The sequence below is a fragment of the Burkholderia sp. Bp8994 genome (assembly GCF_003853805.1).
GTDB lineage: Bacteria > Pseudomonadota > Gammaproteobacteria > Burkholderiales > Burkholderiaceae > Burkholderia.
Map to the genome: position 1 here is coordinate 56608 of NZ_QTQH01000020.1, position 56178 is coordinate 112785.

At 67.3% G+C, this 56178-nt stretch carries 55 protein-coding genes, 1 other RNA gene and 1 pseudogene (2 of these 57 cut by a window edge); 33 read left to right on the forward strand and 24 right to left on the reverse strand.

Annotated elements, in window-relative coordinates; all coding sequences use genetic code 11:
* Positions 1 to 707 carry the start of a glyoxylate carboligase gene (gene gcl, locus DIE04_RS22010; protein ID WP_124520200.1) on the reverse strand. The gene continues 1069 nt to the left of window position 1, outside the view, so 707 of the gene's 1776 nt are visible here — the first part of the coding sequence; it begins with the start codon at positions 705 to 707; its stop codon lies off the left edge, out of view.
* A gap of 171 nt (positions 708 to 878) precedes the next feature.
* On the opposite strand from gcl, the gene DIE04_RS22015 reads away from it, so the two are divergent.
* From DIE04_RS22015 to DIE04_RS22060, 10 genes are all read left to right on the forward strand, one after another.
* A complete protein-coding gene (locus tag DIE04_RS22015) occupies positions 879 to 1790 on the forward strand; it encodes a LysR family transcriptional regulator (protein WP_124520202.1) in 912 nt (303 codons plus the stop codon).
* 162 nt (positions 1791 to 1952) lie between these two features.
* Positions 1953 to 2594 carry an RNA polymerase sigma factor gene (locus DIE04_RS22020; RefSeq protein WP_044843634.1) on the forward strand — a complete coding sequence of 214 codons (642 nt, stop codon included), beginning with the start codon at positions 1953 to 1955 and terminating at the stop codon, positions 2592 to 2594.
* Complete coding sequence (locus DIE04_RS22025; protein WP_124520204.1) at positions 2584 to 3492, forward strand: zf-HC2 domain-containing protein; 909 nt, start codon at positions 2584 to 2586, stop codon at positions 3490 to 3492. Before DIE04_RS22020 ends, DIE04_RS22025 begins: the two co-directional genes overlap by 11 nt.
* Before the next feature lie 241 nt (positions 3493 to 3733).
* Positions 3734 to 4108 carry a 30S ribosomal protein S6 gene (gene rpsF / locus DIE04_RS22030; protein ID WP_006755436.1) on the forward strand — a complete coding sequence of 125 codons (375 nt, stop codon included), beginning with the start codon at positions 3734 to 3736 and terminating at the stop codon, positions 4106 to 4108.
* A gap of 40 nt (positions 4109 to 4148) precedes the next feature.
* Positions 4149 to 4448: a primosomal replication protein N gene (priB, locus tag DIE04_RS22035; protein ID WP_031399239.1), complete on the forward strand. Its 300-nt coding sequence runs from the start codon at positions 4149 to 4151 to the stop codon at positions 4446 to 4448.
* 4 nt (positions 4449 to 4452) lie between these two features.
* On the forward strand, positions 4453 to 4728 hold the full coding sequence (rpsR, locus tag DIE04_RS22040) for a 30S ribosomal protein S18 (RefSeq protein ID WP_004193360.1): 276 nt from the start codon (positions 4453 to 4455) through the stop codon (positions 4726 to 4728).
* A gap of 27 nt (positions 4729 to 4755) precedes the next feature.
* Complete coding sequence (rplI, locus tag DIE04_RS22045) at positions 4756 to 5208, forward strand: 50S ribosomal protein L9 (RefSeq protein WP_059449913.1); 453 nt, start codon at positions 4756 to 4758, stop codon at positions 5206 to 5208.
* 135 nt (positions 5209 to 5343) lie between these two features.
* Positions 5344 to 6726 (forward strand): replicative DNA helicase, encoded by a 1383-nt coding sequence (locus DIE04_RS22050; RefSeq protein ID WP_044847233.1) that lies wholly within the window; start codon positions 5344 to 5346, stop codon positions 6724 to 6726.
* A gap of 146 nt (positions 6727 to 6872) precedes the next feature.
* Positions 6873 to 7499, forward strand: a complete 627-nt coding sequence (locus tag DIE04_RS22055; RefSeq protein ID WP_044847234.1) for a DUF47 domain-containing protein — start codon at positions 6873 to 6875, stop codon at positions 7497 to 7499.
* 10 nt (positions 7500 to 7509) lie between these two features.
* Complete coding sequence (locus DIE04_RS22060; protein WP_044847235.1) at positions 7510 to 8520, forward strand: inorganic phosphate transporter; 1011 nt, start codon at positions 7510 to 7512, stop codon at positions 8518 to 8520.
* 120 nt (positions 8521 to 8640) lie between these two features.
* Here DIE04_RS22060 and DIE04_RS22065 read toward each other — a convergent pair whose 3' ends face one another.
* Both DIE04_RS22065 and DIE04_RS22070 read right to left on the reverse strand, forming a co-directional pair.
* Positions 8641 to 9714 carry a C40 family peptidase gene (locus DIE04_RS22065; RefSeq protein ID WP_124486271.1) on the reverse strand — a complete coding sequence of 358 codons (1074 nt, stop codon included), beginning with the start codon at positions 9712 to 9714 and terminating at the stop codon, positions 8641 to 8643.
* 239 nt (positions 9715 to 9953) lie between these two features.
* Positions 9954 to 11774 (reverse strand): PhoH family protein, encoded by a 1821-nt coding sequence (locus DIE04_RS22070; RefSeq protein WP_124486272.1) that lies wholly within the window; start codon positions 11772 to 11774, stop codon positions 9954 to 9956.
* On the opposite strand from DIE04_RS22070, the pseudogene DIE04_RS30315 reads away from it, so the two are divergent.
* Positions 11724 to 11917: pseudogene (locus DIE04_RS30315) on the forward strand (hypothetical protein). The gene DIE04_RS22070 and the pseudogene DIE04_RS30315 sit on opposite strands and share 51 nt — an antisense overlap.
* Before the next feature lie 193 nt (positions 11918 to 12110).
* Here the strand turns inward: DIE04_RS30315 and DIE04_RS22080 are convergent.
* The 9 genes from DIE04_RS22080 to DIE04_RS22120 form a co-directional block, all read right to left on the reverse strand.
* On the reverse strand, positions 12111 to 12572 hold the full coding sequence (locus DIE04_RS22080; protein WP_006756046.1) for a peroxiredoxin: 462 nt from the start codon (positions 12570 to 12572) through the stop codon (positions 12111 to 12113).
* A gap of 95 nt (positions 12573 to 12667) precedes the next feature.
* Positions 12668 to 13564, reverse strand: coding sequence for a polysaccharide deacetylase family protein (locus tag DIE04_RS22085; RefSeq protein ID WP_059529808.1), 897 nt, complete (start codon positions 13562 to 13564; stop codon positions 12668 to 12670).
* Positions 13565 to 13576: 12 nt separating this feature from the next.
* Positions 13577 to 14632: a bifunctional UDP-4-keto-pentose/UDP-xylose synthase gene (locus tag DIE04_RS22090; RefSeq protein ID WP_124486274.1), complete on the reverse strand. Its 1056-nt coding sequence runs from the start codon at positions 14630 to 14632 to the stop codon at positions 13577 to 13579.
* The gene (locus tag DIE04_RS22095; protein ID WP_124486275.1) at positions 14629 to 15576 is read right to left on the reverse strand and encodes a formyltransferase; all 948 of its coding nucleotides are present in this window, start codon (positions 15574 to 15576) and stop codon (positions 14629 to 14631) included. Before DIE04_RS22095 ends, DIE04_RS22090 begins: the two co-directional genes overlap by 4 nt.
* Positions 15573 to 16595, reverse strand: a complete 1023-nt coding sequence (locus DIE04_RS22100; RefSeq protein WP_124520206.1) for a glycosyltransferase — start codon at positions 16593 to 16595, stop codon at positions 15573 to 15575. Before DIE04_RS22100 ends, DIE04_RS22095 begins: the two co-directional genes overlap by 4 nt.
* A gap of 6 nt (positions 16596 to 16601) precedes the next feature.
* Entirely contained in the window at positions 16602 to 17753 is a 1152-nt protein-coding gene (locus DIE04_RS22105) for a DegT/DnrJ/EryC1/StrS aminotransferase family protein (RefSeq protein WP_044847241.1), read from the reverse strand.
* A 139-nt stretch (positions 17754 to 17892) separates the two neighbouring features.
* A complete protein-coding gene (locus tag DIE04_RS22110; RefSeq protein ID WP_044847242.1) occupies positions 17893 to 18264 on the reverse strand; it encodes an EamA family transporter in 372 nt (123 codons plus the stop codon).
* 13 nt (positions 18265 to 18277) lie between these two features.
* Positions 18278 to 19954: a glycosyltransferase family 39 protein gene (locus DIE04_RS22115; protein ID WP_124520207.1), complete on the reverse strand. Its 1677-nt coding sequence runs from the start codon at positions 19952 to 19954 to the stop codon at positions 18278 to 18280.
* Positions 19955 to 20089: 135 nt separating this feature from the next.
* Positions 20090 to 20464, reverse strand: coding sequence for an Mth938-like domain-containing protein (locus DIE04_RS22120; RefSeq protein ID WP_006754746.1), 375 nt, complete (start codon positions 20462 to 20464; stop codon positions 20090 to 20092).
* A gap of 315 nt (positions 20465 to 20779) precedes the next feature.
* Between DIE04_RS22120 and DIE04_RS22125 the strand changes: the two genes are divergently transcribed.
* From DIE04_RS22125 to DIE04_RS22150, 6 genes are all read left to right on the forward strand, one after another.
* Entirely contained in the window at positions 20780 to 22018 is a 1239-nt protein-coding gene (locus tag DIE04_RS22125) for a pyridoxal phosphate-dependent aminotransferase (RefSeq protein ID WP_124486277.1), read from the forward strand.
* 54 nt (positions 22019 to 22072) lie between these two features.
* Positions 22073 to 23401, forward strand: a complete 1329-nt coding sequence (locus DIE04_RS22130) for a homoserine dehydrogenase (protein WP_124486278.1) — start codon at positions 22073 to 22075, stop codon at positions 23399 to 23401.
* Between the two features lie 14 nt (positions 23402 to 23415).
* Positions 23416 to 24867: a threonine synthase gene (thrC, locus tag DIE04_RS22135; RefSeq protein WP_124520208.1), complete on the forward strand. Its 1452-nt coding sequence runs from the start codon at positions 23416 to 23418 to the stop codon at positions 24865 to 24867.
* A 292-nt stretch (positions 24868 to 25159) separates the two neighbouring features.
* Positions 25160 to 26407, forward strand: coding sequence for a gephyrin-like molybdotransferase Glp (glp, locus tag DIE04_RS22140; protein WP_124520209.1), 1248 nt, complete (start codon positions 25160 to 25162; stop codon positions 26405 to 26407).
* Between the two features lie 19 nt (positions 26408 to 26426).
* Positions 26427 to 26684, forward strand: a complete 258-nt coding sequence (moaD, locus tag DIE04_RS22145) for a molybdopterin converting factor subunit 1 (protein WP_006758354.1) — start codon at positions 26427 to 26429, stop codon at positions 26682 to 26684.
* Between the two features lie 108 nt (positions 26685 to 26792).
* Entirely contained in the window at positions 26793 to 27269 is a 477-nt protein-coding gene (locus DIE04_RS22150; RefSeq protein ID WP_124486280.1) for a molybdenum cofactor biosynthesis protein MoaE, read from the forward strand.
* 60 nt (positions 27270 to 27329) lie between these two features.
* Here DIE04_RS22150 and DIE04_RS22155 read toward each other — a convergent pair whose 3' ends face one another.
* Positions 27330 to 27890, reverse strand: a complete 561-nt coding sequence (locus DIE04_RS22155) for a group III truncated hemoglobin (protein ID WP_124520210.1) — start codon at positions 27888 to 27890, stop codon at positions 27330 to 27332.
* Between the two features lie 265 nt (positions 27891 to 28155).
* Here DIE04_RS22155 and DIE04_RS22160 point away from each other — a divergent pair, with 265 nt between their 5' ends.
* Both DIE04_RS22160 and clpB read left to right on the forward strand, forming a co-directional pair.
* On the forward strand, positions 28156 to 28674 hold the full coding sequence (locus DIE04_RS22160; RefSeq protein WP_124486281.1) for an Rrf2 family transcriptional regulator: 519 nt from the start codon (positions 28156 to 28158) through the stop codon (positions 28672 to 28674).
* Positions 28675 to 28830: 156 nt separating this feature from the next.
* Entirely contained in the window at positions 28831 to 31428 is a 2598-nt protein-coding gene (gene clpB, locus DIE04_RS22165; RefSeq protein ID WP_044847251.1) for an ATP-dependent chaperone ClpB, read from the forward strand.
* A gap of 122 nt (positions 31429 to 31550) precedes the next feature.
* Here clpB and DIE04_RS22170 read toward each other — a convergent pair whose 3' ends face one another.
* Entirely contained in the window at positions 31551 to 31982 is a 432-nt protein-coding gene (locus DIE04_RS22170; protein WP_124486282.1) for a YidB family protein, read from the reverse strand.
* 88 nt (positions 31983 to 32070) lie between these two features.
* On the reverse strand, positions 32071 to 32682 hold the full coding sequence (locus tag DIE04_RS22175) for a helix-hairpin-helix domain-containing protein (RefSeq protein WP_124486283.1): 612 nt from the start codon (positions 32680 to 32682) through the stop codon (positions 32071 to 32073).
* Between the two features lie 286 nt (positions 32683 to 32968).
* On the opposite strand from DIE04_RS22175, the gene DIE04_RS22180 reads away from it, so the two are divergent.
* Together DIE04_RS22180 and DIE04_RS22185 are read left to right on the forward strand one after the other, a co-directional pair.
* Positions 32969 to 33430 carry a MerR family transcriptional regulator gene (locus DIE04_RS22180; protein ID WP_124520211.1) on the forward strand — a complete coding sequence of 154 codons (462 nt, stop codon included), beginning with the start codon at positions 32969 to 32971 and terminating at the stop codon, positions 33428 to 33430.
* On the forward strand, positions 33414 to 33848 hold the full coding sequence (locus DIE04_RS22185) for a carboxymuconolactone decarboxylase family protein (protein WP_124486285.1): 435 nt from the start codon (positions 33414 to 33416) through the stop codon (positions 33846 to 33848). Before DIE04_RS22180 ends, DIE04_RS22185 begins: the two co-directional genes overlap by 17 nt.
* Positions 33849 to 33894: 46 nt before the next feature.
* Here DIE04_RS22185 and DIE04_RS22190 read toward each other — a convergent pair whose 3' ends face one another.
* Positions 33895 to 35826 carry a sigma-54-dependent Fis family transcriptional regulator gene (locus DIE04_RS22190; protein WP_124520212.1) on the reverse strand — a complete coding sequence of 644 codons (1932 nt, stop codon included), beginning with the start codon at positions 35824 to 35826 and terminating at the stop codon, positions 33895 to 33897.
* 523 nt (positions 35827 to 36349) lie between these two features.
* Here DIE04_RS22190 and DIE04_RS22195 point away from each other — a divergent pair.
* The 6 genes from DIE04_RS22195 (at position 36350) to lipA (ending at position 41776) form a co-directional block, all read left to right on the forward strand.
* Positions 36350 to 37408 carry an ATP-NAD kinase family protein gene (locus DIE04_RS22195; RefSeq protein ID WP_124486287.1) on the forward strand — a complete coding sequence of 353 codons (1059 nt, stop codon included), beginning with the start codon at positions 36350 to 36352 and terminating at the stop codon, positions 37406 to 37408.
* Positions 37396 to 37548: a hypothetical protein gene (locus tag DIE04_RS29845; RefSeq protein ID WP_185500396.1), complete on the forward strand. Its 153-nt coding sequence runs from the start codon at positions 37396 to 37398 to the stop codon at positions 37546 to 37548. The genes DIE04_RS22195 and DIE04_RS29845 overlap by 13 nt, the downstream gene beginning before the upstream one ends.
* Before the next feature lie 81 nt (positions 37549 to 37629).
* Complete coding sequence (locus DIE04_RS22200; RefSeq protein WP_044847260.1) at positions 37630 to 38613, forward strand: thiamine pyrophosphate-dependent dehydrogenase E1 component subunit alpha; 984 nt, start codon at positions 37630 to 37632, stop codon at positions 38611 to 38613.
* 70 nt (positions 38614 to 38683) lie between these two features.
* Positions 38684 to 39688 carry an alpha-ketoacid dehydrogenase subunit beta gene (locus tag DIE04_RS22205; protein WP_044847261.1) on the forward strand — a complete coding sequence of 335 codons (1005 nt, stop codon included), beginning with the start codon at positions 38684 to 38686 and terminating at the stop codon, positions 39686 to 39688.
* A gap of 4 nt (positions 39689 to 39692) precedes the next feature.
* Entirely contained in the window at positions 39693 to 40808 is a 1116-nt protein-coding gene (locus DIE04_RS22210; RefSeq protein WP_124486288.1) for an acetoin dehydrogenase dihydrolipoyllysine-residue acetyltransferase subunit, read from the forward strand.
* Between the two features lie 2 nt (positions 40809 to 40810).
* A complete protein-coding gene (gene lipA / locus DIE04_RS22215; protein WP_124486289.1) occupies positions 40811 to 41776 on the forward strand; it encodes a lipoyl synthase in 966 nt (321 codons plus the stop codon).
* A 15-nt stretch (positions 41777 to 41791) separates the two neighbouring features.
* Here the strand turns inward: lipA and DIE04_RS22220 are convergent, their stop codons facing one another.
* The 8 genes from DIE04_RS22220 to trxA form a co-directional block, all read right to left on the reverse strand.
* A complete protein-coding gene (locus DIE04_RS22220) occupies positions 41792 to 43156 on the reverse strand; it encodes an MATE family efflux transporter (RefSeq protein WP_124520215.1) in 1365 nt (454 codons plus the stop codon).
* Positions 43157 to 43158: 2 nt separating this feature from the next.
* Positions 43159 to 44916: a glycosyltransferase family 39 protein gene (locus DIE04_RS22225; RefSeq protein ID WP_124486291.1), complete on the reverse strand. Its 1758-nt coding sequence runs from the start codon at positions 44914 to 44916 to the stop codon at positions 43159 to 43161.
* A 224-nt stretch (positions 44917 to 45140) separates the two neighbouring features.
* Positions 45141 to 45401 carry a type B 50S ribosomal protein L31 gene (locus tag DIE04_RS22235; RefSeq protein ID WP_044847266.1) on the reverse strand — a complete coding sequence of 87 codons (261 nt, stop codon included), beginning with the start codon at positions 45399 to 45401 and terminating at the stop codon, positions 45141 to 45143.
* A gap of 161 nt (positions 45402 to 45562) precedes the next feature.
* On the reverse strand, positions 45563 to 46393 hold the full coding sequence (locus tag DIE04_RS22240; RefSeq protein WP_124486293.1) for a zinc-dependent peptidase: 831 nt from the start codon (positions 46391 to 46393) through the stop codon (positions 45563 to 45565).
* 38 nt (positions 46394 to 46431) lie between these two features.
* Positions 46432 to 47988: an MFS transporter gene (locus DIE04_RS22245; protein WP_124573281.1), complete on the reverse strand. Its 1557-nt coding sequence runs from the start codon at positions 47986 to 47988 to the stop codon at positions 46432 to 46434.
* Positions 47985 to 48485 carry a MerR family transcriptional regulator gene (locus DIE04_RS22250; protein WP_124486295.1) on the reverse strand — a complete coding sequence of 167 codons (501 nt, stop codon included), beginning with the start codon at positions 48483 to 48485 and terminating at the stop codon, positions 47985 to 47987. Before DIE04_RS22250 ends, DIE04_RS22245 begins: the two co-directional genes overlap by 4 nt.
* 133 nt (positions 48486 to 48618) lie before the next feature.
* On the reverse strand, positions 48619 to 49881 hold the full coding sequence (gene rho, locus DIE04_RS22255; RefSeq protein ID WP_006478662.1) for a transcription termination factor Rho: 1263 nt from the start codon (positions 49879 to 49881) through the stop codon (positions 48619 to 48621).
* A gap of 195 nt (positions 49882 to 50076) precedes the next feature.
* Entirely contained in the window at positions 50077 to 50403 is a 327-nt protein-coding gene (gene trxA / locus DIE04_RS22260; RefSeq protein WP_006402348.1) for a thioredoxin TrxA, read from the reverse strand.
* A 415-nt stretch (positions 50404 to 50818) separates the two neighbouring features.
* Between trxA and ffs the strand changes: the two genes are divergently transcribed.
* From ffs to surE, 6 genes are all read left to right on the forward strand, one after another.
* An RNA gene (ffs, locus tag DIE04_RS22265) (signal recognition particle sRNA small type) lies at positions 50819 to 50917 on the forward strand.
* 127 nt (positions 50918 to 51044) lie between these two features.
* Positions 51045 to 53420, forward strand: coding sequence for a DNA polymerase III subunit gamma/tau (locus DIE04_RS22270; RefSeq protein WP_124520217.1), 2376 nt, complete (start codon positions 51045 to 51047; stop codon positions 53418 to 53420).
* Between the two features lie 94 nt (positions 53421 to 53514).
* Positions 53515 to 53841: a YbaB/EbfC family nucleoid-associated protein gene (locus tag DIE04_RS22275; RefSeq protein ID WP_006755698.1), complete on the forward strand. Its 327-nt coding sequence runs from the start codon at positions 53515 to 53517 to the stop codon at positions 53839 to 53841.
* Positions 53842 to 53872: 31 nt separating this feature from the next.
* A complete protein-coding gene (recR, locus tag DIE04_RS22280) occupies positions 53873 to 54469 on the forward strand; it encodes a recombination mediator RecR (RefSeq protein WP_044847271.1) in 597 nt (198 codons plus the stop codon).
* A gap of 48 nt (positions 54470 to 54517) precedes the next feature.
* A complete protein-coding gene (locus DIE04_RS22285) occupies positions 54518 to 55723 on the forward strand; it encodes a CaiB/BaiF CoA-transferase family protein (protein ID WP_124520219.1) in 1206 nt (401 codons plus the stop codon).
* Positions 55724 to 55940: 217 nt separating this feature from the next.
* Positions 55941 to 56178: the beginning of a 5'/3'-nucleotidase SurE gene (gene surE, locus DIE04_RS22290; protein WP_124486298.1), read on the forward strand. It continues 524 nt past the right edge of the window; 238 of the gene's 762 nt are visible here — the first part of the coding sequence; it begins with the start codon at positions 55941 to 55943; the stop codon falls past the right edge of the window.

The window sequence follows — 56178 nt, forward strand, 5'->3', positions numbered from 1 at the left end:
GGGATCACCGGCACGCCGATCGTTTCGGCGAATTGCACGAGCAGGTCTTCGGCCGCTGCGTTGAGCACGCCGCCGCCCGACACGATCAGCGGCTTGTCCGCGTCGTTGAGCATCGCGAGCGCCTTCTCGATCTGCGCGCGGGTCGCCGCGGGCTTGTAGACCGGCAGCGGTTCGTACGTGTCGATATCGAACTCGATTTCGGCGAGCTGCACGTCGATCGGCAGGTCGACCAGCACCGGGCCCGGACGGCCCGAGCGCATCAGGTGGAACGCCTGCTGGAACACGCGCGGCACGAGCGCCGGCTCGCGCACGGTGACGGCCCACTTGGTGACGGGCTTCGCGATCGACTCGATGTCGACGGCCTGGAAGTCTTCCTTGTACAGGCGCGCACGCGGCGCTTGGCCCGTGATCGCGAGGATCGGAGTCGAGTCGGCCGATGCCGAGTAGAGGCCGGTGATCATGTCGGTGCCGGCGGGGCCCGACGTGCCGATGCACACGCCGATGTTGCCCGGTGCGGCACGCGTGAAGCCTTCGGCCATGTGCGACGCGCCTTCGACGTGGCGCGCCAGCACGTGGCTGATGCCGCCCGACTTGCGCATCGCGGAATAGAACGGGTTGATTGCTGCGCCCGGCACGCCGAACGCGGTCTGGATGCCTTCCTTCTCGAGCACGAGTACGGCTGCGTCGACGGCTCTCATCTTGGCCATGAATGTCTCCTTGGATAGTTGGATCTTGCGAATCGGTCTGTTGGGAACACTTTAGGGACGCAAGAAAGGTTTGATAAGATCAGCCGAAGTCGCTTATTTCGAAACTAAAAGTATGGAATGACGGCCGGACGGGGCTTCCCGCCGGTGTCGGAGCCGGGACGGAGACGGGAAATGGATCGTTTCAAGCAGATCGAGACGTTCGTGCGGGTCGCGGACGCGGGCAGCCTCGCGGCGGCCGCGCTCGAGGAGGGCGTGTCGCCGGTGGTGCTCGGGCGGCGCATCGACGCGCTCGAGAAGCGCCTCGGCGTGAAGCTGATGTATCGCTCGACGCGCCGGCTGGTGGTCAGCGAGGAGGGCGCCGCGTTCCTCGAGCGCTGCCGCGGGCTGCTGTCCGAATGGGACCAGGCCGAGAACGAGCTGGCCGCCGGGCGGCGCGCGGTCAGCGGGCACCTGATCGTGTCCGCGCCGGCCGCGTTCGGCCGCAAGCACGTCGCGCCGCACGCGCCCGGTTTCCTCGTCGACAAGCCGGAAATGCAGCTGTCGTTCAACCTGACCGACCGCGTCGTGGATCTCGTGCGCGAAGGCTACGACCTGTCGATCCGGATCGGCGGCTCGGTCGATCCGAACTTCGTCGCGGTGAAGCTCGCGTCGAACCGGCGCGTCGTGTGCGGCACGCCCGCGTATTTCCGCAAGCACGGCCGGCCGAAGTCGCTCGACGACCTGCTGAAGCACAACTGTCTCGCGTTCAACCTGCAGGGCGGCCAGAACCGCGGCTGGTATTTCCAGCGCCACGGCAAGATCGTGACGATGCGGGTGGCCGGCAATCTCGACTGCAACGACGGCGAGCTGCTGCATCGCTGGGTCGCGGAAAGCCTCGGGCTCGGCTGGCGCTCGACCTGGGAAATCGCCGCGCAGCTCGAAACGGGCGAACTCGAAACCGTGCTCGACGAATACGCGCTGCCGGACTACGACATCCTCGCGGTCTATCCGCAGCAGCGCTACGTGCCCGCGCGCGTGCGCTACTTCATCGACTACCTGCGCGAAGCGTATGCGCGCCCCGGCTACTGGAACAGCACGCCGTAACGGGCGCGGCGGTTTCCGGCATTTTTTTGCGCATCATCGGCTTCGTGCGGGAATAAACTCGACGCAGCGGCGGTAAGGTGATCGAGAGCGCCCGCTGCCGGTCTGTCCGGGCACCGGACGCGGAACGGGCGCGGCTTCGGCCGCCGGGACCAGGGAGGTCATGTGGGGCAAGCCGGACAGGCGGTCGACGAACGGGCGGAGGACGACGCGGTCGCGCGCGGCGAACGGTTTCGCGTGCTCGTGCTGCCGCATCTCGACGCCGCGTACAACCTCGCACGCTGGCTGAGCGGCAATGCGGGCGACGCGGACGATGTCGTCCAGGACGCGTGCATGCGCGCGCTGCGCTTCGTCGACTCGTGCCGCGGCGACAACGCGCGGCCGTGGCTGCTGACGATCGTGCGCCACACCTGGTACACCGAGTGGCGCCGCCGCGCCCACGCGCACGAGGTCGCGCTGCCCGACACGCTCGACGACACGGAGGTGCCGGACGACTGGCAGCCGGCGACGGAGGATCCGCTCACGCACCTGTTGCGCGGCGAGAACGTGCGGCTGGTGAACGCGGCGCTCGCGAAGCTGCCGCCCGAATACCGCGAGGTGCTGGTGCTGCGCGAGATGGAGGATCTGAGCTATCGCGAGATCGCGGCGATCGCCGACGTACCGGTCGGCACCGTGATGTCGCGACTCGCGCGCGGCCGGCGTCGGCTCGCCGCGCTGCTGGCCGGCACGCAGGCGCCGGCACCCGAACCCGCGCCGGGACGTGCGTCGGCAAGCGGAACCGCATCGGAGGCGATCGATGGACTGTAACGAAGCGCGCGCATTGCTGGACGCGGACGTCGACCGCGAGCTGTCGGCGCCCGATGCGTTGCGCGTCCAGCGGCATGTCGAAGGCTGCGACGCGTGCCGCCGCGAACGCGAGCGGATCGTCGCGCTCGGGCGCGCCGTGCGGCAGGCCGATTATCACCGCGCGCCGGAGGCGCTGCGCGCGAGCATCCTCGCGGCGCTGCCGGCGGCGGCCGGCGCGAACGCGCGCGGCCAGGCCCGCGTGGAACCGGCGCCGGACGACGCTGCGGCGCGACCGCGGGCCCAGCCTCGGCCGACCGCTCGCCGCTGGTTCGCGTGGCTGGGCGGGCGCGGCGCAGCGGCTCGCCCGGCGTCGACCGGACCGGGGGCGGGCGTCGCCGCGCTGCCCGGGCTCGGATGGGGCGTCGCGCTGCTGGTCGCGCTCGCGGCGGCGGCCGGGATGGCGCTGTCCGCCCGCCACGCCGCAACCGACCAGACGGTCGATGAACTGGTCGCGAGCCACGTGCGGGCCGGCCTGTCGGCGCGCGACATCGACGTGATCTCGACCGACCGGCATACGGTCAAGCCGTGGTTCAACGGCCGGCTCGACTATGCGCCGCCGGTCGAGGACCTGTCGGCGAGCGGCTTCCCGCTCGCGGGCGGCCGGCTCGACTACGTCGGGCGGCGCCGCGTCGCGGTGCTCGTGTACCGATACCGGCAGCACGTGATCGACGTGTACGTGCAGCCGGCAGGCGTCGGGCGGGAGGCCGCGCCGTACGCGACCGTGTCGCAGGGCTACGCGCTCGACCGCTGGGAGGCGGCCGGGATGACGTGGTGGGCCGTGACCGACGCCGAGCCGTCGGCGCTGGTCGCGTTCAGGACGGCGCTCGACGCGCGGCTGGGCGAGGCGCGCGGCGAGTGACGGCGGGCCGCGTCGCCGGCCCGCAAGCGCGCGCTCGAGACTCCGCCCCCATTTCAGAACGGTCGCGCCGACAGCGGCTTCAGCTGCCGGCGCCATTCAAGTCGTTGAAAACATGGCCGAATCCGGTCGGGAATCGTCGATCGGTGTTGCATGCGCCCCGTATCCGGGTTAGAATCTTCGGCTTCTCACTTGCCACACCGGTTCAGACGCCCGGGTGGCTTTAATCCACAAGGAGTGTGTAATGCGTCATTACGAAATCGTATTCATCGTGCACCCCGATCAGAGCGAGCAAGTGCCCGCGATGATCGAGCGTTACAAGACCACGATCACGACGCACGGCGGCCAGATCCACCGTGTCGAAGACTGGGGCCGTCGCCAGCTGGCCTACATGATCGAGAAACTCGCGAAGGCTCACTACGTCTGCATGAACATCGAGTGCGACCAGACGACGCTCGACGAACTCGAACACGCGTTCAAGTTCAACGACGCCGTGCTGCGCCACCTCATCGTCAAGATGAAGAAGGCCGAGACCGGCCCGTCGCCGATGATGAAGGAAGTTCAGCGCGAAGAAGCCAAGAAGGCGGCTGCAGCTCAGCCGACCGAAGCGCAGGCTTAAGTTCGTCACTCATTAAGCCATCAAGGAGCGCGTCACTCACGTGAACAGGTTGCAATTGACGGCGAGCGTCGTCGAACGCGCACCGGTGCGATATACGCCGGCGGGTGTTCCGATCGCAAGCGCCACGTTGCATCACCGCACGGAAGTCGTCGAAGCAGGCATTCCCCGTCAGGTCGAAATGACGATCGAGGCGGTGGCGGCCGGTGAGGCGAGCGGCAAGCTGGAGCGTCGTGAAATGGGCGTCGAAACGCTGTTCACGGGCTTCCTGGCAAAGAAGAGCCGCAACGCGAGAACCTTGGTGTTTCACATCACTGCATTGCAGGACATAGGAAAGGACTGAAATCATGGCCCGCCCGACTGGTAAGAAATTCGACAAGCGTCGTCAGCAACAAAACCCGCTCTTCAAGCGCAAGAAGTTCTGCCGTTTCACGGCTGCCGGCGTCGAGCAGATCGACTACAAGGACACGGAAACGCTGAAGGACTTCATCGGCGAAAACGGCAAGATCACGCCGGCGCGTCTGACGGGTACGAAGGCGCACTATCAGCGTCAGCTCGACACGGCAATCAAGCGTGCGCGTTTCCTCGCGCTGCTGCCGTACACCGATCAGCACAAGGCGTAACTCGGCGACGCCATAAGGAGAATTCGAATGCAAATCATTCTGTTGGAAAAAGTCGCCAATCTGGGCAACCTCGGCGATATCGTCAAGGTCAAGGACGGTTACGCTCGCAACTTCCTGATCCCGAACCGCAAGGCTCGCCGTGCAACGAAGGAAGCGATCGCCGAATTCGAAGTTCGCCGCGCTGAACTCGAAAAGATCGCCGCTGAAAAGCTGGCAGCATCGCAGGCAGTCGGCGAGAAGCTGAACGGCCAGTCGTTCGAAATCACGCAGAAGTCGGGCGTCGACGGCCGTCTGTTCGGCTCGGTCACGAACGGCGACGTCGCGGAACTGCTGAAGAAGGCAGGTTTCGAAGTCGAGAAGCTGCAAGTTCGCATGCCGGAAGGCCCGCTGAAGATGATCGGCGAGCACGTCGTTCAGATCGCGCTGCACACGGACGTCGTCGTCGACGTCACGATCAACGTGATCGGCGACCACGCGTAAGCGTATGCAAGCTTTCCGGGCGGCTTCCGCCGTCCGGACAAGGGCAGGCGCCCGGGCAACCGGGGCCTGCCTTTTTTATTGCCCGATCGCCGGAGCGGTAGCGCTGCTGCGATCTATTCGCGATAATCCCAACCCATGAACGCGCCGCAAGATCCTCAAATCGAATCGCTGAAAGTCCCGCCGCATTCGGTCGAAGCCGAGCAGTCGGTGCTCGGCGGCCTGTTGCTCGACAACGCGGCATGGGACCGGATTGCCGACTTCCTGTCGCAGGGCGACTTCTATCGCTACGACCACCGGATCATCTACGAGCACATCGGCCGGCTGATCGCGTCGACGCGCCCGGCCGACGTCGTGACCGTGTACGAAGCGCTGACCACGTCCGGCAAGGCCGACGACGTCGGCGGCCTCGCGTACCTGAACGCCCTCGCGCAGAACACGCCGAGCGCCGCGAACATTCGCCGCTACGCGGAAATCGTGCGCGACCGCGCGGTGCTGCGCCGGCTCGTGTCGGTCGCGGACGAAATCTCGGCCGACGCGTTCAATCCGCAGGGCAAGGAAGTTCGCCAGCTGCTCGACGAGGCCGAGTCGAAGGTGTTCTCGATCGCCGAAGAGGGCGCGCGCGGCAACCAGGGCTTCCTCGAGATCGGGCCGCTGCTCACGCAGGTCGTCGAGCGCATCGACACGCTGTATCACACCGCGAACCCGAGTGACGTCACGGGCACGCCGACGGGCTTCGTCGACCTCGACCGGATGACGTCCGGGATGCACGGCGGCGAACTGATCATCGTGGCCGGAAGACCGTCAATGGGGAAAACGGCCTTTTCCATGAACATCGGCGAATACGTCGCCGTCGAGTACGGGCTGCCGGTCGCGGTGTTCTCGATGGAAATGCCGGGCACCCAGCTCGTGATGCGTATGCTCGGCTCGATCGGCCGGCTCGACCAGCACCGGATGCGTACCGGCCGGCTGACGGACGAGGACTGGCCGAAGCTGACGCACGCGGTGCAGAAGATGAGCGAGGCGCAGCTCTTCATCGACGAGACGGGCGGCCTGAACCCGATGGAATTGCGCTCGCGCGCGCGGCGTCTCGCACGTCAGTGCGGCAAGCTCGGCCTGATCATCGTCGACTACCTGCAGCTGATGTCGGGTTCGTCGCAGGGCGAGAACCGTGCGACCGAAATTTCCGAAATCTCGCGATCGCTGAAGAGTCTGGCAAAGGAGCTGGACGTGCCGGTGATCGCGCTGTCGCAGCTGAATCGCGGGCTGGAGCAGCGTCCGAACAAGCGTCCGGTGATGTCGGATTTGCGTGAATCGGGCGCAATCGAACAGGATGCGGACGTGATCCTGTTCATCTACCGTGACGAGGTCTACAACCCGGACAGCCCGGACAAGGGCACGGCCGAAATCATCATCGGCAAGCAGCGTAACGGCCCGATCGGACCCGTTCGGCTCACGTTTCTGGGTCAATACACGAAGTTCGACAACTTTGCGGGGGCGCAGAACTTCTACGGCGAGTAACACTTCTACGCCGGTTGTAAACCCTTATTTCGCCAAGCGTTGTATCCAATCCCGGCGCGCGCATATGCGCGCGTCGCGGCGCAACCGAAAACGGTACAATATCGCCCGTTTTCGTGACAGTCGTTTGACAATCTCTCAGGAATCCCATGTTCGGTCGATTCATGCCCACCGAGGGCAAGTTCTTTGAACTCTTCAACGCGCACGCGAAGCACATCGTTTCCGGTGGCCGCGAGCTCGAACTGCTGATCGACAATCTCGCCGACGCCGAGATTCACAAGCAAAACGTGCAGACCGCCGAGAAGGCCGCTGACAAGCTGACGCATGAAGCGATCGATCTGCTGCACAAGACCTTCATCACGCCGCTCGATCGCGACGAGATCCACAAGCTGATCACGACGATGGACGACATCCTCGACCTGATGGAAGACGTCGCGACGGCCGTGTCGCTGTACGACGTGCAGTCCGTTACGTCCGAGGCGAGCCAGCTCGCGCACATCGTCACGCAGTCGGCGCAGCACGTGCAGCAGGCCGTCGGATTGCTGTCCGACATGAAGCAGTCGGCGCAGATCCTCAAGCAGTGCGAGGAGATCGACCGCTGGGAGTCGGAGGCCGATCGCGTGCTGCGCGCGGCGATGTCGAAGCTGTTCCGCGAGGAAGACGACGTGAAGACGCTCATCAAGCTGAAGGCGATCTACGAACTGCTCGAAGAGATCACCGACAAGTGCGAGGACGTCGCGAACATCATCGAAGGCATCGTGCTGGAAAACGCCTGAGCGGACCACGATGCATTCGATACAACTCGCCCTATGGATGGTCGCGACGCTGGTGCTCGTCGCGCTCGTATTCGACTTCATGAACGGCTTCCACGACGCGGCGAACTCGATCGCTACCGTCGTGTCGACCGGGGTGCTGAAGCCCCAGCAGGCCGTGGTATTCGCGGCCGCGTTCAACGTCATCGCGTATTTCATCTTCCACCTGAAAGTCGCCCAGACTGTCGGTAAAGGCACGATCGATCCCGAGATCGTCGACCACTATGTCGTGTTCGGCGCGCTGGTCGGTGCGATCGGCTGGAACGTGATCACGTGGTACTACGGGATTCCGTCGAGCTCGTCGCACGCGCTGATCGGCGGCCTCGTCGGCGCGGCGCTCGCGAAGTCGGGCTGGAGCTCGCTGAACATCGACGGGCTGCTGAAGACGATCGCGTTCATCTTCATTTCGCCGCTGCTCGGCTTCATCCTCGGCTCGCTGTTCATGCTCGGCGTGTCGTGGCTGTATTTCCGCACCGCACCCAGCAAGGTCGATCGCCGCTTCCGGCGGCTCCAGCTGCTGTCGGCCGGCCTGTACAGCCTGGGCCACGGCGGCAACGACGCACAGAAGACGATCGGCATCATCTGGATGCTGCTGATCGCGTCGGGCTATGCGTCGGCGACGTCCGATGCGCCGCCCGCGTGGGTGATCGGCGCGTGCTACCTGTCGATGGGGCTCGGCACGCTGTTCGGCGGCTGGCGCATCGTGCGCACGATGGGCCAGAAGATCACGAAGCTCAAGCCGGTCGGCGGTTTCTGTGCCGAAAGCGGCGGGGCGATCACGCTGTTCATCGCGTCGTTCCTCGGCATTCCGGTGTCGACCACGCACACGATCACCGGTGCGATCGTCGGTGTCGGCGCCACGCAGAAGCTGTCGGCCGTCCGCTGGGGCGTCGCCGGCAACATCGTCTGGGCGTGGGTGCTGACGCTGCCGGCGGCCGCGCTGTTCGCGGCCGGCGGATGGTGGCTCGGGCACCAGATCTTCTGATATCGACGCTGCCGGATCGATACGCGCAATGCGCCGCACACCGAAAGGTTGCGGCGCATTTTCTTTGCGCGGTCGGGAAAGTGCGACGACGGGCGGCGGCGCTGCGGCGGATGACGTGGATCAGTAACTGCCGTTCGCGAAGCGGGCGATCGGATCGTCGGCGGTGGCGGTGCGCGGGCTGATCGGTGCGGATTGCGTCGACGCCCGCAGCACCTGCACGGGCTCGGTGTCGCGCAGCGACGGCGCGGCGGCCGCGGGCGGCGGTTCCGCGTCGAACGCGGCAGCCTGGGCGGCCGTCAGCGCGGTGGTCGGAATCTGCGTGCCGGTCTCGGTGGGGCCTGCCGGCCCCGGATTCGCCGTCGTAGCGATCATGTCGCCATTCACGGACGTTGCCTGCTGCTGCGCGGTCAGCACGCGCGGCGGCGGTTCGTACGGATCGGCGGCGGGGGCGATTGCCGCGGCCGTCGGGGCAACTGCCGCGGTCGACACGACCGGAGCGGCTTGCGTGACCGGCGCGGGCGACGGCGCGACGCCCGCCTGAGACGCGGCATACGCAGAGGCAGGCCGTCGCGACGCGGCTGCCGCGACGACAGGCGCTGCCGCCGGCACATCGCGCCGCGCCTCGTAGGTCGGCGCATCGAACGGCCCGGGCGCACCGCGCGGCGGCGCGACGCGGCGAATGCCGTCGAAGCGCTTGGCCCAGTACGGGTTCGTCAGGTAGTCGAGCCGCACGGTGCCGCCGGTCGACGGCGCGTTGACGAAACGCAGCTTGCCGACATAGATGCCGACGTGCGAATGCGGGCGGCCGGTCGTATTGAAGAAGATCAGGTCGCCCGGCGCGACCTGTTCGGGGTCGATCGACACGCCGCGGCTGCTCATGTCGGCGGTCGTGCGCGGCAGGTCCACGTCGGCCGCGCGGCCGATCACGTAGCGCACCAGGCCGCTGCAGTCGAAGCCGCTCGTCGGCGTGTTGCCGCCCCAGCGGTACGGCACGCCGACGAGGCTCATCGCCTGGATCGAGATCTCTTCCTGGCCGACGCTGTGGTCGACGAATTTCGGGAAATTGGCGGGTGCCGGGAAGGCGCGCGGCGTCGTGATCTTCATGCCGGAGGTGCGCGAGGCCGACTGCGGCGGCACGCTGGAGCAGGCCGCGAGCAGTGAAACGACGGCGACGGGAACCCAGATTCGAAGCATGACAAGGCGGACGAGCGCGGCGCGCTCGCGAATCGTATGACAACAGACAGACCCGATGGTAGACGTTCCGGCGGGGCTTAGGCAACCATTCCTGAGAATTTACTTGAAGTTTCGCGTGTAAGTGAGGTTGTTGCGTAACGAAGCATGACCAACGTTTTCGACCCCAAAAATGAAAACGGCGCTCCGGAAACCGGAGCGCCGCGTGGCGTCGGAGGCCGGCGGGCAGCCGGCGTATCGCGTTACAGGATGTCCGACGCGTAGTCGGCGAGCCGCGAGCGTTCGCCGCGCGCGAGCGTCACGTGGCCGCTGTGGCCCCAGCCCTTGAAGCGGTCGACGACGTAGGTCAGGCCCGAGCTGCCTTCGGTCAGGTAAGGCGTGTCGATCTGCGCGATGTTGCCGAGGCACACGATCTTCGTGCCGGGGCCTGCGCGCGTCACGAGCGTCTTCATCTGCTTCGGCGTCAGGTTCTGCGCTTCGTCGATGATCAGGTACTTGTCGACGAACGTGCGTCCGCGCATGAAGTTCATGCTCTTCACCTTCAGGCGCGAACGGATCAGCTCCTGCGTCGCCGCACGGCCCCATTCGCCGGCTGCGTCGTCGGTCTTCTGCAGCACTTCGAGGTTGTCGTCGAATGCACCCATCCACGGCTGCATCTTCTCTTCCTCGGTGCCGGGCAGGAAACCGATGTCCTCGCCGACGGGCACGGTCGCGCGCGTCACGATGATCTCGTTGTAGCGCTTGTCGTCGAGCACCTGCGCGAGGCCGGCCGCGAGCGCGACGAGCGTCTTGCCGGTGCCGGCCTGGCCGAGCAGCGTGACGAAGTCGATCTCGGGGTTCATCAGCAGGTTCAGCGCGAAGTTCTGCTCGCGGTTGCGCGCGGTGATGCCCCACACGTTGTTCTTGTGGTGGCTGTAGTCGCGCAGCGTCTGCAGCAGCGCCGTCTTGCCGTTCAGCTCGCGCACGATCGCGTGGAACGTCGGCTCGCCGTTCTGCGGCTCGAGATAGACGAACTCGTTGACGAGCATCGACCCGCAGAGCGGGCCCGTCACGCGGTAGTACGTGGTGCCCGTCTTCGTGTCCTGCCAGCTCTCCATCCCCTTCGCGTGTTTCGTCCAGAAGTCCTGCGGCAATTCGCGCACGCCGCTATAGAGGAGATCCTTGTCCTCGAGGACCTGGTCGTTGAAGTAGTCTTCCGCGGGCAGGCCGAGCGCATGCGCCTTGATGCGCATGTTGATGTCTTTCGACACCAGCACGACCTGGCGGTCCGGCCGGTCGCGCTGCAGCGCGCGCACGACGCCGAGGATCTGGTTGTCGGCCTTGCCTGCGGGCAGGCCTTCGACCGGCGCGATGTCCGCGAGCCTGGTCTGGAAGTAGAGGCGGCCGAGCGCCTCGCGGCTGCCGAGACGCGACAGCGGAATGCCGTCGGAGATCGGGCCGCCGTCGGCGACCAGCGCGTCGAGCGTGCGGCTCACCTGGCGCGCGTTGCGCGCGACTTCGGACATCCCCTTCTTGTGGTTGTCGAGTTCCTCGAGCGTCATCATCGGCAGATAGACGTCGTGTTCCTCGAAGCGGAAGAGGCTGCTCGGGTCGTGCATCAGCACGTTCGTGTCGAGCACGAACAGCTTCTGCAATTCGGCTTCGGCCGGCTTGCGGCTGCGCGACTTCGTCGCGGCACCGGCATCGCGTGCGCTCGCGGTGGTCGGCTTGCCGGCCCCGGGCTTGTCGTTGCGTGCGACGACCGGCGCGGCGGGGGCGGCAGGGGCCGCCGGTTCGACCGGTGCCGGCATCGGCTGCAGCAGCGCGGCCGTCTGTCTGGTCTTGCGACCGCGTGCGGGCGTGCCCGCGGCTTCTTGCGTCGACGCCGCGACGGCGCGCAGCGGCGCGGCCGTGTTCGCGGCTTCGGTCATCGGTTGGGCCACGCTGGCCGGGCCATATTCTCCGGCTGTGGAGGCGTCCCCTTCGGCGGATTTCTTCGCGGCTTTCGCGGGCCGCGCTTTCGCCTTGTATTCATCGGGCGGCAGCAGGCTGCCGAGCTTGCTGGGGGCAGTAGGCAAAGGCATGGTGTCCCTCGGGAGGAATCGTGTCGCATGGCGTGCGCCGCTGATCGCATCCTGCGTGACGTGGAAGGTGCATGCAGTTTGCGCGCGGTGGCGCACAGGAAATTCGTCTAGCCGGTTCGCCTAAGTGTCGATCAGCTCCTTGACGGGGTGAGGGGCCGGACCGAGAGCCGGCGCGCAGTCCATAAAAAAAGCCGCTGCCCCGGGGACCGGGACATGCGGCTCGGCTGATACCGTCGTGATGCGCGTCAGGTGCCGGAAAGCATCGCAACGGGCACCGGCGCAGCTACGAGAAATATGGGGCGAACTGGCATTCATTGCGGCCCAATATAACGCGGCTCAAAGCGCTTGTACAGCACTTAGCACGTCGTCCACGTGACCGGGCACCTTGATGCCGCGCCATGCCTGGCGAAGCACGCCGTCGGCGTCGATCAGGAACGTCGAACGCTCGATTCCGCGCACTTCCTTGCCATACATTTTCTTCATCTTGATGACATCGAACAGCGCGCACAGCGCCTCGTCGGCATCGGAAATCAGCGGGAACGGCAGTTCGAGCTTCGCCTTGAAATTGTCATGCGAGCGCAGGCTGTCGCGCGACACGCCGATCACTTCGGCGCCGGCCTTCTTGAACTTCGGATAGAGATCGCGGAACTGCAGGCCTTCGGTGGTGCAGCCCGGCGTGTTGTCCTTCGGATAGAAATACAGGACGAGCTTCTTGCCCTTGAGGTCGGACAGCGAAATGTCGCCGCCCGTCGCCGGTGCGGTGAAATCGGGAACTTGACGGTCAACTTCGACGGACACGTGTTTCTCCTGTTGTTATGGAAAGGCGCCGCTCGGGCGGCGCGGTTCGGCGGCACGCCGCAAGGGCAGGGCAGGCGGCGCGGGTGCGCGCGAACTCAGTCGGGCTGGACGATCAGCTCGCCGGAGCGGCCGGGAATCTCGCCCCACGTGACAGGGTACGATGGCAGCGAGTCGCGGTCCAGCGTCGCGTGGTAGTCGCCCATCGTCGCAAACGTATGGCCCTGTGCGCGCCAGCCGGCGAGCAGCTGCTCGAATACCGGCGCGAGCTTCTGGCCTTCCAGTTCCGCATGCAGCGTGAACACCTGGTCGTGCGGATTGGTTTCCGTGAACTTCAGGATGTGCGCGGCGACGTTGTGCGTGTCGATGCCGTCGATGCCGAGCACTTCGTCGAGGGTCGGCAGCGTGGTCGGCATCTGCACGTGCGACAGCGTGCGGCCGCCGACCACGGGCAGATACGGCGAATGGCCGCGGCCGTCGGATGCGTAGCGCATCCCCCACGCGTCGATCTGCTCGAACGCCGCGTCGTTCATCTGCCAGCCGGCCGCGCCGTGCGTGACGGGTGGCGCGCCGAAGACGTCGACGAAGCGCGCATGGCTCTTCTGCATTTCACGCGCGGTCCAGTCGCGATCGCGCACGCGCACGTTGTCCTGCCAGTACACGTGATCCCACGTATGGATCCCGCATTCGAAGCCGGCCTCGTGGATCGCGCGCATGTCGGCGATCGCGCGGCGGCCGATGTCGGGGCCCGGCAGCAGTACCCCGTACATCAGCTGTTTCACGCCGTAGTGCTCGACCACCGACGTGCGCGACACCTTCTTCAGGAAGCCAGGGCGGAACACGCGCCGCAGCGCCCAGCCCGTGTGATCGGGCCCGAGGCTGAAGAGGAAGGTCGCGCGCGCGCTGAAGCGGTCGAAGATGCGCGCGAGGTTCGGCACGCCTTCGCGCGTGCCGCGCAGCGTGTCGACGTCGATCTTGAGGACGATACGAGCCAAGCGAGCGTCCCGTCAGTTCTGCTGCTCGACCAGCGCGCGCGCATCGGCGACATGGCCGCGATACGCTTCGAAGATCTTGCGCAGCGCGTCGTCGAACGTCGATTGCGGCGCCCAGGCGAGCTCCTGCATCGTGTTGTCGATCTTCGGCACGCGGTTCTGCACGTCCTGGTAGCCATTGCCGTAGTAGGCGCCCGACGTCGTTTCGACGAGTTGCACCTGCTTCGCGGAGCCGGCGTATTCCGGGTATTCGGCGGCCAGTTCGAGCATCTTGTGCGCGAGTTCGCGAACCGAGAAATTATTCTTCGGATTCCCGATGTTGTAGATCTTGCCCGATGCGACGCCGTTCTTGTTGTCGATGATCTTCATCAGCGCGCTGATGCCGTCGTCGATGTCGGTGAACGCGCGCTTCTGCGAGCCGCCGTCGACGAGGCTGATGTTCTCGCCGCGCACGATGTGGCCGAGGAACTGCGTGACGACGCGCGAGCTGCCTTCCTTCGGCGTGTAGATCGAGTCGAGGCCCGGGCCGATCCAGTTGAACGGACGGAACAGCGTGAAGTTCAGGCCTTCCATCCCGTAGCCCCAGATCACGCGGTCCATCAGCTGCTTCGAGCAGGCGTAGATCCAGCGCGGCTTGTTGATCGGGCCGTACGTGAGCGCCGATGCATCCGGGTCGAACTGCTCGTCCGAGCACATGCCGTAGACCTCGGAGGTCGACGGGAACACGAGGTGCTTGCCGTACTTGACGGCCGAACGCACGATCGGCAGGTTCGCCTCGAAGTCGAGCTCGAACACGCGCAGCGGCTGCTGGACGTAGGTCGCGGGCGTCGCGATCGCGACGAGCGGCAGGATCACGTCGCACTTCTTCACGTGATACTCGACCCACTCCTTGTTGATCGTGATGTCGCCTTCGAAGAAGTGCATCCGCTCGTGGTTGACGAGGTCGCCCAGCCGATCGGTCTGCATGTCCATGCCGAACACTTCCCAATCGGTGGTTTCAAGAATGCGCTTCGACAGGTGATGGCCGATGAAGCCGTTCACACCCAGGATCAGGACTTTTTTTGCTTTCATGAATGACGGGAAGAATGAATGAACTGCGCGAATTCCGCGGGCGTCACGACGGTTTCGCTGCCGTCGCGCTGCTGCCACAGCTCGAGAATGGATAGGGCGCGGCTGTCGCCGCAGACGCCGAATAGCGCATTATCGCTTACGTGCAGGCCGGGCGGCAAATCCGCTGCGGCCGCGGCGGCGGCGCTGCCGGGCGCCGCGAGGCGCGCGCGGGCGATCACGAAACGCGTGCCGGCGACGTCGGTGAACGCGCCCGGATACGGGGGCGCGACCGCGCGTACCAGGTTGTAGACCTGCGCGGCCGGCTTCGACCAGTCGACGCGGCCGTCCTCCGGCTTGCGCCCGCCGTAGTAGCTGCCGTTCGCGAGATCGTTCGGCAGGTGCGGCGCCTCGCCCGCGAGCAGCGCGGGCAGCACGCGCCAGAGCGTCTGCTCGGCGGCGACCGTCACCTTGTCGAACACCTGCGCGGCCGTGTCGTCCGGCAGGATCGGCACGGCGGTCTGGCCGATGATCGCGCCCGCATCGGGCTTCGCGGCCATCTCGTGCAGCGTCGCGCCGGTTTCCGTTTCGCCGTTCAGCACGGCCCAGTTGGTCGGTACCCGACCCCGGTATTTCGGCAGCAGCGAACCGTGCATGTTGTACGCGCCGCGCGGAGCGATCGCGAGCAGGTCCACCGGCAGCATGTGGCGGTAGTAGAACGAGAAGATGAACTCGGGCCGCGCGTCGGATACCGCGCGGCGCAGTGCCGGCTCGGCGGGGTCGGCCGGCGTGACGACCGGGATCCCGTGCTCGGCGGCCACCGATGCGACGCTGCCGAACCAGATGTTCTCGTTCGGGTTGTCCTCGTGCGTGACGACGAGCGCGACGTCGACGCCGCGTGCCAGCAGCACCTGCAGGCAGCGCACGCCGACGTTGTGATACGCGAAGACGACGGCGCGCGGCTTCATTGCGACGTCCCCGTGCGGCTCGCGGGGGCCGGCACCGCCGGCATGCCGTCGTGCTGTTCGAGCACGGCCTGGATCAGGTAGCGCGGCCGTGCACGCACTTGCTGGTAGATGCGGCCGACGTATTCGCCGAGCAGGCCGAGCGCGAAGATGATCACGCCGAGCAGGAAGAACGTGATCGCGAACAGCGTGAACACGCCTTGCACTTCCGCGCCGACGATGAAGCGGCGCACGAGCAGCAGCACGAACAGCGCGGCGGAGCCGAGCGACAGGATCACGCCGATGAACGACAGCCACTGCAGCGGCACGACCGAGAAGCCCGTCACGAGGTCGAAGTTCAGCCGGATCAGGCTGTACAGCGAGTACTTCGACTCGCCCGCGAAGCGTTCCTCGTGCGCGACCTCGATTTCGGTCGGTTTCTGCGCGAACGTGTAGGCCAGCGCGGGGATGAACGTGTTGACTTCGCCGCACACGTTGATCGTGTCGATGATGCGGCGGCTGTACGCGCGCAGCATGCAGCCCTGGTCGGTCATCTTGATTCGGGTGATGCGCTCGCGCAGCCGGTTCATCATCTGCGACGCCTTGCGGCGCCACAGGCTGTCCTGACGCTGCTTGCGGATCGAGCCGACGTAGTCGTAGCCTTCGCGCATCTTCGCGATCAGCTTGCCGATTTCCTCGGGCGGGTTCTGCAGGTCGGCGTCGAGCGTGATGACGATCTCGCCGCGCGACTGCGCGAAGCCGGCGAGGATCGCCATGTGCTGGCCGTAGTTGCCGTTGAGCAGCACGACACGCGTCGTGTCGGGGCGCACGTGGAACTGGTCCGCCAGCATCGCGGCCGAGCGGTCGCGGCTGCCGTCGTTGATCAGGATCACTTCGTACGACGTGCCGAGTGCGTCGAGTGCCGGGTAGAGCCGCGCGAACAGCGCGGCCAGGCCGTCTTCCTCGTTGTACACGGGGATGATGACCGATACCTCCGGGGTCGCGGCGCCCGGATGCCCGGCGCGTGCTTCAAGGTGATTCATGTACGCTTATTTTCCGTATTGTTCGCAAATCTGGTTGATGGCGTCGGCCACGCGACGCACGTCGTCTTCCGTCATCTGCGTGAAGAGCGGCAGCGTGACGGTCGATGCGCCGTATCGTTCGGCGTGGGGGAACATGCCCTCCTTGAAGCCGCGCGCACGATACAGCGTGAAAAGATGGATGGCCGGGTAGTGGACGCCCGTGCCGATGCCGCGCTCCTTCATCTGCGCCATGAAATCGGCGCGCGAGATCGACAGCCGGTCGAGCGGCAGCGTGACCTGGAACATGTGCCAGTTGCTGTTCTCGAAATCGGCGACGGGCAGGCCGAGCCCGAGCTGCACGGCCGCACCGCCGTCGAGCGCGGCGAAATACGCGCGCGCGAGTGCGCGGCGCTGCGCGGTGAAGCGCTCGAGGTGCGGCAGCTGGCCGAGGCCGACGCGCGCGGCGACGTCGGTCAGGTTGTACTTGCCGCCGAGCACGTCGCAGTCCATCCCGTCGAAGCCGGTGCGCGTGATGCCCTGCAGCCGGTACTTCTGCGCGAGCGTCGCCTCGTCCTCGTTGTTCAGCACGAGCGCGCCGCCTTCGATCGTCGTCAGGTTCTTGTTCGCGTGGAAGCTGAACGACACGATGTCGCCGATCGCGCCGATGCGCTTGCCTTGCCACGTCGAGCCGAGCGCCTGCGCGGCGTCCTCGATCACGCGCAGGTTGTGTGCGCGCGCAATCGCGTACAGGCGGTCCATGTCGACCGGCAGGCCGGCCAGGTAGACCGGGATGAGCGCCTTCGTGCGCGGCGTGATCGCCTGCTCGAGCTTGTCGAGGTCGATGTTGCGCGTGACGGGGTCGATGTCGGCGAACACGGGCGTCGCGCCCGTCTCGAGGATCACGTTGCTGGTCGATACCCACGACGCCGGCGTCGTGATCACCTCGTCGCCGGGGCCGACGCCCGCGATGCGCAGGCCGATCTCGAGCGTGCAGGTGCCCGAATTGAACGCGCGGACCGGACGGCCGCCGCAGTACTCGGACAGCGCGGCTTCGAACTTCTGGCTCTGCGGGCCGGTGGTGATCCAGCCCGAGCGCAGTACGTCGACGACGCCCTGGATGGTTTCCTCGTCGATCTCGGGGCGGGTGAACGGCAGGAACGGAGCGGTAGTCTGGCTCATGAACACTTTGCCTGTAATGGCGTGTAATAAAGGGGTCGGGCGATCCGGCCCGAAACCGGCATTAAACACCGGTTGCCGGATTCGTACCGTGATTTTTTGTAGGCGGACGCTTAATGCCCGCCGGGCCGGCGGGGCGCGCTCAACTGCGCGCGAGCACGAGCACGCCGATCAGGATGATGCCGATGCCGACCAGCCGCTGGACCGACAGCACCTCGCCGAACAGGTACCAGGCGGCGAACGCGTTGACCACGTAGCCGAGCGACAGCATCGGATAGGCGATCGACACGTCGACCCGCGACAGCCCGACAATCCAGACGACGACGCTCAGCACGTAGCAGCCGAGGCCGCCGATGATCGGCAGCTGGGTCGCGATCTTCAGGCCGACCGGCAGGATGTTCGCACGGCTGAATTCGAAGTGTCCAACGGCGTTGACGCCGGCTTTCAGCAGAAGTTGCGCACAGGCGTTGAGCATCACGCCGGTGATGATGCAGACGAACGAAACGGGATTCATGCGGCGGGCGTCCTTACGATTGCGGTTTCTCGACGATCACGCGGCGGTTGTCGCGCGCGATCACGCGCATCGGCACGCCTTGCCTGACCAGCGTGTCGTACTGGCCGGGCGGCATGATCGCGAGCGCATGGGTGTCCTGCTTCCAGCGTTCGATCCATTGGTCGACGGTCGGGATCCACTTGTCCGGCTCGACCGAGATGCCGAATGCGAGCTCGTCCTGGCGCTGGACCATGATCGTCGTGTGGCCCATATAGAACGGGAACGTGTGATCGAGCATCTCGATCGAGTAGAACGGCGTGTCAGGCGGCAGCTTCGCCAGTTCGGCGCGCACGGCGGGCGCGAGCAGCGCGCCCGAGCTGTAGCGGCCGAATTCGTCGTGACCGGTGCCGCCGATCGTGCCGAACGCGAGCCACGCGGCGCCGAACGCGGTGATCGCGGCCGCGACGCCCACGCGGCGGTTCAGCCAGGCGGCCGCGAGCGTCAGCGCGCCCGCGACCGCGAGGCCCGCGTACAGCCACACCTGGAACGCACGATACAGCGCGTTCGGCGTGCGGGCGTCGCCCTGATACGCGAGGAAGATGATCCCGAACGCCGCGACGACGAAGAACACGAGGTAGCCGAGCAGGTGGCGACGGAACCGGTCGGCGCTCATCAGCGGCAGGTACGCGCCGATGATCAGCGCGAGCGCCGGCGCGACCGGCAGCACGTACGAGATCAGCTTCGAGTGCGACGTGCTGAAGAACAGGAAGATGAACGCGCTCCAGATCAGCAGCACGAGCATCGGCGAGAAGCCGTTCGGCTGGCGCGGCATGCGCAGCGCATGGCGGATGCTCTGCCACGCGACCGACAGCCACGGCAGGAAGCCGACCAGCAGCACCGGCACGAAATAGTAGAACGGGCCCGGGCGGTTCTGCTCCGGGGTCAGGTAACGGCGGAACTGCTGGACGATGAAGAAGAAATTGAAGAACTCGGGGTTGCGCTGCTGGACGAGCACGAACCACGGCGTGACGATCGCGAAGAAGATCACGAGGCCGCTGACCAGGTAGAGTCGCTTCCACAGTGCCCAGTCGCGGGCGATCAGCGTATAGAGCACCAGTACGGCGCCGGGCAGGATCAGGCCGACGAGGCCCTTGGACAGCACGGCGAACGCCATCGCGGCCCAGCACGCCCACATCCAGCCGCGCACCGCGCCCGCCGGCAGCCCGGGCCGCTGCGCGAGCAGCAGCGAGCAGAGCGACAGCGCCATCCAGAACGCGAGCCCCATGTCGAGGGCGTTGAAGTGGCCCATCAGGTTCCAGTACGGCGAGCACGCGAGCACGACGGCCGCGAGCAAGCCGGACAGCGGGTTGAACAGGCGCGCGCCCGTGAAGCCGACCAGCAGCACGCCGGCGAAGCTGGCGAGGCCCGTGTACAGGCGCGCCTGCCATTCGCCGATGCCGAACCAGGCGAACGTCAGCGCGTTCAGCCAGGTCTGCAGCGGCGGCTTCTCGAAATACTTGTAGCCGTTGTAGCGCGGCGTGATCCAGTCGCCGGTGACGAACATTTCCCGCGCCATTTCCGCGTAGCGGCCTTCGTCGCTCGGGATCAGGTGGCGCAGCCCGAGCGGCGCGAACCAGACGATCGCGAGCGCGACGAGCAGGAGGACGAGCGTGATGCGATTGAGCGGTAGCCTCGACGGCGTATCGTTCATGAATTTTCAGCCTGTTGGTTGTTGTAAGCGCCGCCAGCGGGTCGCGCCGGCGGCGGCCGGCTTGCCGGTTGCCGATCCGCGTGATGATCCGGGGATCGACCCGGTGTGCCGGCCCGAGTTTTACCGCATCGGGGATTAACGTTCAATTAAGAGCGCGGCGGCCACTTTGCGGCCCTCAGCCATCAGGATGTTGTAGGTCCGGCAGGCGGCCTGGAAATCCATCGTCTCGACGCCGATCCGCTTGGCCGTCAGCGCGGCCACGAGGCGCGGGTGCGGGAAGCGCAGCCGCGCGCCGCTGCCGAAGATCACGAGTTCGGGGGCCGGGTCGAGCAGCATCGCGAAATGCTCGGGCGCGAGCGCGTCGAACGACGATACGGGCCAGTCCCGCACCGGCGCGCCGGGCAGCACGATGACGCTCCCTTCGTGGCGTTGGAGGTTGACGTCGACATAATCGGGGCCGTAGCCGGTGACGGTGTTGAGCGCGCCGCTCGTGTCCTGGTGCAGTTTCAAATCGGTATTCCGCGGTTCCGTGGAGGGAAGGTCTGGCAAGGGCCGCACGGGCCCGGGCGGCCGTTTCGCGACCGGCGCACGCGGGACGCCTGACGGCGCGGGCCCGGAGCGGCCATGGTGCATTGCGAAAGGTGGCCAAAATCCGCTAAATTATAACTTTTTGGTCGCCCCCGGGCGCCACTTGCATCGTGCGTCGCCACAAGCCGCGTCCGACTGCCCGCATTTTCCCCAGTCTAGACAGCGCGCATAGACCAGCCGCTCTCCAGTTTTGATCCCGTCCCCCGGCCGCAAGGCCAACCCAGGAACCGTGTCGTCGTGAAACCGATTCAGAAGTCGAACAAGCTGCTCAACGTCTGCTACGACATCCGTGGCCCGGTGCTCGAGCACGCGAAGCGCCTCGAGGAAGAAGGCCACCGCATCATCAAGCTGAACATCGGCAACCTCGCGCCGTTCGGTTTCGACGCGCCGGACGAAATCATCCAGGACATGATCCGCAACCTGCCGGCGTCGTCCGGCTATTCGGATTCGAAGGGCGTGTTCTCGGCCCGCAAGGCCGTGATGCACTACACGCAGCAAAAGGGCGTCGTCGGTGTCGGCCTCGACGACATCTACATCGGCAACGGCGCGTCCGAGCTGATCGTGATGGCGACCCAGGCGCTGCTGAACGACGGCGACGAAGTGCTGCTGCCGGCGCCCGACTACCCGCTGTGGACGGCCGCCGTGAGCCTGTCGGGCGGCACGCCCGTGCACTACGTGTGCGACGAGCAGAACGCGTGGATGCCCGACCTCGACGACATCCGCCGCAAGATCACGCCGAACACCAAGGCGATCGTCGTGATCAACCCGAACAACCCGACCGGCGCGCTTTATTCCGACGAATTGCTGCTCGAATTGCTCGAGATCGCGCGTCAGCACGGGCTGATCGTGTTCGCCGACGAGGTCTACGACAAGATCGTCTACGACGGGCTCGAGCACACGGCGCTGGGCTCGCTGTCGGAAGACGTGATCACCGTCACGTTCAACAGCCTGTCGAAAAGCTATCGCTCGTGCGGCTACCGCGCGGGCTGGATGGCCGTGTCGGGCCTCGGCGGCGACAACCGCCGGCGCGCGAAGGATTACCTGGAAGGCCTCGGGATCCTGTCGTCGATGCGCCTGTGCGCGAACGTGCCCGGGCAGTTCGCGATCCAGACCGCGCTCGGCGGCTACCAGAGCATCAACGAGCTGATCGTGCCGAGCGGGCGCCTCTTCAAGCAGCGCGAGCTCGCGTACGACATGCTCACGTCGATTCCCGGCGTGACCTGCGTGAAGCCACAGGCCGCGCTGTACATGTTCCCGCGCCTCGATCCGAAGCTTTATCCGATCCAGAACGACCAGCAGTTCATCCTCGACCTGTTGCTCGAGGAACGCGTGCTGCTCGTGCAGGGGACGGGCTTCAACTGGGCGGCGCCGGATCACTTCCGCGTGGTCTTCCTGCCGAACCTCGACGACCTGACCGATTCGATCAACCGGATCGCGCGCTTCCTCGACGGCTACCGCAAGCGTCATTCGGTCTGAGCGGACAGCGTCCCCCGGCATTCATTCAATTCTTACTCATCGATCACACGCAGCATGGAACCGATCAAAGTTGGCCTGTTGGGCTTCGGCACCGTCGGCAGCGGCACCTTCACGGTGCTGCACCGCAACCAGGAAGAAATCAAGCGACGCGCGGGGCGCGGCATCGAGATCGCGCGCATTGCCGTGCGCAATCCGGCCAAGGCGCAGGCCGCGCTCGGCGGTAACGCCGGCGCCGCGCAGATCACCGACGATTTCAACGCGGTCGTCGACGATCCGTCGATCTCGATCATCGCCGAGATGATCGGCGGCACGGGCATCGCACGCGAGCTCGTGCTGCGCGCGATCGCGAACGGCAAGCACGTCGTGACGGCGAACAAGGCGCTGCTCGCGGTACACGGCACCGAGATCTTCGAGGCCGCGCGCGAGAAGGGCGTGATGGTCGCGTTCGAGGCGGCCGTCGCCGGCGGCATCCCGATCATCAAGGCGCTGCGCGAAGGCCTGACCGCGAACCGCATCCAGTACATCGCCGGCATCATCAACGGCACGACGAACTACATCCTGTCGGAAATGCGCGACCGCGGCCTCGACTTCGCGACCGCGCTGAAGGCCGCGCAGGAGCTCGGCTATGCGGAAGCCGATCCGACCTTCGACATCGAAGGCGTCGACGCCGCGCACAAGGCGACCATCATGAGCGCGATCGCGTTCGGCGTGCCGGTCCAGTTCGACCGTGCCTACGTCGAAGGCATCAGCAAGCTCGACGCGACCGACATCCGCTACGCGGAAGAGCTCGGCTACCGGATCAAGCTGCTCGGCATCGCGCGCCGCGCCGAAAACGGCATCGAGCTGCGCGTGCACCCGACGCTGATTCCGGAGAAGCGCCTGCTCGCGAACGTCGAGGGCGCGATGAACGCGGTCGTCGTGCACGGCGACGCGGTCGGCACGACGCTGTACTACGGCAAGGGCGCGGGCGCGGAACCGACCGCGTCGGCGGTCGTCGCGGATCTCGTCGACGTCACGCGCCTGCACACGGCCGACCCCGAGCATCGCGTGCCGCATCTCGCGTTCCAGCCGGACAGCCTGTCGAACACGCCGATCCTGCCGATCGAGGAAGTGACGAGCGGCTACTACCTGCGCCTGCGCGTGGCCGACCAGACCGGCGTGCTCGCGGACATCACGCGCATCCTCGCCGCCACGGGCATCTCGATCGACGCGCTGCTGCAGAAGGAATCGGAGCAGGTCGACGACGCGAACGGCGAAACCGACATCATCCTGATCACGCACGAGACGCTCGAGAAGCACGTGAACGCGGCGATCGCGCAGATCGAGAGCCTCGCGACGGTGGTCTCGAAGGTGACGAAGCTGCGTATGGAAGCGCTGAACTGAGGACCAGGAACGACATGAACTACATCTCCACGCGCGGCGCCGGCATCGGCGAGCGCCACACGTTCTCCGACATCCTGCTCGGCGGCCTTGCGAAGGACGGCGGGCTGTACCTGCCGGCCGAATACCCGCAGGTGTCGGCCGACGAACTCGCGCGCTGGCGCACGCTGCCGTACGCGGATCTCGCGTTCGAGATCCTGTCGAAGTTCTGCGACGACGTGCCGGCCGACGACCTGCACGCGATCACGCGCCGCACCTATACGGCCGCCGTATACAGCAACACGCGTCACGGCGAGAACGCGTCCGACATCACGCCGCTGAAGACGCTCGGCACCGAGAACGGCGCGGCGCTGTCGCTGCTCGAACTGTCGAACGGCCCGACGCTCGCGTTCAAGGACATGGCGATGCAGCTGCTCGGCAACCTGTTCGAGTACACGCTCGCGAAGCACGGCGAAGCGCTGAACATCCTCGGCGCGACGTCGGGCGACACCGGCAGCGCGGCCGAGTACGCGATGCGCGGCAAGGCAGGCGTGCGCGTGTTCATGCTGTCGCCGCACAAGAAGATGAGCGCGTTCCAGACCGCCCAGATGTTCAGCCTGCAGGATCCGAACATCTTCAACCTCGCGGTCGAAGGCGTGTTCGACGACTGCCAGGACATCGTGAAGGCTGTCTCGAACGATCACGCGTTCAAGGCGCAGCAGAAGATCGGCACGGTCAACTCGATCAACTGGGCGCGCGTCGTCGCGCAGGTCGTGTACTACTTCAAGGGCTATTTCGCGGCGACGACGTCGAACGACGAGCGCGTGTCGTTTACGGTGCCGTCGGGCAACTTCGGCAACGTCTGCGCGGGTCACATCGCGCGGATGATGGGCCTGCCCATCGCGAAGCTCGTGGTCGCGACCAACGAGAACGACGTGCTCGACGAGTTCTTCCGCACCGGCGCATACCGCGTGCGCAGCGCGGAAAACACCTATCACACGAGCAGCCCGAGCATGGACATCTCGAAGGCATCGAACTTCGAGCGCTTCGTGTTCGACCTGCTCGGCCGCGATCCGGCCCGCGTGATGCAGCTGTTCCGCGACGTCGAGGAGAAGGGTGGTTTCGATCTCGCGGCGAGCGGCGATTTCGCGCGCGTCGCCGAGTTCGGCTTCGTGTCGGGCCGCAGCAGCCACACGGACCGTATCGCGACGATCCGCGACGTGTTCTCGCGCTACGACACGATGATCGATACGCACACGGCCGACGGCGTGAAGGTCGCGCGCGAGCATCTCGACGCGGGCGTGCCGATGGTCGTGCTCGAGACGGCCCAGCCGATCAAGTTCGGCGAGACGATCCGCGAAGCGCTCGATCGCGAGGCCGAGCGGCCGGCTGCATTCGACGGGCTCGAGGCGCTGCCGCAGCGTTTCGAGGTCGTGAAGGCCGACGCGCAGCAGGTGAAGGACTTCATCGTCGCGCATACGGGCGCATGACGTAGCACCGGGGTAGCACCGTGCCGCGGGGTCGCAAGCCCGTCGGCGCAGCACGGCCGGAATGCCGATTCGTCGCACGGATCGGGGTTCCGGCCGTTTTGTTTGGGTTGGGCCGCGGCCGCGTACGGGCGCGCCGTCCGACGGCGCGCGAATCGAAACAAGTAAATCGAAACGAGTGCCAGTGCCGCGTGTTCGCGCCGATCACAGTTGCCGCATGTCCGGCATATCGCGCGTGGGCGCGACGGCGTCGCTACAATGACGTATTGACTCCAACGTTTCCCCGATTCCATCGATGTCGAACCCGAATCCCGCGGCGCCGCGCGCGCCGATGCTGTCGACCGCCGAGGCGCTCGCCGCGCTGCTCGAAGCCGCGAAGCCGTTGCCCGGCGCCGAAACCGTCGCCACGCTCGACGCGCTCGGCCGCGTGCTGGCGGCCGACGTGAGTTCGCCGCTCGACGTGCCGCCGATGCATACGAGCGCGATGGACGGCTACGCGGTGCGCGTCGCCGACCTGCTGCACGGCGAGCGGCGCCTGCCGGTGTCGCAGCGGATTCCGGCCGGCCATCCGGCCGCGCCGCTCGCGGCGGGCACGGCCGCGCGGATCTTCACCGGCGCGACGGTGCCGCCCGGCGCCGACGCCGTCGTGATGCAGGAACAGACGTCGGCCGACGGCGATGCGGTCGAGATCCTGCACACGCCGAAGGCCGGTGAATGGATCACCGCGCAGGGCGCGGACATCCGCCAGGGTTCGGTGATCCTGCCGTCCGGCACGCGGCTCACGCCGCAGGCGCTCGGGCTGGCCGCGTCGGTCGGCTGCGCGCAGCTGTCGGTCGCGCGGCGGATTCGCGTCGCGGTGTTCTTCACCGGCGACGAACTGACGATGCCGGGCGAGCCGCTGAAGCCCGGCGCGATCTACAACTCGAACCGCTTCACGCTGCGCGGGCTGCTCGAGCGGCTCGGTTGCCACGTGACCGATTACGGGATCGTGCCCGACTCGCTCGCGGCGACCCGCGACACGCTGCGCGAGGCCGCGCGCGATCACGACGTGATCCTGACAAGCGGCGGCGTATCGGTCGGCGACGAGGATCACGTGAAGCCGGCCGTCGAGGCCGAAGGGCGGCTCGCGCTGTGGCAGATCGCGATGAAGCCGGGCAAGCCGCTCGCGTTCGGCGCGGTGCGCCGCGGCGACGCGCGTCCCGACGCCCATTTCATCGGGCTGCCGGGCAACCCCGTGTCGAGCTTCGTCACGTTTCTGCTGTTCGTGCGGCCGTTCCTGCTGCGCCTGTCCGGCGTGCGCGACGTCACGCCGCGCGCGCTGTCGCTGCGCGCGGACTTCTCGCAAGGCAAGGGTGACCGGCGCAACGAATTCCTGCGCGCGCGCGTCAACGCGGCCGGCGGCCTCGACCTGTTCCCGAACCAGAGCTCGGCGGTGCTGACGTCGACGGTCTGGGGCGACGGACTGATCGACAATCCGCCGCAGCACGCGATCAGCGCGGGCGAGACCGTGCGTTTCATTCCGTTTTCCGAACTGCTGTCGTAATACGACGGCTTCCCGACTTATGAAGATTCAGCTGAAATTCTTTGCAAGCGTGCGCGAGGCGCTGGGCGTGTCCGACGAGCAGGCCGACGTGCCGGACGGCGTGACGACCGTCGGCGACGTGCGCGCGTGGCTGCGCCTGCGCGGCGGCGCGTGGGCCGAAACGCTCGCCGAAGGGCGCGCGTTGCGCATGGCATGCAATCACGAGATGACCGATCCCGATACGCGGCTCACCGACGGTTGCGAGGTCGCGTTCTTTCCGCCGGTGACGGGCGGTTGAGCTTTGGATGGGAGCAGAGTAGGTGCTAAAGCGCTAACTCTGGTCGACCGCAAAGCATGGGACCAGAGTAAGCGCTAAAGCGCCAACTCTGGTCGACAGAGGCAGATGATGGCAACGATACGAATCCAGACCGACGACTTCGACCTGAACACCGAAGTCGCGGCACTGCGCGCGCGCAACCCGAAGATCGGCGCGGTCGCATGCTTCGTCGGCACCGTGCGCGACCTGAACGAAGGCGATTCGGTCGCCGCGATGGAACTCGAGCACTATCCGGGGATGACCGAGAAGGCGCTCGAGAAGATCGCCGCCGAGGCCGGCCGGCGCTGGCCCGGGATCGACGTCGCGATCGTGCACCGCGTCGGCCGGCTGCTGCCGCTCGACCAGATCGTGATGGTCGCGACGGTCGCGTCGCATCGCGGCGACGCGTTCGCGTCGTGCGAATTCGTGATGGACTACCTGAAGACCGAGGCGCCGTTCTGGAAGAAGGAAACAACGCCGGACGGCGAGCGCTGGGTCGATGCCCGCAGTACCGACGATGCGGCGCTCGCGCGCTGGGGCGTCGAATCGGGCAACACGCCGCGTTGAGCGCGTCGTGCGGCGATGTGCCGCAGGCGCTCGAGGGTTCGAGCGCTGCGAATCGTCGTATCAGGCGTCCGGATCCGTGCCGCGTCCGATGATCCTCGCCGGAAACGGTTCGCCGCGGGCGCGTGACGGCAGCGCATGCGGATCGTCGCCCGTGTCGCGGCGGCGCGGCGCGATCGCGTCGAGCAGCGCCTGCTGCTCGGGCGGAATCGGGTAATCCCAGCCGAAGCGGCTCAGCTGCAGGCTCTGCGCGATCCGCAGCGCGGGCTCCATGAAGCGGATGGCCGCGGGCGGCGTGTAGCGGCCCTCGACGGTCTTCAGGAACAGCGACAGCCAGCGGCTGAAATGCGCGGGCTCGATCCCGTCGAGCGGCTGGTGCGCCTGCTGCACGTTGCCGCGATAGCTCTTGGTGCCGAGCACGAGGCTCGACCAGAAGCTCACCATCTTCGGCAGATGCTCGTCCCAGCGGCCGTCCAGCTTCGCGTCGAACACGGGGCCCAGCAGCGGATCGGCGCGCACGCGGTCGTAGAACGCGTACACGAGGTCGCGGATGTTGTCTTCGGTCGGTTCGGCGTCGCGCGGGCGGGCCGGGGCGGTATCGGGTGTGGCGGGCAGGGCGGTCATGGCAAAAAAGGGCCGGGAAATTCAGGGCATCGGTGACATGTCGGCGGAACGGCGGCGGGGGCAACGCGCAGGACGCCGACGGAATTTTGACGCAAAATAGCGTCCACCCCTGCCTGAAAAATGCGCAGATTCCATGCATCTTATTGCGCGCAGGCCGTCCCGGCAACCCGGCGTCGTCGGTGGCCTCGACAGCCGCCCCCGCGCGCGTTCCGATCGACCCGCTTCGCCCGAGCGGGGCACGATCGACGATTTTCCGTATCTGCTCATGAGACTCACCGACTACACCGACTACTCGCTGCGCGTCATGTTGTATCTCGCCGTGCGCGGCGAGGGGCTCGCGACGATCCAGGAGATCTCGGACGCCTACGGCATCTCGAAGAACCATCTGATGAAAGTCGTGCAGCAGCTCGGCGAGCTCGGCTGGGTCGACACCGTGCGCGGCCGCAACGGCGGGCTGCGGCTGTTCCCCGAATCGCTGAAGCTGACGGTCGGCCAGGTGGTGCGCGCGACCGAAAACGATTTCGCGCTGGTCGGCTGCTTCGTGGCCGACGGCGACGAGGCGCGCGGCTGCGTGATCGAGCCGCAGTGCCGCCTGAAAGGTGTGCTGGCGGCCGCGCGCGACGCATTCTTCGCCGAGCTCGACCGCCACACGCTCGGCGAGCTGAGCGTGCCCGCGTCGCCGCTCGCCGCGCTGCTGGGCATTCGTCCGATCGCGCGGGTGCGCGCCGAACCGTCCGGGGATGACGCGCCGGCGGCCGCCGAATCGTCGTCGAGGGGCGACTGACACGCCGGCGCCATCCCCGCCGTCCGCGCTGCGGCCCGCCCACAGGCCGGCGGGTCGCCGCCCGGCGATTTTTGCGTTGAATCAACCCGAATTCCGCTTGAAACCCGTATAACCATCCTCATCTTGGTGTTAATCGAAAATTGGAGGTCTCACCAAATGAGAATCGACAAGCTCACCACCAAGTTCCAGGAAGCACTCTCTGACGCGCAAAGCCTCGCGGCAGGCCGCGACAATCAATACATCGAACCCGTTCACGTGCTGGCGGCGCTGGTCGCGCAGCAGGACGGCTCCGCCCGCTCGCTGATGTCGCGCGCGGGCGTTCACGTGCAGGCGCTGCAAGGCGCGCTGAACGAAGCCATTTCGCGCCTGCCGCAAGTGACGGGAACGGGCGGCGACATCCAGATCGGCCGGGAGCTGGCCGGGCTGCTGAACCAGGCCGACAAGGAAGCGCAGAAGCTCAACGACACGTTCATCGCGAGCGAGATGTTCCTGCTCGCCGTGTCCGACGACAAGGGCGAAGCCGGCAAGCTGGCCCGCCAGCACGGCCTCACGCGCAAGGCGCTCGAAGCCGCGATCGCCGCGGTGCGCGGCGGCTCGCAGGTGCACAGCCAGGACGCGGAAAGCCAGCGCGAGGCGCTGAAGAAATACACGGTCGACCTGACCGAGCGCGCCCGCGCGGGCAAGCTCGATCCGGTGATCGGCCGCGACGACGAAATCCGCCGTTCGATCCAGATCCTGCAGCGCCGCACCAAGAACAACCCGGTGCTGATCGGCGAGCCGGGCGTCGGCAAGACCGCGATCGTCGAAGGGCTCGCGCAGCGGATCGTCAACGGCGAAGTGCCGGAGACGCTGAAGGGCAAGCGCGTGCTGTCGCTCGACATGGCCGCGCTGCTCGCCGGCGCGAAGTATCGCGGCGAGTTCGAGGAGCGCCTGAAGGCCGTGCTCAACGACATCGCGAAGGACGAAGGCCAGACGATCGTGTTCATCGACGAGATTCACACGATGGTCGGTGCCGGCAAGGCCGAAGGCGCGATGGACGCGGGCAACATGCTGAAGCCGGCGCTGTCGCGCGGCGAGCTGCACTGCATCGGCGCGACCACGCTCGACGAATACCGCAAGTACATCGAGAAGGATGCCGCGCTCGAGCGCCGCTTCCAGAAGGTGCTCGTCGACGAGCCGAGCGTCGAGGCGACGATCGCGATCCTGCGCGGGCTGCAGGAGAAGTACGAACTGCACCACGGCGTCGACATCACCGACCCGGCGATCGTCGCCGCGGCCGAGCTGTCGCATCGCTACATCACCGATCGTTTCCTGCCGGACAAGGCAATCGACCTGATCGACGAGGCTGCGTCGAAGATCAAGATGGAAATCGATTCGAAGCCCGAAGAGATGGACAAGCTCGATCGCCGGCTGATCCAGCTGAAGATCGAGCGCGAGGCCGTGAAGAAGGAGCAGGACGAAGCGTCGCAGAAGCGCCTGCAGCTGATCGAGGAAGAGATCGAGCGGCTCGGCCGCGAATATGCTGACCTGGAAGAGATCTGGACCGCCGAGAAGGCCGCGGTGCAGGGCAGCGCGCAGCTCAAGGAAGAGATCGAGAAGGTGCGCGCCGACATCGCGCGTCTGCAGCGGGAAGGCAAGCTGGAGAAGGTCGCCGAGCTGCAGTACGGCAAGCTGCCGCAACTCGAGTCGCGACTGAAGCAGGTCACGCAGGCCGAAGAGCAGGAGCAGCACAACCCGACGCGTCCGCGGCTGCTCCGCACGCAGGTCGGCGCCGAAGAAATCGCGGAAGTCGTGTCGCGCGCAACCGGGATTCCGGTGTCGCGGATGATGCAGGGCGAACGCGAGAAGCTGCTGCACATCGAGGAGAAGCTGCACGAGCGCGTGGTCGGCCAGGACGAGGCGATCAGCGCGGTCGCGGATGCGATCCGTCGTTCGCGCGCGGGTCTCGCCGATCCGAACCGTCCGTACGGCTCGTTCCTGTTCCTCGGCCCGACGGGGGTCGGCAAGACCGAGCTGTGCAAGGCGCTGGCGTCGTTCCTGTTCGATTCCGAAGAGCACCTGATCCGCATCGACATGAGCGAGTTCATGGAGAAGCACAGCGTCGCGCGGCTGATCGGCGCGCCGCCGGGCTACGTCGGCTACGAGGAAGGCGGCTACCTGACGGAAGCCGTGCGCCGCAAGCCGTACAGCGTGATCCTGCTCGACGAGATCGAGAAGGCGCATCCGGACGTGTTCAACGTGCTGCTGCAGGTGCTCGACGACGGCCGCATGACCGACGGGCAGGGGCGTACGGTCGACTTCAAGAACACGGTGATCGTGATGACGTCGAACCTCGGCTCGCAGGTGATCCAGGCGATGACGGGTTCGCCGCAGGAAGAGATCAAGGACGCCGTGTGGCTCGAAGTGAAGCAGCACTTCCGTCCGGAGTTCCTGAACCGGATCGACGACGTCGTCGTGTTCCACGCGCTCGATCGCAGCAACATCGAGTCGATCGCGAAGATCCAGCTCGCGCGCCTGCACGACCGGCTCGCGAAGCTCGACATGGCGCTCGACGTGTCGCCGGCGGCGCTCGAGCAGATCGCGAAGGTCGGCTACGATCCGGTGTTCGGCGCGCGGCCGCTGAAGCGCGCGATCCAGCAGGAGATCGAGAACCCGGTCGCGAAGCTGATCCTCGCGGGCCGCTTCGGTCCGAAGGACGTGATCCCGGTCGACGTCAACGACGGCCAGTTCGTGTTCGACCGCGTCGTGCACTGATCGCCGGCAATCGGCCGCGTGTCCGGTTCGCGCCGGGCACGCAAAAACAAACACCCCGCTCAGGCGGGGTGTTTGCATATGGGGCGGCCGAAACCGCCGCCGAGGCCGTCAGCCGGCGCGGCTCAGGCCTGCTTGTTGCCGCCGAACATGCCGGCGAGCTGCGTGAGCGTGCCGAGCACGTTCGACGTGTCGATCTGGCCGCCGGCCGGCACTTCGCCGTTCGGCGTCGCGCTGTTGACGACGTGCGGCAGCACCTGCGCGAGGATCGACGAGGCCTGGCCCGGATCGATGCCGATCTTGCTGGCGAGCGAACCGACGACGTCCGAGCCGAGCACGTTCTGCAGCGTGTCGGGCGAGATCGGCTGGTTTTCGCCGGTGCCGACCCACGAGCCGATCACGTCGCCGGCGCCGCCTTTCTGGAACTTCTCGATCAGGCCGTTCAGCCCGCCCGGCTGGTTGTTGATGAATTCGAGCGCGGTCGCGATCAGCGCGCTTTGCGAGTTGCCGCCGGCCTGGCCGCCGAGCAGACCGCCAACGATATCGAGGAGACCCATGGTTCTTCACCTTTACTGAAAAGGGCGCCGTGACGACGGCGCCCGTTGATCGAATGCCGCGCGCACGCCATCGCGCACGCGGCGCACATCAGGCGCCCGACGCCGCGGCGGCGGAGGCTGCCTTGTCCTTCTTGCTCTTCTTCTTCGAACCCTTCGTCGCCTTCGTGGACGACGCTGCGGCCGGCGCGCTCGCGCCCGCGTCGGCGGAGGCCGCCGCGGCTGCGGCCGCCTTCTCCTTCTTCGAGGCGCGCTTGCCCTTGGCCGGCTTGGTCGCCGCTTCCGGAGCGCTCGCGGCCGGTGCAGGTGCCGCAGCCGTCGTGCCGGCCGTCGCGGTCGTCGACGTCGGAGCGGTGCCTGCCGGCGTCGTGGCCGACGTGGTCGACGAGGTCGTCGCGGCCGGCTTCGACAGCTTCACGCCCTTCGGCGGCGTCGACGAGCCGCCGATCGTCAGGCCGTTTTCCTCCAGATGCCCGACCGACTTCGTGCCGAGACCCTTCACGCGGTTCGCGAGATCGTCCGCGTCCTTGAACGGGCCGTTCTTGGTGCGTTCGTCGATGATCGCCTTCGACTTCACGGGGCCGAGGCCCTTCACCGATTCGAGCGCGGCCTGGTCGGCCGTGTTGACTTCGACGGCCGCGGCGAGGCCGGCGGCAAGCGACAGCGATAGCGCGACGAACAGCATCAGCAGCTTTTTCAGCATGGCAAAGGCTCCCTGGTTCTGACGGATGAATGGCTGTTGCAACGGACGGCGGGGCGAGGCCTGGCCGGGCGTCGCCGTTAAGCATAGGACAAATGCGTGCCCTTTTTGAGACAGGCTGACCGAATCTTGCTGAAGGCTTGCGTCGCTGTAAAGACGGAAAGCCGCGTCGGGTGGCCGTTTTGACCATTCTTTACGGTGTCCGCGGCGGTGATTCCAAATTGTTGTACTTGGCCGTGCGACAACGCTTGACTTAGAGTGAACTCTAACTCCTAACCTTGTTCCTGCCATGTCGAAAACCGTATCCAGATCCTCCACCGCCGGTCCGCTCACGATCGGGCAAGTCGCCGAACTGACCGGCGTGTCGACGCATACGCTGCGGTATTACGAGCAGGCCGGCCTGCTGCGCGCGATTTCGCGCACGGCGGCCGGGCACCGGCTCTACGCGCCGGCCGATCTTGACTGGCTGGGCTTCGTGATGCGCCTGAAGGCGACCGGCATGCCGATCGCGCAGATGCAGCAGTTCGCGGCGCTGCGTGCGCAAGGCGAGTCGACGTTCGGTGCGCGGCGGGACTTGCTGGTCGCGCATCGCGACGCGGTGCGCGCGCATATCGCGGAGTTGCAGGCAAGCCTCGACGCGATCGGCGACAAGATCACGTACTACGAGACGCAGGAACGCGAGACGGAACGACGGGCGAACCCTACTCACTCATTCTCGGAACAGGACGGACACCATGGAACGACTCGTTGAAGATCGCTATGCGCGCGGCTGGAACAAGCTGAAGGAAATCGACGGCGAAGTGGGCGAACGCGTGATCGCGTCGCTTGCGCCGATCGCGCCGGACTTCGGGCGGCTGATCGTCGAATTCGGTTTCGGCGACATCTACAGCCGGCCGCAGCTCGACCTGAAAGCGCGCGAGATCGCGACGATCGCCGCGCTGGCCGCGCTCGGCAACGCGCAGCCGCAACTGAAGGTGCATGTCGAGGCGGCGCTGAACGTCGGCTGCACGCGCGACGAGATCGTCGAGGTGTTCATGCAGATGGCCGTCTACGCGGGTTTTCCGGCCGCCCTCAACGCGTTGTTCGCCGCGCACGAGGTGTTCACGCGGCGCGATGAAGCGGCCGGTCGGGACGCCGGCACGACCGAAGCGGGCGCGCGCGCCGCGTGACGCGACGCGTGCCGGTGCGTCGGATGAACCGGATGCATCAGATGCTTCAGAGGCGGTGCGGCGCGACGATCCGGTGTTTCGCGATCCGCCGGTACAACGTCGCGCGCGAGATGCCGAGCGCCTGCGCGGCAGCGTCCGGCCGCCAGCGATGCGCGGTGAGCGCCGCGACGATGCGGCCGCGTTCGTCGTCCGGCAGCGCGCCGGCCGGGCCCGCGCCGAGCTGCGCGGCGAGATCGGCGGGCAGGTCGCGCCGCGTCACGCGTGCGGCGTCGCACACCGCGCACGCATAGCGCAGCACGTTGCGCAGCTGCCGCACGTTGCCGGGCCACGGATACGCGGCGAGCTGCTCGGCGAGCGTCGCGTCGAGCGTGAGCACATGGCCGGTCGCCTGCGCTTCCTCGGCGAACACCGCGGCGATCACGTCGCGCACGTCCGCGCGCTCGCGCAGCGGCGGCAGTTCGAACGTCGCGCCGCTCAGCCGGTAATACAGATCCTCGCGGAACGTGCCGTCGGCCACCATCCGCGCGAGATCGCGGTGCGTCGCGCAGATCACGTCGAGATCGACGCGCACCGGCGTATCGCTGCCGAGCGGGACGACCTCGCCGTCGGCGAGCACGCGCAGCAGGCGCGTCTGCAGCGTGAGCGGCATGTCGCCGATTTCGTCGAGGAACAGCGTGCCGCCGTCGGCGAGCGCGATCTTGCCGCGCGCGCCGTGCTTGCGCGCACCGGTGAACGCACCGGCCGCATAGCCGAACAGCTCGCTTTCGATCAGCGCCTCGGGCAGCGCGCCGCAGTTGACCGCGACGAACGGCCGTGTGCGTCGCGCACCGGCGTCGTGGATCGCGCGGGCGAACACTTCCTTGCCCGCGCCGGTTTCGCCAAGCACGAGAATCGGCAGCCGCTTGCTCGCGACACGCAGCGCGAGTTCGGCCTGCTGCGCGACCCGCGCGTCGCTGCTGTGCAGGAACGGCGTCAGCGCGCCGACGTGGCGCTGCGCGGTGCCGGGGCGGCGCGATGCCGGGGCGGCTCGTGCCGTGCCGGTTTCGCGGCCGGCGCGCCGTAGCGGCGCGCGCAGCCGTGCGTAGAGCGGGGCGCCCGTCGCGCGCAGCCGCAGCGCGACGATCGCATCGAGCCGCGCGGCGTCGCGCAGCGGCATCTCGGTCGCATCGAAGATCTCGTCGATATGGCGCGGTTCGCGCAGCGCCGGCAGCGCGTCGCGCGCCGTCCGGTTCGCGGCGACGATATTGCCGCATTCGTCGAACGCGATCAGCCATTCGGGTTGCGCCTCGACGTAGTGACGATTCGGATGCCCGAACAATATCCAGTGCTGCGCGGTGCTGTGCACGAAGTAGCCATCCTCGATCAGCGCCGCGCTCTGCCGCACGAGCTGGTACACGAGACGCTGGCTGTCGCGGCCGTCCGGCGACTGGACGGCCGACGCATCGAGCACGCCGATCAGTTCGCCGCCCGGCGCGAAGATCGGGGCCGCGCTGCAGGTGAGCGTGGTGAACGCCGCGCGGAAGTGGTCGGTCTTGTGCACGGTGATCGGCGCGAGATCGGTCAGCACGCTCGCGACGCCGCAGGTGCCTTCCTCGCTTTCCGACCAGCACGAGCCGATGTGCAGCCCCGCATGACGGAAGTCGTTGCGGCGTTCGCGGTCGATCCGGTAATCGATCGTCACGCCGTGCGCGTCGGTCAGCATCACGCAGTAGTCGGCGACGCGAATCATGTCGTGCAGGCGTGTCAGGCACTGGCCCGATGCGCGCAGGAAGGCCTCCTCCTTGTCGCGCACCTCGCGCAGCTCGGCCGCGGTCAGCACGCGCGGGCCGATCGACGACGCCGGGTCGAGCGCGTAGCGCTCGAGCGAGCGCTGCCACGACGACACGAGACGCGCGGAGTCGGCCGGCGCGGGCAGGCGTCCGGCGAGCGCGCCGAGCACACGGTCGGCGTGCTGGGCCTGGGGGACTGCGTAGGGCATGATCGGCTCCGGTTCCGTACGGCGGGGAATTCGATGTTCTTGTAGCACATCCGCTTGCGCGGATCACATTGCATCGCAGCACGCGCGCGGCGTGAGACGGTCGTCTCAGCGGTATCTCAGCCGGTCTCGCGCGGCTGAGACGCGCGGGCAGGCCGCGCGCAACGGTGGGCCGGCGCACGGCGGTGCGCGCCGCGCCGCGAGCCGCGTGGCTTGCCGGCGAAATTGCGGTCCGGATGAAGGCGCCGAAACCGGCGCGCCAGGAGATCGACCGCGTGAGACACACGGGCGGTTTCGCAGGGCGTCGGGCGCTCGCGGCAGCAGATGCCGATGCCTGGCGTACCGGCCGAGCCAGTCCACACGCGGGTTTCGCGGTCATTGCACACACGGTGGCACGCCGCTTGCAGATGTCACGGGCAAGCCGGCGCAATCGCGTCGGCGACGACGATCCGCTGCCCTCGATGACGGCGGACGACACATGCAAGGCCGGCGCGCGAGCGCCGGCCCACTGGATGGAGACAAGCCCGTGACGACGCCCGTGACCGTCGGCGTGATCGCGAACCCCGCATCGGGGCGCGACATTCGCCGCCTGACGACGCATGCATCCGTATTCCCGACGGCGGAAAAGGCCAACATGGTCGTGCGCCTGCTCGCCGGCCTCGGTGCGATGGGCGTCGAGCGCGTGCTGACCTTGCGCGACAAGACGGGCATCGCGACGCTGCTGATGCGTGCGCTCGATACGCATCGCGCGGTCGCGCCGCACGAGCGCTGGCCCGACGTCGAATTCGTCGACCTGCCGATCTCGGACACCGTCGCCGACACGCAGGCCGGTGCCGCCTACATGCGACGGTTGGAAGTCGCGCTGATCGTCGTGCTCGGCGGCGACGGCACGCATCGCGCGGTCGCCGCGCATTGCGGCGCGACGCCGCTCGTCGCGCTGTCCACCGGCACCAACAATGCGTTTCCCGAACATCGCGAAGCGACCGTCGCGGGCGTCGCGGCAGGACTTGCCGCGACCGGCGCCGTGCCGGCGGAGGTCGCGTTCATGCGCAACAAGCGGCTCGTCGTGCGCTGCGCGGCGGGCGCGAACGCGGGGCGCGAGGAGATCGCGCTCGTCGACGTATGCGCGGCCCGCCAGCGCTTCATCGGTGCGCGCGCGATCTCGGGGCCCGACGACATCGACACGCTCTACCTGACGTTTGCGGAGCCGGACGGCATCGGCCTGTCCGCGCTCGGCGGCGCGTGGGCCCCGCTCGAGCGCAGCGCGCCGCACGGGCTCGCGATGCGCTTCGCCGCCGACGGCAAGACCGCCGGCACGCCGCTCGTCGCGCCGATCGCGCCCGGCCGCGTCGATCGTGTCGTGATGCGCAGCTGCGAGCGGCTCGAGCCGAATGCGTGGCAGACGATCCCGTTCGAGCACGGCACGCTCGCGTTCGACGGCGAGCGCGAGATCGAGGTCGCGCGCGGCGAGCGCTACGAGATCGCGCTCGACTGGCGCGGGCCGTTGACGGTCGATGTCGGCCGCACGCTGCGTTACGCGTCGTCGCGGCAGCTGTTGCGCGATGCCGGCGCGTGGCGCTTCTGATCGCGGCTTCGCGACGACATCTCGATCGGATTCCGAACCTTCTACAAGGAGACTTCGCCATGACAGCCCGTTTCGACGAACCGGTCGCCATCGCGCGCATGCGGGCCGCGCGCGTCGACGGGCGCGTCACGTTTCACTGACGGCCGCAGGGCCGCCATGCAATCCGTCGCCGCAGCATTGTCGCGGCGGCATTCGCAGTCAGACCTATCCAGGAGACACACATGACCGTTTCGACACAGCTCAGCAGGGACACGCTGCTGGACGCCTACCGGCTGATGCGCACGATCCGCGAATTCGAGGAGCGCCTGCACGTCGAGTTCGCGACCGGCGAAATCCCCGGCTTCGTTCACCTGTACGCGGGCGAGGAGGCTTCCGCGGTCGGCACGATGCTGCATCTCGGACTTGCGGACTACGTCGCCACCACGCACCGCGGGCACGGCCACTGCATCGCGAAAGGCGTCGACGTGCACGGGATGATGGCCGAGATCTACGGCAAGAAAACGGGCGTCTGCCACGGCAAGGGCGGCTCGATGCACATCGCCGACCTGGCGATGGGGATGCTCGGCGCGAACGGGATCGTCGGCGCGGGCGGCCCGCTCGTGTGCGGCGCGGCGCTCGCGGCCAAGCACAAGAAGACCGGCGGCGTCGGCGTGTGCTTCTTCGGCGACGGCGCGTCGAACCAGGGCGTGATCTTCGAATCGATGAACCTCGCGTCGGTGTGGCGCCTGCCGGCGATCTTCGTGGCGGAGAACAACGGCTATGCGGAAGCGACGTCGTCGAGCTGGTCGGTCGCGACGGACAACATCGCCGACCGCGCGAACGGCTTCGGGATGCCGGGCGTGATCGTCGACGGCTTCGACTTCTTCGCGGTGCACGAGGCGCTCGGCGAGGCCGTCGCGCGCGCGCGCAACGGCGGCGGCCCGACGCTCGTCGAGGTGAAGTTCACGCGCTACTTCGGCCATTTCGAAGGCGATGCGCAGACCTACCGCGCGCCGGGCGAAGTGCAGAAGCTGCGCGACGAGAAGGACTGCCTGAAGCATTTCGAAGCGCGCGTCGTGCGTGCCGAGGTGCTGACGACCGACGATCTGCGCGCGGTCGATGCGCAGGTGAAGGCGCTGATCGACGATGCGGTCGCGCAGGCGAAGGCCGCGCCGCTGCCCGACGCGGCCGACCTGCTGACCGACGTGTACGTGTCGTACCCGTGAGCGCGCTCTGACACAGCTGCCGGCGGCCGGCGCAGCCGGCACGGCGAACCGAATATCCCAGGAGACAGACATGGCAAGGAAGATCACTTATTCGCAGGCGATCAACGAGGCGCTCGCGCAGGAAATGGCGCGCGACGACAGCGTGATCGTGATGGGCGAGGACAACGCGGGCGGCGCGGGTGCGCCGGGCGAGGACGACGCATGGGGCGGCGTGCTCGGCGTGACGAAGGGGCTGTTTCACAAGTTTCCGGGCCGCGTGCTCGATACGCCGCTGTCGGAAGGCGGCTACATCGGCGCGGCGGTCGGCGCGGCCGCATGCGGGATGCGGCCCGTCGCGGAGCTGATGTTCATCGATTTCATGGGCGTGTGCTTCGACCAGATCTTCAACCAGGCCGCGAAATTCCGCTATATGTTCGGCGGCAAGGCCGTGACGCCGGTCGTGATCCGCGCGATGTACGGCGCGGGCCTGCGCGCGGCCGCGCAGCATTCGCAGATGCTCACGTCGCTGTTTACGCACATTCCGGGGCTGAAGGTCGTGTGCCCGTCGACGCCTTACGACGCGAAGGGGCTGCTGATCCAGTCGATCCGCGACAACGATCCCGTGATCTTCCTCGAACACAAGCTGCTCTACACGCGCGAAGGCGATGTACCTGAGGAATCCTATGCGATTCCGTTCGGCGAGGCGAACGTCGTGCGCGAAGGCGACGACGCGACGATCGTCACGTACGGCCGGATGGTGCATCTCGCGACCGACGCGGCCGCGAAGCTCGCGAAGGACGGCATTCACGTCGACGTGATCGACCTGCGTACGACGTCGCCGCTCGACGAGGAAACGATCCTCGAAAGCGCGGCGCGCACCGGGCGCGTGGTGGTGGTCGATGAAGCGAACCCGCGCTGCTCGATCGCGACCGACATCGCCGCGCTCGTCGCACAGCGCGCTTTCCGAACGCTCAAGGCGCCGATCGAGCTCGTCACCGCGCCGCATACGCCCGCGCCGTTCGCCGGCGTGCTGGAAGACCTTTACATCCCGTCCGCCGACGCGATCGCGCAGGCGGTACTCAAGACCAGGAGCTGACACGATGTCGATTCACATGATCACGATGCCCAAGTGGGGGCTGTCGATGGAGCAGGGGCAGGTCAACGGCTGGCTGAAGGCGATCGGCGAGCGCGTGACGAAGGGCGACGAAGTGCTCGACGTCGAGACCGACAAGATCTCGTCGGGCGTCGAGTGCGCGTTCGACGGCACGCTGCGCCGGCAGGTCGCGCAGGAGGGCGAGACGCTGCCCGTCGGCGCGCTGCTCGGCGTGGTGGCCGCGGCCGAGGCGAGCGATGCCGACATCGACGCGGCGATCGCCGAATTCCAGCGCGATTTCGTGCCGGCCGCGGCCGCCGACGATGCGGCCGGCCCGCAGCCCGAGAAGGCGCAGATCGGCGGACGCACGGTCCGGTTCCTGAAGCTCGGCGACGGCTCGGGCACGCCCGCCGTGCTGATCCACGGCTTCGGCGGCGACCTCAACAACTGGCTGTTCAACCACGCGGAGCTCGCCGCGCACCGGCCCGTCTGGGCGCTCGATCTGCCGGGGCATGGCGAGTCGGGCAAGGCAGTCGACACCGGCAGCCTCGACGAACTGGCCGATGCGGTGCTCGCGCTGCTCGATGCGCAGCACATCGAGCGCGCGCACCTGATCGGCCATTCGATGGGCGGCGCGGTGGCGATGACGTTGGCCGACAGCGCGCCGGAGCGCGTCGCATCGCTGACGCTGATCGCGAGTGCTGGGCTCGGCGCCGACATCAACCGCGATTACATCGACGGCTTCGTCGCCGGCAACAGCCGCAACACGCTGAAGCCGCACCTCGGCGCGCTGTTCGCGGACCACGCGCTCGTCACGCGGCAACTGGTCGAGGATCTCGTCAAGTACAAGCGGCTCGAAGGCGTGCAGGCCGCGCTGGAGAAGATCGCGAGCGCCGCGTTCGACGGTGCGGCCCAGCGGCGCGTGTTCCGCGACCGCGTCGGGTCGCTCGCGCCGCGCACGCTCGTGATCTGGGGCGAGCGCGACCAGGTGATTCCGGCGCGGCACGCGCAGGGCTTGCCGGACGGCGTGCGTGCCGAGGTGATCGCCGGCAGCGGCCACATGGTGCAGATGGAGGCGGCTGCCGACGTGAACCGCCTGATCGTCGCGTTCCTCGGAGACTGACGATGACCGCCGCGCTCGAACGACCCAGCCTCACCGCGCTCGGCCAGCCGGGCGCGCGCAGCCGCGACAAGCTCGCGCGCATTCCGGTGCGCGTCGAGCCCGCGGGCGGCGCGGCGCTGCCGAAGCCGCCGTGGCTGCGGGCGCGGCCGATGATGAGCGGGGCGGTCGCCGACATGGCGGCCGTGCTGCGCGAGCATCGGCTGCATTCCGTCTGCGAGGAGGCGATGTGCCCGAACATCGGCGAATGCTTCGCGCAGCGCACCGCGACCTTCATGATCATGGGCGGGCTGTGCACGCGGCGCTGCCCGTTCTGTGACGTCGCGCACGGCCGTCCCGAGCCGCTCGATGCCGACGAGCCCGCGCGGCTCGCGGCCGCGGTCGCGGCGCTCGGGCTGCGCTACGTCGTGATCACGTCGGTCGATCGCGACGACCTGCGCGACGGCGGCGCCGCGCATTTCGCTGCCTGCATCGCGGCGGTGCGCGCGAGCGTGCCGGGCATCGGCGTCGAGGTGCTGACGCCCGATTTCCGCGGCCGCGTCGCGCGTGCGCTCGATGCGTTGTCGTCGGCGTGGCCGGACGTGTTCAATCACAACATCGAGACGGTGCCGTCGCTGTATCGGGCGGCGCGGCCGGGCGCCGACTATCGCGGCTCGCTCGAACTGCTCGCGCACGCGAAGGCCGCGCGGCCGACGCTCGTGACGAAATCGGGCTTGATGCTCGGACTCGGCGAGTGCGACGACGAGGTGCGGGACACGCTGCGCGACCTGCGCGCGCACGAGGTCGACGTGCTGACGCTCGGCCAGTATCTCGCGCCGTCCGCGCACCATCTGCCGGTGCGACGCTACGTGAGCCCCGAGGCGTTCGCCGCGTGGCGCGACGAGGGGCTGGCGCTCGGTTTCAGGGAAGTCGTTGCCGGACCGCTCGTGCGGTCCTCGTACCACGCGGCCGACGTGCTGGAGGACGCGTAGGCCGCACGCCGTGCGTCATGCGCCGTATGCGCCGACGGCCGGTTGCGCGCGGCTGACGTGGCGCAGGTAGAGCGCGAGGCCCGCGCCCGCCAGCATCAGGCTGATCGTGTTCGCGAACCAGAAGCCGCGCGCGCCGGTCAGCCAGGCGGGGGCGAGGCCGCCGACGTCGAAGCCGAGCACGTAGCCGCCGCCAAGTCCGACGCCCCACAGCGCGACCGCATAGATCACGGTCGGCACGACCGCGACCTTGTACGCGCGCAGCACGAAGGCGGACGTGATCTGCAGCGCGTCGAAGAAGTGGTAGCAGGTGACGATCGCGACCAGCGGCAGCGCGGCGGCGGCCACGGCCGGATTCGGCGTGTAGCCGCTGACGATCAGCGGACGCAGCGTGAACACGAGCACGCCGTACGCGGCCGCGATCCCGCACGCGAGCATCACGCTGTGCCGGCCGAGCAGCCGCGCCTCGTCCGGGCGGCCGGCACCGAGCGCGCGGGCCACCAGCGTCGACGCCGCGACCCCGATCGACAGTGGCGTCATGTACAGCACCGCGCCGATGTTGCCGGCGATCTGGTGGCCGGCGAGCGTCGTCGTACCGAACTGCGCGATGAAGAGCGCCATGCACGTGTACGACGTGACCTCGATCAGGTACGACAGACCCATCGGCACACCGAGCTTCAGGATCGCCTTCTGGCGCGCCCAGACGGGCCAGCAAAAGCGCGAGAAGATCGAAAGCGGCGAGAACACGTCGAGCTTCGCGAGCAGCGTGAAGCCGATCAGCGCGAGCGCCCAGTTGATCAGCGTGCTGGCGAGCCCGCAACCGGGGCCGCCGAGGGCCGGCACGCCGAGCCCGCCGAAGATGAACCACACGTTGAGCGGAAACTTGAGCAGCAGCGCGCCGACCTGCAGGATCATCGCGAGGCGCGGCTTGCCGGCCGCGTTGGTCAGCGCGTTGTAGATCCGGAACATGAGGCTCGCCGGCAGGCCGTACGACAGGATTCGCAGGTAATCGACCGTGCGGTCGTGCAACGCGGGCGGCGCGTGGGCGATGTGCAGCAGCGGTTCGGGAAAATGCAGCAGCAGGAAGCCGGGCACCGCGAGCATCAGCGCGAGCCACAGCGCCTGGCGGACTTCCTCGCCGATCTCGGCGTAGCGCCGCGCGCCGTACAGCTGCCCGGTGATCGGCTGCAGCGCGGACAGGATGCCCGTCAACCCGATGTAGACCGACACGTAGATCGACGAACCGAGCCCGAGCGCGGCGAGGTCGATGGCCGAGTAGCGTCCGACCATCGCCGTGTCGATCACGCCGAACGCGATGATCGCGAGCTGGCCGACGAGCACCGGCCACGCGAGGCCGACGATCCGGCGGATGTCGGCGAACATCGTCAATCGACCGCCCGGTGGCGCGGCCCACGGCGCTTGACGGGCGCCGCCGGCCGCTCGATGCGCTCGTACAGGCGGAAGCGCTCGTCGCGGTCGGCCACGCGGCGGCCTTCCCATACGAGACGCCACACGTATTGCGACATCGCGCTCGGCTCGCCGAAGTCGGCGCGGTCCTGGCGCAGGATCACGTCGCAGTCGCCCGAGAATTCGAAGTGCATGTCGCCGAAATACGCGAAGGTCGCGATCTGCGCATCGCCGAGCCGCACGGGCGAGATGCACTCATAGTCTTTCGGCAGGTGCGACGCGATCTGTTGCGCGACGTCGCTGTAGGTCCGGCCGTAGTTGACGATCGGCAGCCACAGCGTCATCAGCAGCACCCACATCAGCGTGGTGCCCGCACCCGACAGCACGACGCTGCGCCACAGCACCTTCGGCTGGCGCGAGACGCGCCAGCGCGCGAGCAGGCACCAGCACACGGTGACGATCACCGCGCAGACGAACGACAGGATCTTGAAGTGCGGTTCGTAGCCCGGCACGAGGCGCGCGAGGTTGCGCGCGAGCGGATGCGGGAAGCCGGTGAGCGACGCGAGCCACACGAGCCACACGAAGGTGCCGAGGATCGTGAAGCTCAGCACCGCGAACCAGTCGAACGCGTTGATCGCGCCGCGCTTGAGGGTCGGCAGCGCGAAGGTGGCGAGCACCGCGAGCGGCGGCAGCAACAGCATGTACATGCGGTTCGACTGCTGGCTCTGCAGGATCACGAGCGCGACGAGCGGCACCACGACCGACAGTGGAATCGCGATGTGCGCGCGGCGGCGCATGCCGGCCCAGCTCCACCAGGCCCAGATCGCGAGCGGCCACGCGGGCCACGTGAACAGCGGCAGGTTCTTCGCCGCATAGGCGAGCACCGCGGTCGGCGGGCCCGAGAAGCGCATCAGGCTGCCGTGGATCCACTGGTTGAAGAACCACGCGGCGTCGTCCGGCGCTGCCTGGAAGGCGGCGAGCGGCCACAGCGCGAAGATCGCGGCCGCGAGCGGCAGGCCGATCAGCGGCAGGCGCAGGTTGCGCATCTCCGGCGTGACGAGCCACAGCGCGGCCGTGCCGGCGAGCAGCGCGACGACCAGCACCGGGTTGCCGGACAGCGCGACGAGGCCGATCGCGGCGCCCCACCACAGAGCACCCTGCAGCGGCTTGTCGATGCCGCGCACGATGCCGTACACGAACATCGCGATCCACGCGAACTGAGCGAGTTGCGGCGTCGTTTCGTGGCCGCGCTCCGCGAGCCCGAAGCATGCGACGAGGACCAGCAGCGCGCCGTCGGCGAGCGTGCGGCCGTAGTCGCGCGGCTCCGGCTCGCCGCCGAATGCGTACTTGAACGGCTGGACCTCGGCGCGCCGGCCGAGCAGATAGGCCGCGTACCAGACGAACGCGCACGCGACGCAGAACAGCACGCCCGTGTCGACGCGCGACGCGTTGCTCGCGTCGACCCACGGCGCCAGCGCGCGGATCGACAGCGCGCCGAGCCAGTAGGCGAGCGGCCCGTCGGTAGTGATGAACTTGCCGACGAGATTCGGCAGCAGCCAGTCGTGCCAGCCGCCGGTGGCCATCGTCCACATCACGCCGAAGCCCGCCGCGTCCTCGTTCTTCCACGGGTCGCGGCCGAACAGGCCGAACGCCGCGTAGACGAGGCAGAGCGTGAGCAGCAGCCAGCGCGGCAGCGCGCGCGTGGCGGAGGCGGTGAGGCGAACGACAGGCTTCATGCAGATGAGCGATTTGTTATGGGCGGGCGGCCGGTGCGGTCATGCGCCGACGGCGCGGATTCGAGCATCCGGCATTGTAGACGCGCCGGCCGTTGCGCGTCAGACGATTGCCCGGCCCCGGCCGCCGTGCGGCGTTGTCCCGGCGAGCGGCGACAAAAAAGGGCAGCCTGGGCTGCCCTTTCGTGCGGTACCGGTGCATTGCAACCACCGGAACGATGCGAAGCTTACTTCGCCTTGCCGTTGGCGCGAACGCCGAACTTGTTCTTGAACTTCTCGACACGGCCTGCCGTGTCCATGATCTTTTGTTGACCCGTGTAGAACGAGTGCGATTCCGACGACACTTCGATCTTGGCGAGCGGGTAGGTCTTGCCTTCGTGTTCGATGGTTTCACGCGTCTGGATCGTCGAGCGCGTGATGAACTTGAAGCCGTTCGACATGTCTTGGAAGACGACTTCGCGGTAGTCCGGGTGAATGCCAGGTTTCATGATGTTCCTTGGTGAGAGCGGTAGCCAACCCGCCGCTTGCCGTGCCGGACCGCACACATTTGCGCGATTTCAGCCGACGTCAAGCCCGGCGCGAGCCACTTGCCTAAGGTCGAAAAACGGCGATTATGCCAGAAAATCAGACGGTTGACGAATAATTTTCATCACGCGTCGAGGGCGCCCGTGTGGGCCGGATCCTGCCGGTAATAGCGGGCGAGCAGCCGGTAGAGCTCCGGAAATTCGGACTCGAACGCGCGCGGTCGCACGAACAGCGCCTCGCTGCACACCGCGAAGAACTCCGACGGGTGATCGGCCGCATAGGGATCGATCAGCGAGTCGCGCTCGAAGCGCGCCCACGCGCGATCCGGCACCGCATCGACGCGCGCGCAGAACTGGTCGTACGCGTGCTCGAACACGTCGGCCCACGCCTGCGCGTCGAGGTGCGGCGCGTGCCAGCGGCGAAAGAGGGGCGGATAGCCGTCGGCCTCGCCGTTGACCATGTCGATCTTGTGCGCGAACTCGTGGATCACGACGTTGTACGCGTCGCGGCCGTCCGTCATCTGCGCGTCTTCCCACGACAGGATCACCGGCCCGCCTTCCCACGCTTCGCCGCTCGCGTCCTGCTCGACTTCATGGACGACTCCGTCCTCGTCCTGCACGGTCTTGCGGATCACGAATTCGCCCGGATACACGACGACGCCGACCCAGCCGTCGTACAACGACAGATCGAGATTCAGCACGGGCAGGCACGCCTGCGCGGCGATCGCGACGATCATCTCGTCGGTCAGCTCGAGCCCGTGCGCGGTCGAAAACGATTTCTTCGCGATGAACAGGCTCGTCAGCTCGCGCAGGCGGCCCAGGTCGCCGGGCGTCAGCGCATCGAGGAACGGCAGGCGTGCGACGGTGTCCTGCCACAGTGCATCGGGAATCGGGTGGCTGCGCAGCGCGCGGTCGCGGCGGCGGTCGTCGAACCAGCGGGTCAGTTTCGAGAGCATGGAAGCAGCGCGGGGAAATCCAAAGCCTGTCTTTTAACTCAATCGATCTCTTTTTGCCATGCCGCGAACAGGCCGCCGACCAGCGCGACACCCGCGAGGAAATAGAAACCGTCGAGCGACGCGAGGAACGACGCCTGTTGCGCGACCATCCGCGCGATCGATGCGATCGCGAGGGCGTGCGCCTCGTTCAGCGCATGGCCGGCGGCCGCATAACCGCGCGTGAGGGCGTCGACGGTCTGCTGGAACAGCGGATCGAACACGTTCGCGCGCTCGACGAGCCGCGTCTGGTGCAGGGCCAGCCGGTGTTGCTCGACGATGATCACCGACGACGTCGCGAACGAGATCGTCAATTGCCGCACGATGTTCTTCAGCCGATAGCCGTGCGTGTATTCGTCGATCGCGAAGATGCGGAACGTCAGGTTCGCGACGGGCAGCACGATGAACAGCAGCAACAGCCCGCGCAGCAGCAGCGGGACGATCAGCGCGGCCTCGCCGACCTGGGGCGTCATCCGCGTCATCCACAGCGCGGCCGTGACCGCGATCGCGAACCCCGGCACGACGAACCACTTCTTGTGCGTGACGCGCTTCGCATGGCGCAGGTAGGCGAACAGAGCGGTGGCCGAGATCAGCGACATCGTGCCGACCAGGCGCCCGGCGTTCTCGACCGGATAGCCGAGCCCGCCTTCGAGCAGGCGGGACGTCAGGTAGCTGAAGCCCGTCGACTCGTAGTAATAGAACATGTACAGCAGCAGCCCGACCTGGAACGTGCGCTCGCGAAACGCGTGCAGCCGCACGAGCGGCGTCGGATGGTTCCACTGGTGATGGGCGAACCACGCGAGCGCGCCGAGGCCGGCGATCGTCAGCAGGATCAGCATCGGCGAGCCGCTGTAGAGCTGGTAGTGCACCTGCTGCAGCACGATCTGCAGCGCGCCTTGCGCGAGCGCGAACACGACGTATGGCCAGAAATGCCCGGAGCCGCGTTCGTCGTCGGGCGTCCTGCCGGAATCGGGGAGCGTGAGCAGCGCGAGGATCGCGAACGCGATGCCCGCGGGCGCGGTGCAGGCGAACAGCGCGCGCCACGTCGAATGCGCGACGAGCAGCCCGCCGGCGATCGGCGCGAGCGCGCTGCCGAGCAGGATCATGATCAGGAACGCGCGCGTGGCGGGCGGCCGCTCCTGCGGCTTGAAGCTGACCTGGATCAGGATCCGGCAGGCACCCATCATCGGGCCGATGAAATAGCCCTGGAAGCCGCGCGCGAACGCGAGTTCGAGCGACGTGTCGGCGAGCGCGGCCGCGATCGCGCCGAACGAGAACATCAGCATGCAGCTGGCGACGTAGCGGCGATGCCCGAGCCGGTCGACCCACCATTGCTGCTGAAGGATGCCGAGCACGGCCGTGACCGCATACGCGCTCGACGACCACACGAGTTCGTCGGGCGATGCGTTGACGCCGCCCGCGATGTAGCTCGCGAAGAACGAGAAGGCCGCGTTGTCGAAATAGTCGATGCCGGTGACGAGCGCGAGCGCCCACGGGAACAGGTCCGCGCGCAGGTTCGCGCGGCTCCATAGCGGCGAGCGACCCGGCGCGACGTTCATTCCCGGTCCTTGCGCGTACGCCGCGCGCCGGCCTCGGCCTGCCGTTGCGCGATCAGCGCGTCGGGGTTTTCGCCGGCGAGGCGCCGTTCGACGTAGTCGATGTCGTGCTGCAGTTCCTTGCGCAGCGCGACCGCTTCCTTCAACTCGCGCTGGACGGCCGCGATCCGCTGGTCGAGCGTGTCGATCTGTTCGGCGAGCCCCGAGCGGATCTCGCGCAACGATGCGTCCGAATAGCGGCGCCGACCATCGCCCGTTTCTTCCAGCGGGCGCTTGAGCATCTCGGTTATGCCGTGCAGCGAAAAGCCGAGCGCGCGCAGCCGCAGGATGCGGGCGAAGCGTTCGAGATCGGCTTCGTCGTACAGGCGATAGCGGCCGCCGCTGCGCGACGGCGTGACGAGTCCGCGCTCTTCGTAGTACTTCAGCGTGCGCGGCGTGACGCCGAGCCGCGACGCGGCGTCGCTCACGGTCAGCAACGAGGGGGAGGCGTCGTTCGGCATCGGGATGGCAGGGGCTTCGGTCGGGACGATGGCGCGATTATAGATCAACCTGTACGTTCACGTACAGGTTGGCGCGAAAAAACGGCCGCCGGGCGAAACGCGCGGGCGGCCGTTCGGTGCGGGGCGAGGGCGATCAGCCGCCGCGGCGCATCAGGTCGAAGAACTCGGAATTGCTCTTCGTCTGGCGGATCTTGTCGAGCAGGAACTCCATCGCCTCGACTTCGTCCATGTCGTGGATGAACTTGCGCAGCACCCAGATCTTTTGCAGGATCTCGGGCTTGATCAGCATTTCTTCGCGGCGCGTGCCCGACTTGTTCAGGTTGATCGACGGATAGACGCGCTTTTCCGCGAGACGGCGCTCGAGGTGCACTTCCATGTTGCCGGTGCCCTTGAACTCTTCGTAGATCACGTCGTCCATGCGGCTGCCGGTCTCGATCAGCGCGGTGCCGATGATCGTCAGCGAGCCGCCTTCCTCGATGTTGCGCGCGGCACCGAAGAAGCGCTTCGGGCGCTGCAGCGCGTTCGCGTCGACACCGCCCGTCAGCACCTTGCCCGACGCCGGGATCACGGTGTTGTAGGCGCGGGCGAGACGCGTGATCGAGTCGAGCAGGATCACGACGTCGTGCTTCATTTCGACGAGGCGCTTGGCCTTCTCGATCACCATTTCGGCGACCTGCACGTGACGCGTGGCCGGTTCGTCGAAGGTCGATGCGATCACTTCGCCGGCGACCGAGCGCTGCATTTCGGTCACTTCTTCGGGGCGCTCGTCGATCAGCAGCACGAACAGGATGACGTCCGGATGGTTCTGCTTGATCGCGTGTGCGATGTGCTGGAGCATCACGGTCTTGCCCGACTTCGGCGACGCGACGAGCAGGCCGCGCTGGCCCTTGCCGATCGGCGCGATCATGTCGATGATGCGGCCCGTGACGTTTTCTTCGCCGCGCATTTCGCGTTCGAGCGACAGCGGCTTGTTCGGGTGCAGCGGCGTGAGGTTCTCGAACATGATCTTGTGTTTCGAGGCCTCGGGCGGCTGCCCGTTGACTTTGTCGACCTTCACCAGCGCGAAGTAGCGCTCGCCGTCCTTCGGCGTGCGGACTTCACCTTCGATGGTGTCGCCGGTGTGCAGGTTGAAGCGGCGGATCTGCGACGGGCTGATGTAGATGTCGTCGGTGCTCGCGAGGTACGACATTTCCGGCGAGCGCAGGAAGCCGAAGCCGTCCGGCAGCACTTCGAGCGTACCGTCGCCGAAGATCGTCTCTCCCGTCTTGGCGCGCTTTTTGAGAATGGCGAACATCAGCTCCTGCTTGCGCAGGCGGTTCGCGTTTTCGATCTCCAGGCCATTGGCCATTTCGATCAGTTCGGACACGTGCAGAGACTTGAGCTCGGATAAATGCATACGGAGAACCCGCCAGGGAGGAGAAGCGACGAAAAGAAATAAGGGAGGAGGGGCGAGCGGAGGCGCTCTGAGACTTAATGCGTCTTGTAGACGTTTTTTGATTCTAGCATACGCCGATTCGCGCCTGAGCGGCCGATCGGCGGCTTGACGGGGGACGTGTTGTCGGTTGACAACACGTCCGCGGAACGGCCGGTATTACAGGTGGCTGTCCAGGAATGCGGTGAGTTGCGACTTCGACAGCGCACCGACCTTCTGTGCGGCCGCCGCGCCGTTCTTGAACAGGATCAGCGTCGGGATGCCGCGCACGCCGAACTTCGCAGGCGTTGCCTGGTTGTCGTCGACGTTGATCTTCGCGATCTGCAGCTTGTCGCCGTAGTCCTTCGCGACTTCGTCGAGGATCGGGGCGATCATCTTGCACGGGCCGCACCATTCGGCCCAGAAGTCGACGAGCACGGGCTTGTCGGATTTGACGACGTCCTGTTCGAACGATGCGTCGCTGATGTGTTTGATCTGTTCGCTCATTGGGTCAATACCTCTTACGGTTCGGGGACTGCCTGCTTGGCGCGTTGCGGCGCTCCGGCGGCCTGTCGGCTGCCGGCCGCTGCGGCAGGTCACTCCGCTCCCCGGAAGGAGGGGCGTAAGCGCTGCTTGGCGCGGCTCGCGGGTCGTTCGGGCGTCATATTAGCCTAAATTGCTATCTGCTGCGGGCGGCGATAGTAGCCGCTACGCGAGTAGGGGTACGACGCGCCGTTCGACCGTTGTGATCCGAACGTGGAGGCCGCCTCGCAAAATACAAGAGTCACGGTCTCCATCGCGGAATCTGTCCACCTGTTCGCGCCGGATCGACAAGCCCGTACGCGCGCCGCTTTGCTCGATCGTGCGCATTGTTGCGAACAAACGGTCGCATTTGGCCGGAAGCGGTGATAGAATATGCCGTGACGGGCCTCCTCGCATGGTGGGGCGGTGAACCTGGTCAGGTCGGGAACGAAGCAGCCACAATCGTTTTCTGCCAGTGCCGAGGGTCGGGCTCGTCACCTTTCCTCTCGCCCCGTTCGCCGGGCGTTTTTTATTTCTGCGTCATTCTCCGCTTTACCTGCGTCTTGCCCGTTTTCCGCACCGTTTCGCGTGTCGGCGCGACGCAGCGTTACTGATACAATTTCCCGATGACCTATCAAGTTCTCGCACGCAAGTGGCGTCCGAAGGATTTCGCTTCGCTCGTCGGCCAGGAGCACGTCGTCAGGGCGCTCACGCACGCGCTCGACGGCGGGCGTCTCCATCACGCCTATCTGTTTACCGGAACCCGCGGCGTCGGCAAGACGACGCTGTCGCGGATCTTCGCGAAGGCGCTCAACTGTGAAACCGGCGTCACGTCGCAGCCGTGCGGCGTGTGCCGCGCGTGCCGCGAGATCGACGAAGGCCGCTTCGTCGACTACGTCGAAATGGATGCCGCGAGCAACCGCGGCGTCGACGAAATGGCCGCGCTGCTCGAGCGCGCGGTGTACGCGCCCGTCGATGCGCGCTTCAAGGTCTACATGATCGACGAAGTGCACATGCTGACGAACCACGCGTTCAACGCGATGCTGAAGACGCTCGAGGAGCCGCCGCCGCACGTCAAGTTCATCCTCGCGACCACCGATCCGCAAAAGATTCCCGTCACCGTGCTGTCGCGCTGCCTGCAGTTCAACCTGAAGCAGATGCCGGCCGGGCACATCGTGTCGCACCTCGAACGGATCCTCGGCGAAGAGCAGATCTCGTTCGAGCAGCAGGCGCTGCGTCTGCTCGCGCGCGCCGCGCAGGGCAGCATGCGCGATGCGCTGTCGCTGACCGATCAGGCGATCGCGTACTCGGCGAACGAAGTGACCGAATCGGCGGTGTCGGGCATGCTCGGCGCGCTCGACCAGACTTACATGGTGCGCCTGCTCGATGCGCTCGCGGCCGGCGCCGGCCCCGAGATCCTCGCGATCGCCGACGAGATGTCGCTGCGCAGCCTGTCCTTTTCCACCGCGCTGCAGGATCTCGCCAGCCTGCTGCACCGGATCGCCTGGGCGCAGTTCGCGCCGGGGTCGGTGCTCGACGAATGGCCGGAAGCGGCCGATCTGCGCCGCTTCGCGGAGACGCTGAGCCCCGAGCAGGTTCAGCTGTTCTACCAGATCGCGACGGTCGGGCGCGCGGAGCTCGGCCTTGCGCCGGACGAATACGCCGGCTTCACCATGACGTTGCTGCGGATGCTCGCGTTCGAGCCGGTCGTCGGCGCCGGCAGTGCGCCGGGAGGTCAGCCTGCCGTGCCGCGTGCCGTGCCTGCACCAGCATCCGCGCCGCGTGCGGCCGCTGCCGTTGCGTCGGCTGCGGCACCCAAGTCGTCGGCGCCGCAGCCGGCAGCCGTGGCGGCCGCACGTCCGCAAGCGGCTGCGCCCGCTGCGCGTCCGGCAGCGGTCCAGTCCGACGATGCGGCGATTGCGCCGGCAGTGAAGGCTGTTTCGACACCGGCATCTGAATCTGCATCCGCGGCAACATCGGCTGCGACCGCAGCGCCGGCCGCACCGCAGCCGCAAGCGATCCCGGCACCTCAGGCGGTACCGCCGAGCGATGCACCGCCGGCTGTCCGCAACGAACCTGAACCGCCGGTTGCCGCCGCCAAGCGCAACGACGAACCTGCGCTGCCTGCCGAACCGGCGCCGCGTGCTGCGCCGGCCGAACCCGCCGCGCGCCCGTCTGCCCGCGGCGGTGCAGCTGCCGCACTCGACGTGCTGCGCAACGCCGGCATGCGCGTGTCGTCCGACCGCGCGCGTGCGGGCGCCGCGCCCAAGCCGGCGGCGGCCCAGCCGGCCGTCGAAAAGCCGGCGGCATCGCGTCCTGCCGTGCAGGTACCGACGCCGCGCGCGGCGGCCCGCGCGCCGCAGGTTGCCGACACGCGCCAGGCCCCGCCGCCGTGGGAAGACATTCCGCCGGACGAATATGTGCCGCTCAGCGCCGACGAGATGTTCGGCGGTGCGGCGGACGACGGCTTCGTGCCCGTGTTCGACAGCGGCCCCGACGACGTGCGCATTGCGCCGAAGGCAGTGGAGTCCCGTCCGTCCGCGCCGGTCGACACGCGCCCGCTGCCGCCCGCGATCGCGCTCGACCCGGTCGGCTTCGACGGCGAATGGCCGGCGCTGGCCGCGCGGTTGCCGCTGAAGGGCGTCGCGTATCAGCTTGCATTCAACAGCGAGCTGACGGCCGTCGACGCGACGACGTTGAAACTGTCCGTGCCGGTGCCGCAGTATGCGGACGCCGCCCAGGTCGCGAAACTGAAGGCGGCCCTGGCCGATGCGCTCGGCAAGGCCGTCGAGGTCGCGGTCGAGGTCGGGCCCGCGCGGCGCACCGCGGCGGCACTCGATGCGGCTGCACGTGCGGCACGCCAGCGCGAGGCAGAGCAGGACATCCATGGCGATCCGTTCGTCCAGCAGCTCGTGCGTGACTTCGGCGCGCGTATCGTCGAAGGCTCGGTGCGGCCGCTCGCCGATCCGGCGCCGGACGGCACGCCGCCGACGCTGCATTGAACGAATCGCACTGCGACAGGCACAATCACGCCCGCACACATTGACCGGCACGCGCCGCGTGCCGGTTTTCACACGATCAAGAAGGAGTATTCCCATGTTGAAAGGCAACCTCGCCGGACTGATGAAGCAAGCGCAGCAAATGCAGGAAAACATGAAGAAGATGCAGGAGCAGCTTGCGCAGATCGAAGTCGAAGGGCAGTCGGGTGCCGGCCTCGTCAAGGTGACGATGACCTGCCGCAACGAAGTGCGTCGCGTGGCGATCGACCCGAGCCTGCTGGCGGACGACAAGGACATGCTCGAGGATCTGGTCGCGGCCGCGTTCAACGATGCGGTGCGCAAGGCCGAAGCGACGTCGCAGGAAAAGATGAGCGGCATGACGTCGGGCCTGCCGCTGCCCCCGGGTTTCAAGCTGCCGTTCTGAGCGCAGCCTCCGTTCAGCTTTCAGCCGCCGTATGAAACAGCCGTCCGCCCTGTCCGCGCTCGTCGAAGCGTTGCGCGTATTGCCCGGCGTCGGGCCGAAATCCGCGCAACGCATGGCGTACCACCTGATGCAGCACGATCGGGAGGGCGCGGAACGGCTCGGCCGGTCGTTGCTGTTCGCGACCGAGCACCTGCAGCACTGCGAGAAGTGCAATACCTTCACGGAGGCGCAGATCTGCGAGGTGTGCAGCGACGAGGAGCGTGATCCGACGCTGCTGTGCGTCGTCGAGACGCCGGCCGACCAGATCATGCTCGAGCAGACGATGACGTACCGCGGGCTGTATTTCGTGCTGATGGGGCGGCTGAGCCCGCTCGACGGGATCGGCCCGAAGGAAATCCATTTCGACCGCCTCGTGCGGCGTGCGTCCGACGGTGTCGTCAAGGAGGTCGTGCTCGCGACCAACTTCACGAACGAGGGCGAAGCCACCGCGCACTACCTCGGCCAGACGCTGAAGGCGCGCGGGCTCGCGGTCACGCGCCTCGCGCGCGGCGTGCCGGTGGGCGGCGAACTCGAGTACGTCGACGCGGGCACCATCGCCCGCGCGATGCTCGACCGCCGCACGATGTAAGCCGGGCGCCGCCGGCCGGCGGCGCCGTTCCTCATGCCAGGGAGACACATGAGCACCAGCCAGGGCCCGCTCGCGGGCGTCAAAGTGCTCGAATTCGGGACGCTGATCGCGGGGCCGTTCGCGTCGCGCCTCTTTGCCGAATTCGGCGCGGAAGTGATCAAGATCGAGGATCCGAACGGCGGCGACCCGTTGCGCAAGTGGCGCAAGCTGCATCCGGAGCAGGGTGGCACGTCGCTGTGGTGGTCGGTCCAGGCACGCAACAAGAAATCGGTCACCCTCAACCTGAAATCCGATGCCGGCAAGACGATCGCGCGGCAACTCGCGCGCGAGGCCGACATCGTGATCGAAAACTTCCGCCCGGGCCTGCTCGAGAAGCTCGGGCTCGGCTACGACGTGCTGTCGGCTGACAACCCCGGGCTCGTGATGGTGCGCCTGTCCGGTTACGGGCAGACCGGCCCGTACCGCGACAGGCCCGGCTTCGGCGCGATCGCCGAATCGATGGGCGGCTTGCGCCACATCACCGGCTATCCCGATTTGCCGCCGCCGCGCATCGGCATCTCGATCGGCGACTCGATCGCCGCGCTGCACGGCGTGATCGGTGCGATGATGGCGCTCCACCACCGCAACGTGAATGGCGGTGCGGGGCAAGTGGTCGACGTTGCGCTGTACGAAGCGGTGTTCAACATGATGGAAAGCGTGGTGCCCGAGTACGGCGTGTACGGGATGGTGCGCGAGCGCACCGGCGCGTCGCTGCCGGGCATCGTGCCGTCGAACACCTACGCGTGCCGCGACGGCAGCATCGTGATCGGCGGCAACAGCGACCCGATCTTCAAGCGGCTGATGAAGGCGATCGAACGCGACGACCTCGCCGACGATCCCGCGCTCGCTCGCAACGACGGCCGCGTGCCGCGCACGCAGGAGATCGACGACGCGATCGCCGCTTGGCTCGCGCCGCGCACGATCGACGACGCGCTGGCGGTGCTCAACGCGGCCGACGTGCCGGCCGGGCGCATCTACAGCGCCGCCGACATGTTCACCGATCCGCAGTTCATCGCGCGGCAGATGATCCAGCGTTTCAAGCTGGCCGACGGCACCGACATTCCGCTGCCGAACATCACGCCGAAGCTGTCCGGCACGCCGGGCGAAACACGCTGGCTCGGGCCGGAACTCGGCGAGCATACGGACGAGGTGCTGCACAGTCTCGGCTACGACGCGCAGGCGATCGCCGCGCTGCGCGAGGCCGGCGCGATCTGAGCGCCGCGCACTCGGCGCTGCGCGTCAGGTTTGCCGAACGGGCATCTCGTCACGGCGGCCCTTCGAGGGGAAAAACCGGGCGGCACCGCGTTTTCCCGAACCTGCAAACGCCGCCGCGCGATGCGACGGCGCACCGCGCGCGCGTCGTGCGTGCGGGCCTGTCCGCACCCGCCGGACTGTCGCTCTCGCGCCATCTTTCCTCGGTTACAATCGCCGGATGCGAATCCTACTCAGCAACGACGACGGCTATCTCGCCCCCGGTCTCGCCGCGCTCAGCGACGCGCTGCAGCCGCTTGCCGACCTCACGGTGATCGCGCCCGAGCAGAATTGCAGCGGCGCGTCGAATTCCCTGACGCTGTCGCGGCCGCTGTCGGTGCAGCGCGCGACGAATACGGGTTTCTTCTACGTGAACGGCACACCGACCGATTCGGTGCACGTCGCGCTGACCGGGATGG

Excerpts from the sequence above, each read along its gene's own strand:
- DIE04_RS22015 (WP_124520202.1), top strand. The coding sequence starts at position 879 with ATGGATCGTTTCAAGCAGATCGAGACGTTCGTGCGGGTCGCGGACGCG.
- DIE04_RS22025 (WP_124520204.1), top strand. The coding sequence starts at position 2,584 with ATGGACTGTAACGAAGCGCGCGCATTGCTGGACGCGGACGTCGACCGC.
- rpsF (WP_006755436.1), top strand. The coding sequence starts at position 3,734 with ATGCGTCATTACGAAATCGTATTCATCGTGCACCCCGATCAGAGCGAG.
- rpsR (WP_004193360.1), top strand. The coding sequence starts at position 4,453 with ATGGCCCGCCCGACTGGTAAGAAATTCGACAAGCGTCGTCAGCAACAA.
- rplI (WP_059449913.1), top strand. The coding sequence starts at position 4,756 with ATGCAAATCATTCTGTTGGAAAAAGTCGCCAATCTGGGCAACCTCGGC.
- DIE04_RS22050 (WP_044847233.1), top strand. The coding sequence starts at position 5,344 with ATGAACGCGCCGCAAGATCCTCAAATCGAATCGCTGAAAGTCCCGCCG.
- DIE04_RS22055 (WP_044847234.1), top strand. The coding sequence starts at position 6,873 with ATGTTCGGTCGATTCATGCCCACCGAGGGCAAGTTCTTTGAACTCTTC.
- DIE04_RS22060 (WP_044847235.1), top strand. The coding sequence starts at position 7,510 with ATGCATTCGATACAACTCGCCCTATGGATGGTCGCGACGCTGGTGCTC.
- DIE04_RS22065 (WP_124486271.1), bottom strand. The coding sequence starts at position 9,714 with ATGCTTCGAATCTGGGTTCCCGTCGCCGTCGTTTCACTGCTCGCGGCC.
- DIE04_RS22070 (WP_124486272.1), bottom strand. The coding sequence starts at position 11,774 with ATGCCTTTGCCTACTGCCCCCAGCAAGCTCGGCAGCCTGCTGCCGCCC.
- DIE04_RS22090 (WP_124486274.1), bottom strand. The coding sequence starts at position 14,632 with ATGAAAGCAAAAAAAGTCCTGATCCTGGGTGTGAACGGCTTCATCGGC.
- DIE04_RS22095 (WP_124486275.1), bottom strand. The coding sequence starts at position 15,576 with ATGAAGCCGCGCGCCGTCGTCTTCGCGTATCACAACGTCGGCGTGCGC.
- DIE04_RS22100 (WP_124520206.1), bottom strand. The coding sequence starts at position 16,595 with ATGAATCACCTTGAAGCACGCGCCGGGCATCCGGGCGCCGCGACCCCG.
- DIE04_RS22105 (WP_044847241.1), bottom strand. The coding sequence starts at position 17,753 with ATGAGCCAGACTACCGCTCCGTTCCTGCCGTTCACCCGCCCCGAGATC.
- DIE04_RS22110 (WP_044847242.1), bottom strand. The coding sequence starts at position 18,264 with ATGAATCCCGTTTCGTTCGTCTGCATCATCACCGGCGTGATGCTCAAC.
- DIE04_RS22115 (WP_124520207.1), bottom strand. The coding sequence starts at position 19,954 with ATGAACGATACGCCGTCGAGGCTACCGCTCAATCGCATCACGCTCGTC.
- DIE04_RS22130 (WP_124486278.1), top strand. The coding sequence starts at position 22,073 with ATGGAACCGATCAAAGTTGGCCTGTTGGGCTTCGGCACCGTCGGCAGC.
- thrC (WP_124520208.1), top strand. The coding sequence starts at position 23,416 with ATGAACTACATCTCCACGCGCGGCGCCGGCATCGGCGAGCGCCACACG.
- glp (WP_124520209.1), top strand. The coding sequence starts at position 25,160 with ATGTCGAACCCGAATCCCGCGGCGCCGCGCGCGCCGATGCTGTCGACC.
- moaD (WP_006758354.1), top strand. The coding sequence starts at position 26,427 with ATGAAGATTCAGCTGAAATTCTTTGCAAGCGTGCGCGAGGCGCTGGGC.
- DIE04_RS22150 (WP_124486280.1), top strand. The coding sequence starts at position 26,793 with ATGGCAACGATACGAATCCAGACCGACGACTTCGACCTGAACACCGAA.
- DIE04_RS22155 (WP_124520210.1), bottom strand. The coding sequence starts at position 27,890 with ATGACCGCCCTGCCCGCCACACCCGATACCGCCCCGGCCCGCCCGCGC.
- DIE04_RS22160 (WP_124486281.1), top strand. The coding sequence starts at position 28,156 with ATGAGACTCACCGACTACACCGACTACTCGCTGCGCGTCATGTTGTAT.
- clpB (WP_044847251.1), top strand. The coding sequence starts at position 28,831 with ATGAGAATCGACAAGCTCACCACCAAGTTCCAGGAAGCACTCTCTGAC.
- DIE04_RS22170 (WP_124486282.1), bottom strand. The coding sequence starts at position 31,982 with ATGGGTCTCCTCGATATCGTTGGCGGTCTGCTCGGCGGCCAGGCCGGC.
- DIE04_RS22175 (WP_124486283.1), bottom strand. The coding sequence starts at position 32,682 with ATGCTGAAAAAGCTGCTGATGCTGTTCGTCGCGCTATCGCTGTCGCTT.
- DIE04_RS22180 (WP_124520211.1), top strand. The coding sequence starts at position 32,969 with ATGTCGAAAACCGTATCCAGATCCTCCACCGCCGGTCCGCTCACGATC.
- DIE04_RS22185 (WP_124486285.1), top strand. The coding sequence starts at position 33,414 with ATGGAACGACTCGTTGAAGATCGCTATGCGCGCGGCTGGAACAAGCTG.
- DIE04_RS22190 (WP_124520212.1), bottom strand. The coding sequence starts at position 35,826 with ATGCCCTACGCAGTCCCCCAGGCCCAGCACGCCGACCGTGTGCTCGGC.
- DIE04_RS22200 (WP_044847260.1), top strand. The coding sequence starts at position 37,630 with ATGACCGTTTCGACACAGCTCAGCAGGGACACGCTGCTGGACGCCTAC.
- DIE04_RS22205 (WP_044847261.1), top strand. The coding sequence starts at position 38,684 with ATGGCAAGGAAGATCACTTATTCGCAGGCGATCAACGAGGCGCTCGCG.
- DIE04_RS22210 (WP_124486288.1), top strand. The coding sequence starts at position 39,693 with ATGTCGATTCACATGATCACGATGCCCAAGTGGGGGCTGTCGATGGAG.
- lipA (WP_124486289.1), top strand. The coding sequence starts at position 40,811 with ATGACCGCCGCGCTCGAACGACCCAGCCTCACCGCGCTCGGCCAGCCG.
- DIE04_RS22220 (WP_124520215.1), bottom strand. The coding sequence starts at position 43,156 with ATGTTCGCCGACATCCGCCGGATCGTCGGCCTCGCGTGGCCGGTGCTC.
- DIE04_RS22225 (WP_124486291.1), bottom strand. The coding sequence starts at position 44,916 with ATGAAGCCTGTCGTTCGCCTCACCGCCTCCGCCACGCGCGCGCTGCCG.
- DIE04_RS22235 (WP_044847266.1), bottom strand. The coding sequence starts at position 45,401 with ATGAAACCTGGCATTCACCCGGACTACCGCGAAGTCGTCTTCCAAGAC.
- DIE04_RS22240 (WP_124486293.1), bottom strand. The coding sequence starts at position 46,393 with ATGCTCTCGAAACTGACCCGCTGGTTCGACGACCGCCGCCGCGACCGC.
- DIE04_RS22245 (WP_124573281.1), bottom strand. The coding sequence starts at position 47,988 with ATGAACGTCGCGCCGGGTCGCTCGCCGCTATGGAGCCGCGCGAACCTG.
- DIE04_RS22250 (WP_124486295.1), bottom strand. The coding sequence starts at position 48,485 with ATGCCGAACGACGCCTCCCCCTCGTTGCTGACCGTGAGCGACGCCGCG.
- rho (WP_006478662.1), bottom strand. The coding sequence starts at position 49,881 with ATGCATTTATCCGAGCTCAAGTCTCTGCACGTGTCCGAACTGATCGAA.
- trxA (WP_006402348.1), bottom strand. The coding sequence starts at position 50,403 with ATGAGCGAACAGATCAAACACATCAGCGACGCATCGTTCGAACAGGAC.
- DIE04_RS22270 (WP_124520217.1), top strand. The coding sequence starts at position 51,045 with ATGACCTATCAAGTTCTCGCACGCAAGTGGCGTCCGAAGGATTTCGCT.
- DIE04_RS22275 (WP_006755698.1), top strand. The coding sequence starts at position 53,515 with ATGTTGAAAGGCAACCTCGCCGGACTGATGAAGCAAGCGCAGCAAATG.
- recR (WP_044847271.1), top strand. The coding sequence starts at position 53,873 with ATGAAACAGCCGTCCGCCCTGTCCGCGCTCGTCGAAGCGTTGCGCGTA.
- DIE04_RS22285 (WP_124520219.1), top strand. The coding sequence starts at position 54,518 with ATGAGCACCAGCCAGGGCCCGCTCGCGGGCGTCAAAGTGCTCGAATTC.